This window comes from Marisediminitalea oceani (assembly GCF_003731635.1).
Classification (GTDB): Bacteria; Pseudomonadota; Gammaproteobacteria; order Enterobacterales; family Alteromonadaceae; genus Alteromonas; species Alteromonas oceani.
Genome location: NZ_RCUA01000044.1, coordinates 1 through 57,671, shown reverse-complemented (window position 1 = coordinate 57,671; position 57,671 = coordinate 1). Strand labels below are relative to the sequence as shown.

Genomic DNA, 57,671 nt, shown 5'->3' with positions numbered 1-57,671 from the left:
AACTACGGCTTCACCCAGCCGATTCAAATGCGCGTATCCGAAATGCTTACCGGCAGTACCGGCATGGTAAGTATCAAAATCTTTGGTGATGACATTGCCCGCCTCACCGATGTGGCCAGTGAGGTCGCGAACGTAACGGAAAACGTGCAGGGCGCAGTAGATGTAAACAAAACGCTGATGGAAGGCGGCGACTATTTACGCATTAAGCCTAAAATGGATATCGCACTGAAGTTTGATATGTCGCTCACCGAGCTGTCTGACTATTTACAAATGCAGGTGAACGGTGTGCAGGTTACCGATATTATTAACGGCCGCATCGTTACGCCGCTGATGTTCTCAAATCAGCGTGAGGGTATTGCGGCAATCGGCAGCGATATTGAACTGGCCAACCTACCCATACAGCTACCCGATGGCACCTTGCTGGCATTGTCTCAGGTGGCAGAGCTTGAACGGGTAGAAGGTCCTGCAGTGATTGAGCGGGAAGATGCCTTACGGTATGTGATGGTGAGTGCCAATGTGGAAAATCGCGACCTGGCGTCGTTTGTTGAAGAAGTAGCGGCCGAGGTGAATAACAGTGTGTCTCTACCAACTGGCTACACGGTAAGTTATGGCGGCGAGTTTGAGAATCAGATCCGCGCAACCAATAACCTGCTGACCATTATTCCGTTAGTGCTGGGCGTTATCCTGATTATTCTGTTTACCCAGCTAAAAGAACTGAAACTGGCGCTGCTGATCCTGGCTAATATCCCGTTTGCGCTGGTAGGCGGTGTGTTTGCGCTGTGGTTCACCGGTGAATACTTGTCGGTACCCGCATCGGTTGGCTTTATTGCCCTGCTTGGCGTAGCGGTACTCAACGGCGTGGTGATGCTGTCGCATTTTCAGCAGCTGGCAAAGCTGGCGGGTGATTTTAAAGAGCACATTATCCAGGGTGCAAAGGACCGCCTGCGGCCTATCCTTATGACCGCAACCACGGCTATTTTCGGTTTGATGCCGCTGGCCTTTGCTACCGGTCCGGGCTCAGAAATTCAAAAGCCACTGGCTATTGTAGTGATTGGTGGACTGCTTTCTTCTACTCTGGTGACACTCATCATTCTGCCGATTCTGTATTTCACTCTGGAGCGCAAACATCATGACTGAACAATGCATTTTTAGCTGCTTTGTGGATCCTGAGACCGTCGATAACGTGGTGGATTGTTTATTATGCCAGCCGTTTGTTGGCGGGTTCTCCATGCATGGTATTGAAGGCTACAGCAAGGAGCACGCTAATTATACGGTGAGTGAGCAGGTAGCCGGGCATCGCTCGGTGTGCCGTATTGATATTCGCCTGCAGCATAAAGATCTGGATAGTTTAACGGCCGCCCTGGCGGCATTATCGTTACAGCATCGTATTCGCTACTGGGTAACACCGGTAATTGATAGCGGCATTATTTAGTCAGCCGCTGTGGCCTGGTCACCGCCACTACTTATTTCTAAGCTTAAGCTTGTCTTAAGAAAACTCAGGTAGCTTATTGTGAAAACAATAACATGTGGTGAGTTGTGAACGTTTCTTTTGTGATTCCGGCAAAAAATGAACAGGGCAATATCCGGCCGTTGGTGACTGAGTTAGCTCAGCATACGCCGACGGGCGTGGCGTTTGAAATCATCTATGTGGATGACGGCAGCACCGATGGTACGCTCAGTGAAATACGGGAACTTGCCAACGAATTGCCGGTTTGCCTGCGTGCAGTACAGCATGAAAAATCCATGGGGCAGTCTACCGCAATCATGACCGGGGTGCGTTACGCCCGCTATGAGTGGATTATTACTCTGGACGCTGATGGTCAGAACGATCCGGCGGATATCCCGCGTTTTATTGAGGTCGCCGAACGCCAGCCGATAGGAACAGATTTTTGTGTTGCCGGTTATCGCAAAAATCGTAAGGATACTGCCTGGAAGCGACTGCAATCGCGTATTGCCAATCGGATACGCCAGCGCCTGTTACACGATGAAACGCCCGATACCGGCTGCGGCTTAAAGTTAATTCCGCGCAGCACGTTTTTATCTTTGCCTTACTTCGATCATATGCATCGTTTCCTGCCGGCGCTGGTAAAGCGCCTTGAAGGACGCGTTTTTGTGGTGGAAGTCAATCACCGCGACCGCCACTGCGGAACCTCCAATTACACCATGTTGAGTAGGCTTGGCGTGGGGATTGTGGATTTATTCGGTGTTATATGGTTACTTAGGCGGGCGAAATGCCCACATCCTCAGGAAGTTACCGATTAATGCCTAAAGCCAGTACTATGAATCGTTTGCAAGGGAGTATACGAGCGCTGTTAAAACCGCTGATTGCCTGTCTGATTATTGCCGGATTGGTAAAAATGGCGAGCCTCGGTGAATTTGCCGATTCGCAGGCCGTAGAGCAGTGGCTTACCGCTCAGGGCGTTCTTGGCTGGCCCCTGTTGGTAGTGAGCGGCGTGTTGCTGATGCTGGTGGGGTTCCCCCGTCAGATAGTGGCTTTTATTGGCGGTGGTCTGCTGGGCGTAACAGCTGGTACGCTGCTTTCCACCGCGATGGCCGCTATTGCCTGCGCAACCACTTTTATGATTTCCCGTTACTTTTTACAGGCCTGGGTGAGACGCCGCTTTCCCGGCGTGATCACAAAACTCCATCCGTTGCTGGCCGGAAAACCCTATACCGCGACCCTGGCGATAAGGTTACTGCCCATTGGCAGTAATGCGCTCACTAACATTGTGGCGGGTGCCAGTACCATTAAGGGGCGGGCTTTTGTGAGCGCATCGGCGTTGGGTTACGTGCCGCAGATGTTGACCTTCGCCCTTATGGGGCAGGGTATGGAACAGCTGTCTTCGTGGCAAATCAGCGTCAGCCTGAGCTTACTGGTGTGTTCGGTGTTGCTTGGAGCGCACCTTTATCGCTGGTATCAGCAACAGCCAGTAAGCACCGTTTAAACGCACTAATTAACCATGAATTTACTGCCTTCTTTCAGTCGCTATCAGCGAACCGATCTGATCTGGCTCGGCTTACTGACTTTTTTACTGCTTGCCTTAGGTATTGGACTGCGAGCTCCCTGGCCTGCCGATGAACCCCGTTTTGCGCTAATTGCCAAAGACATGGTGGAAACAGGACAGTGGTTGTTCCCGATGCGAGGAAACGAACTGTATCCGGATAAACCACCATTATTTATGTGGTGTATCGCGATTTTTTACGCTATTACCGGCTCGCTGTATATCGCCTTTTTATTACCATCAGCCATCGCTGGCACAGTCACCGTGCTGGCGGTTTTTGATATATGCCGCCGCTTGTGGGGAAGCCGGGAAGCCTGGTGGGCGGCCGGAATACTGCTGGCCAGTGTGCAGTTTGTTCTGCAGGCAAAAAGCGCGCAAATCGACGCCAGTGTGTGCATGTGGGTGACGCTGGGTTGCTATGGCTTACTGCGGGCGACGTTGTGCCAGGCAGGGCATATTACCTGGTGGCTGGCAGGATGTGTGGCCATGGGTTTGGGTATTATGACCAAAGGGGTTGGTTTTTTACCCCTGTTAATGTTGCTGCCCTATGCTCTTGTGTTGTGGCGTCAGACCTCACTGCAAACTTTACCGAAGCGATATCATTGGGGTTGGTGGGCAACAGGTGTACTGACCATGCTGGTAACATTGTTGCTGTGGCTACTGCCAATGCTGCTGGCTGTGGATGGCAGGTTAGATCCGGCCTATAACGCTTATCGCGACAATATCCTGATGAAGCAGACAGTCACCCGATACGCCAACTCCTGGCACCACATCAAGCCATTCTGGTACTTTCTGATAAACGTAGTGCCCTGGGCGTGGCTACCGCTGGTGGTGTTATTACCCTGGCAATGGCCACACTGGCGCAGCGCCTGGAGAAAAAATGACGCACGCATTGTGATGCCGCTGGGGTTTGTGTTTCTGGTGCTGGTGTTTTTTAGCATGAGTCCAGGCAAGCGTGGGGTCTATATCCTGCCGGCGCTACCGATGCTGGCGTTGGCCATGGCACCTTTTATGCCGCACATCGCTGACAAAAAGTGGTTGTCCCGTATGCTATGGGGATTGCCTCTGCTCATTGGCAGTAGCTTTTTCATTTCAGGCGGATTGGGTTTAGTTGATACCGGGCCTGTTGCTAAACTTAATCAACGCTATGAAGTGGATGGCAGCGTTCTGTTTCTGACCACTGGGCTGGCGGTTTTGGTAGTATTATTTGCGGTGCGCCGCAGAGCAGGCTGGCAAGCCTGGGGCGTAACCATGCTAGTGCTATGGTGCAGTTATAGTGTGGGGTTTGCCAGCTTACTTAACCCAATTCGCACACCGGCCGCAGTATGGCAGGTAATCGATAGCAATGTTCCTGCTAATAACGAAATAGCACTGTTAGATACCGGAGAGCAGTTTATGCTATTTGCTCGTCGGCCAATTGTGCACTTTGGTTATCATACGCCGCCCGAAGCCGAAATGTTTGCCGCATGGAACTGGCTAACGATGAATCCGGCAGGGCATTTGTTGCTTCCGGCCAGTCGGGAGACAGTCTGTTTAGATCTGACCAAAGGACACTCTGTAGGAAAGGCACACAGAGAGGATTGGTTAATTTTAGGGGCCGACGGGCTGCGCGAAGACTGCCCGCCAACTGATATCAAAACGACGACGTTTCGTTATGAGCCGATAAACCCGTTGATCCGATAGCCGGGTAATGGCTATGCTGATAGCTCATTAGATTTCAACCCGTTGCAGAGTTTCCAATATGAGCGCACATGGCCAGGAGCACGACCACCATCATCATTCTCACGCTCATGACCATGGTCATCACCACCATCACCATCATGATATCGCTGAAGACAGAATCAGTTGGGCGTTCTGGCTCAATTTCATCTTTACCATTATCGAGTTTATCGGCGGCTGGTTAACCAACAGTGTGGCGATCATGGCCGACGCGGTTCACGATTTGGGGGATTCGCTGGCGATTGGTCTTGCCTGGTATCTCAGTAAAGTGGGCAAGCGCGACGCTACCGAACAGTATTCCTATGGGTTTAAGCGCCTTAGTTTACTGGGCGCTTTGATTAATGGTTTGATCCTTGTTGTGGGGTCGGTATGGGTGCTAACTGAAGCCATTCCTCGTTTGTGGTCACCTGAAATGCCAGTGACTGAGGGCATGATTGTGCTGGCCATCTTAGGCATTGCGGCAAATGGTTTCGCAGCCTACAAGCTGCATGGTGGAGACACCTTAAACGAGAAGGTTCTCAACTGGCATTTACTGGAAGATTTACTCGGCTGGGTAGCGGTGTTGATAGTCGCTATCGTGCTGCAGTTTGTTGACTGGCCGATACTGGATCCACTGCTGTCGGTAGTGTTTACCTTGTTTATTTTATTTAACGTGGTGAAGCACGTTATTCATACGGTGAAGCTATTTCTTCAGGTTAACCCTGATAGCGATAAGCGTGCCGCTATTTTAGCTTCGTTAAAGGAGATTGAGCACGTGGGTGCTTTGCATCATGTTCATTTCTGGTCGCTGGATGGCGCCAGTCATGTGCTTACCGCACATCTTGAGCTGGATAAGCGCATTGACGTGACTGCTCTGATTGAATTAAAAGCCCGGGTCGCCAAAGCCCTTGAGCCCTTTAACCTGGACCATACAACAATAGAATTTGAAATGCCCGGAGAGCATTGTAGGGATAATGCTAAGTAGTGTAGGGCCCCGGGAGGGTGACCGGGCCAATTAAATGGTCCCGGCCACAGGGCACACACACTCAGGAGCCAGGGCAGACGACAGGCGTTTCTACCCGGGTAAAGCGGATATCTGACAGTTTAAACTCGGTAGCATCCTCGGCGGAGAGTGCCATTGGCACGTATATCTCACGCAGATTAACGCCCTTATCAACAAAGCAGCTCAGTGGAATCGCTACGCTCTGCCAGTTGTTGTCAGCAGTGGTAAAGTTGTCCAGCGCCAGTTCAGCTTCGCAGCCATCACCACAAGACATGGAAACGGTCATCCCGGTTGTTGCTGAACTTTGGAAGTCAAAGGCCAGTACACCTGTTGGCACAGCGTAATCGAGCAGATCTTCCGGGAAAGGCGAGAAGAAGCGGATGCTATCTTCGCTGCTGCCCAGCTCAATCTGCAGCGTATCTTCCTGCACGTGACGGTCGGCAGTACGAATGCTAAGGGTATTAACACTCAATACGTTACTGTTCATTGTGCTTTGCTCGCCGGCACTGGTGGCGATAAGTGACCAAGGCTGTTGTACGCTCTGCTGAAAGATTACCGCATCTCCGGCGGCGTTGGCAGCGCTATTCACAGACTCATCGAGTTGCGGCAGATCTGCGTTTTCACCGTAGCTCAGGCCGTAGTCGTAGGCAAATAGCGGTTGCTTACCATCACCCTTGTTAACCGGGTTCTGGAATGGGTCGGCAGGCCATGAAAACGAAAGCTTGCCGTGCATAGGGAAGTTAACTGAACCGTCTGGTTTGCTGAATAATACGTCGGCTACACCGCCGCCCTCTGAGCCTGGTAACCAGGCAACCACAAAGGCATCGGAGGCGTTAAGTTCGGGCGTAACCCACAACGGGCGACCGGTGATGAATACCGATACCACTGGAATACCCTGCGCCTTTAGGGATTTCAGTAGTGCCAGGTCCTGCTTGTCGCCACGCTGATACTCCACGTTGGCGATATCACCGTTACCTTCGGCATAGGGTGTTTCACCAAATACTACAATCGCTACATCAGGCTTTTCTGTGAAGCTGCCATTCACGCTTAATTCAGCCTCACCACCGGCGGCTTCAACGGTTTGCTCAATGCCAGTGTAAATAGAGGTGGCTCCCGGGAAATCACTGTTTTCATTACCGGTGCCTTGCCAGGTAATGGTCCAGCCGCCGGATTGCTTACCAATATTGTGCGCGCCATCACCGGCGACCAGTACCCGACTATTTGGTGCAAGCGGTAGTAGTTGTTGGTTATTTTTAAGCATCACCAACGATTTACGGACGGCTTCACGGGCGATTTCGCGGTGGGCATCAGCACCGATAACCGACATGTCTCCAGACAGGCTGCGATTAGCCGGTGAAGGCAGGTCGAACAGACCAACACGTAATTTTACCCGCAGTACCCGGCTAACGGCGTCATCAAGCCGTGCCATGGGGATTTCGCCGCTGTTCACCTGAGCAATCAGGTTTTCCATTAAAGGCTTCCAGGTTGGGGTAGGCGCCATGTAAACATCCAGGCCTGCCAGTAAAGCCTGCGGGCAGTTATCGTTAGTGCAGCCCGGGATTTGGCCGTGGCCGTTCCAGTCACCTACCACAAATCCATCAAAGCCCATTTTGTCTTTCAGAACGTCGGTAAGTAAGTATTTGCTACCGTGTATCTTTTCGCCATGCCAGCTATTGAAAGACGCCATTACAGACTGTGAACCGGCATTTAAGCCTTGCACGTAGCCTTGCGCATGGATGTCGAAAAGCTCCTTTTCACTGGCCAGGTTGTTACCCTGATCATCGCCCTTATCGGTACCGCCATCGCCAACAAAGTGTTTAACGGTGGAAATGACGTGCTGATCGTCGATGTTGCCATCGCTGATATCCCCTTGCAGGCCGGTAACGATGGCGCGCGCATACTCTCCCACAATAGCGGGATCTTCGGAGTAACTTTCGTAGGTGCGGCCCCAGCGGTCGTCACGTACAACTGCAACGGTGGGAGCAAAAATCCAGTCTATACCGGTGGCACGTACTTCTTTGGCGGTAGCGGTAGCTATTTCTTCAATTAACGCCGGGTCCCGCATGGCACCCAGGCCAATGTTGTGAGGAAACAGTGTGGCACCGATCACGTTATTGTGACCGTGCACCGCGTCGGTGCCCCACATGGTTGGAATGCTGCTGCCGTCGAGTGAGTCATCGATGGATGCCTGATACATAGCTTCGGCCAGATCGATCCATTCCTGGGGCGTTGCATGTTTGTTTGCGCCCGGGAAAGAACCGCCACCATTCAGGTAAGAGCCAAAACCGTAGCGGCGCATGTCTTCTACAGTTACATCGCGGATCTCTGGCTGGATAAGTTGCGCGACTTTTTGCTCTACTGTCATGTCGGCCAGCAGCGCTTCAACCTTGGCTTCAACGGCTTGTTTATTAGTGATAGGCGATTGAATTTGCGGCCAGTAATCCGGAACAGTAACGGTATTGGCAGACTGGCTGTCAGTTTCTGATGTGGTGCAAGCGGTTAACGCTGCAACCCCAATGGCTGCTGCAGTCACTGACAAAGTAAATGATTTCATTATTATTCTCCGGATTATAACCCCTGCGAATGCCTAGGCACTGCGAAACCAATGAACGAATGTTAATAATTTGTTGTGAGAGTATATGTATAAATTTTAAAAATGCAAGCGCTTACATTTTTGCGTTGAAAAATAGCTCGGGAAGTGTTTCCTGTCAGTAGCGAAACCGCTTAAATAACCAGTAATTCTGAAAATTATGGCTTATTAGCAGGCGATTGGCCGTGAATAATTGTACTTTTTCGCCGTGTATGGTGACTTTTTGAAAGCGTTTACATAATTGTGCTGGCGTGTAGATACGGTGGCTATTGGCAGCCAGTATGTTTATTTGTTGCATATGGATACAATGATACTGAGTATTACCTTGACTAACTTCATTCAGCGGCGGTGTACCAATGATATGAATTAAAATGTAAATAACTTGTATAAAAAATGAAAGCGCTTACAATTGAAGCCTGATTTATGATGGTATTATTCTGCAAGAGGTGGCCGCACGCTAACGTAAATCACTGCGTTAGTTGCGTAAATGTAAGATGAGTAAAGGTTTTTCAATCAGTAGTGCGCTTAGTGATCCGAACTTTACCGTTGGGGTAGCTACTTCGTCGTTTCAGATCGAAGGCGCCAGCGAATTGCGCGAGCCCTGTATATGGGACACATTCTGCCAGGTGCCCGGCGCAGTAAAGGATAACTCCGATGGCCGCAAGGCCTGTGATCATTATCATCTGTGGCAACAGGATATTGCGCTGATTGATGAACTGGGTTTTGATGCCTATCGGTTTTCTGTTTGTTGGCCAAGGATAATTTGTGCCGACGGCAGTGTTAATCAGGAAGGTCTGGCCTTTTATCTTAAAATACTCGATGAATTGCAACGACGAGGCCTGAAGGCTTATGTGACGCTTTATCACTGGGAGTTACCGCAATTTTTGGAAGATAAGGGCGGTTGGCTTAACCGCGCTACGGCCTACGCTTTTGCTGAATACAGCCGCATTGTAGCCACCGCATTTGGTAATAGAGTAAGTGCTTACACTACGCTTAATGAGCCTTATTGCAGCGCATTCCTTGGTTACGAAATAGGCGTTCATGCGCCGGGTAAAATTGGTAAGCAATACGGTAAAAAGGCCGCTCACCACCTTCTGCTTGCTCATGGGCTTGCTATGCAGGAGCTGAATGAGGTCTGCCCGCATATCCCGAGCGGCTTGGTTCTGAATTTTACCACTTATTATCCGGTTACTGACAGTGAAGCTGATAAGCAGGCTACCTTACTGGCAAAGGCCCATTTTAACGACTGGTATGTGAGTCCTGCGTTAACGGGGAAATACCCGCCGCTGCTGAACACTTTACCCGAAGCTGAAAAGCCATTAATTGAACCGGGTGACATGGAAATAATCTCCGCGCCTATGGCGTATCTCGGGGTTAACTATTATACCCGGGCTCTGGTGCAGGCTCGCCCGGGAGGCCACTTTGAGATCCTGCCGCCTGATGACAACGTACCTGTCACGGCAATGAATTGGGAAATTTATCCACAAGGCTTGTGTGATTTATTGCTCCAGCTTCATAATGAGTATGATTTGCCGCCACTTTTTATTACCGAGAACGGTATGGCCGAAGATGACGTGATACAAGACGGTCAGGTGCATGATAAAGTGCGGATGAATTATTTACAGGACCACATGCAGGCTGTTGCTGCAGCAATGGAAAAAGGCGTGGATATCAGAGGTTACTTTGTGTGGAGTCTGTTGGATAATTTTGAATGGGCGGAAGGGTATCTCAAGCGGTTTGGCATTGTGCATGTGGATTTTAAAACCCAGCAACGGCTACCTAAACAAAGCGCCCTGAAACTCAGTGAATGGCTTAAACAACGCCGCTAAAATCCATAGCTGTCTGGACATTTAATGATTAGTGTAAAAGAAAAAGTTGCATACGGGCTTGGCGATACAGCAAGCAACTTTGTCTTTCAGACGGTCATTTTGTTTCTTACTTTCTACTACACCGATGTGGTTGGGCTCAATCCCGCGACCGTTGGCAGTATCTTTTTATTAGTACGGCTGATTGATGCGGTAACCGATCCGTTAATGGGTTCTTTGGCCGATAAAACCCGCACCCGGTGGGGCGCTTACCGGCCCTATTTGCTGTGGATGGCTTTGCCATTTGCACTTATCAGCGTACTCGCTTTTACCACCCCCGATACGGATTACAACGGTAAGCTGATTTACGCCATTGCCAGCTATGTGCTGTTAATGCTGATGTATACCGCAATTAATATCCCTTATTCCGCGCTTGGCGGTGTGATAACTGCAAGTCCACTGGAGCGGGTGTCGGTACAGTCTTATCGCTTCGTGTTTGCCATGTTGGGCGGACTGATTGTGTCGCTTTGCACGCTGCCAATGGTGAATTGGTATGGCGCGGGCAACGATGCTCGGGGTTATCAGCTTACTATGCTGACCATGGGACTGGTTGGGATGGTGCTATTTCTATTGTGTTTCGCCGGCACCAGGGAAAGAGTATTGCCGGCCGATGGGCCACCCTCACCGGTACGGGAGCAGTTAAAAGCAGTCTGGCATAACGACCAGTGCCGTATTTTGTGTATCGTCAGTATGGTGTTGCTAACCGGGATAGTATTGCGCAATGCGCTGGCGATTTATTACGTAAAATATGTGCTGCAACGCCCCGACGATGTCACGCTGTTTGTTTCGCTGGCGATGGTGGGCGGCATTCTGGGCGCAGCATCGGCTCATCCATTTACCCGTCGCTGCGACAAGGTACTGTTATACAAAGTGCTACAGCTTTCTTGCGCGGGGTTGTGTATTGTTAATTATTTCCTGCCTCCGACCATGTGGGCGGGGGCTTTGGTGATTCATTTTTTATGGGGCTTCGTACTGCAAATGACGTCACCATTATTGTGGTCAAAAATGGGCGATGTGACTGACTACGGTGAGTTGCAAACTGGTACACGCTTAACCGCCATGACCTTCTCCACCATAGTGTTTTTTATCAAATTAGGCATCGCACTTGGCAGTGCGCTGGCGGGTTGGGCGCTCGCCTACTTTGGCTACCAGGCAAATAACATCGATGAGCGGGTAAGTCACGGTATAACATTGTCTTTTTGTTTAATACCGGCAGCTATGTCTTTAGTGGTAGTGTTGTTGATGCGCTGGTATAAACTGGACAGTCGGCGAGTGGACAACATCCACAATGCCCTTAAAACGGCACGGCAACCCCAGCAGGAAAACGTATAGCGAAGTTAATATGGTCACGATAAAACAAGTTAGTGAAAAGGCCGGTGTATCGTCTGCCACCGTATCCAGGGTTATTAACAATACCGGCACGGTAAAAGAGAAAACCCGCGAACTGGTTATGACGGCCATGGCGGAGCTGGGTTACCGCCATAATGTTGTGGCAGCTTCACTGGCATCCAATAAAACCCATACCATTGGGTACGTTGTACCGGAACTGCATGGTTCTTTCTTCGGGGCGATGATGGGCGGCACTGAGCAGGCCCTGCGGCAGGCCAAGAAACACATGCTGATCGCTACCGGTCACTCCGACGCACAAATTGAAAAAGAACAAATAGATGCTCTGCTCAGCCGCCGTTGCGATGCGTTGATTTTGCATGTGGAAGCCGTTAGCGACGAGTATCTGGTGAATCTGGTCCATCAGGGCGTTGAACTGGTGGTGGTAAACCGCTTTATTGAAGAGATCGGCGATAATTGCATTAGTCTCGACAACGTAAAAGGCGGATATCTCGCCTCTCGTCACCTCCTCGATATTGGCCACACGCAAATCGCCTATATTGCCGGCTCGCTGTTTAAAGCCGATGGTAAAAACCGTTTAACCGGCCACCAACAGGCCCTTGCCGACATGGGGGTTGAATACACAGACAACCTTACCTACGAGGGTAACTTCCAGGCTAAATCCGGTACTGAGGGGATTCGTGCATTGGTTGCCCGCGGCGCAAAATTTACTGCGGTAGCCTGTGCAAACGATGAAATGGCCTCCGGCGCAATGATTGCGTTGCGCGAGCTGGGCCGCAGAGTGCCGGAAGATGTATCGGTAATTGGGTTTGATAACGTGGACTTTGCCAGTTATCTCTCGCCGGGGCTAACCACCATTGATTATCCGGTACAAAAAATCGGAAGTATGGCGGCTCACTGGGTGCTTGAGCGGGTTTACGGTCATACCCGGCATGAATATCAGCATATTCTTAGCCCGCGACTGATCCTCAGAGGTACGACGAGCAGTCCTGAGTAGTAAATCACTGGATTATTTTTGGCCAACTCTTAGAATCGCGCAATACTACCAGTAATGGTAGGGTTTTATCGTTTACCTCAGGAGCCGTTGATTTGTTTGTATTTCGCACAACCCTTGATCAAGAGCAGGGAAAAGTATCTGTTCTCAAAAGAGAAAACGCCGAGCTTGCGGCACAACTAGCTGCACTGGAAGAAGAGAACCGAGAGCTCAGAGCACAACTTGCTGAAGCGGAAAACAAAGAATCTGATATGCCCGGCCTGACCGACAGCATGCTTGATTCGTTAAATCAGGTAGAAGGAATTCGCCAGACGGTGCTCTCCTCGTTTGAGGATATTAGTGAGCAAACCGACAAAATTACTGAGAACCATCGCCTGTTTGCTGAATCCAGCGAATCTCTGAAGCAGATCGTGAGTGACATGAGCGGCCTGAATACCATGATGTCGGCCATGAGTGACAGCATCGAAGGCCTTTCTGAAACGGCGGATAGCATCAATAAGTTTGTGACCACCATTACCAGTATCTCGGATCAGACCAACCTGCTGGCCCTGAATGCCGCCATTGAAGCTGCCCGTGCCGGAGATGCCGGACGCGGATTCAGCGTGGTGGCAGATGAAGTACGCTCTCTGGCAAATGAAACCAATCAATCGGCAAGTGAAGTCTCTGAGCTGGTAAAAAGTATCATTCAATCCACTCAGGTGGCGGTGTCTTCTGTTGGTGAATTGCAGACCAATAATGGTAAGTTAGCCGACGGTATCAGCTCACTTAACAGTAATTATGCCGGCATGATTGAACACTGTGATGTAATGGAAAACACCATCCGTTCTGCCAGCCTGCAAACCTTTATCCAAACCGTAAAGCTTGATCACGTGGTATGGAAGTCTGAGGTTTATGCCGTACTTACCGGACGCTCTTCCAAGTCAGAACAAGACTTTGTCGATCACACAAGCTGCCGCCTGGGTAAATGGTATAGCAGCAACGCGACAACAGACATGGCTAAGCTCGATGCGTTCAAGCGTCTGGACAGGCCCCATGCAGCCGTTCATGAAGCCGGAGTTAATGCTATCAGCGCACACGCTGCGGGTAACCATGTTGAGTGTGAACAGTTGCTCCGGGAAATGGAAGCTGCCAGCCAGGAGGTAACCACCTTACTGGATAATATATCGCACACTGCAAAACCCTAACTATTCGCCGGAGGTGGCTCGCAAGGAGTCGCCCGCTTTACTATCCTGTTGTTTTACTTCCACTCTGCCATTTGAATTTTCGCCACGTGTTTAGTGGTGGTTGTTTATTTCATGGTCTATTTTAAATGATAGAGGTAGTTGGGTACCCTGCATTCGTCTTTATTCTTCACATAGGGTGAGCCCGGCTATTGGTCGTCAGGAGCAAGAAGGGAGCTTCATACTCGATGCGTAATAACCAGCCAGTTACACAAAAAGAATACAAATTTCCTAAGCACTACCGGCTGATTTCATCTACCGACAAGCGCGGCATTATCACCTACTGTAATGACGCTTTTGTGGAGGTGAGCGGTTTTGACAGGGAGGAACTAATAAATAAAAACCATAATCTTGTGCGTCACCCCGATATGCCGGAAGGGGTGTTCAAAGAAATGTGGCAAACCCTGCATACAGGCCGGATTTGGATGGGTCTGGTAAAAAACCGGCGTAAAAATGGCGACCATTACTGGGTGTCGGCATTCGTTACGCCGGTTTACGAGAACAACGAAATTGTTGGTTATGAGTCGGTCAGGGTGCCAGCTCTGGATCACGAAGTTGCCCGTGCCAGCGCTCGCTATGAGCGGATCCGTAATGGTCAGTCAGCGGCCAGGGCCAGCGAAATTTATCTTTACATGCTCAAGAAACTGAGTGTGTTCTGGGGGGCGGGTATCCCACTGCTTATTTTTCTGGGCTTATTTGCCGGTTTAGTGCCTACAGTGGTTACCGCCGCAGTGCTTATTATAATGGCGGTGTGGCAGCATTCCTTAAGCGAAAAAAGATGGGAAGAGCTCATTGGCCTGAGCCCGGATTCTTACGATAGCGCCGTGGTTTCGCAAACTTATTTTGATGATTTTGGCGCATCGGCCAGAGCCAAGCTGGTGCTTGGTTGTGAACTTGCCCGCAGTCGCACAGCGTTAACCCGTATCAAAGACGCGGCTTCGTCACTGGAGCATATTGCCAACACCACCCACGAGCAGGCGGCCATTACGTCTACCGCAGTGGTGCAACAAAATCAGGCAACTCAACAAATTGCTTCGGCAGTGACTCAGATGTCTCAGTCTATCCAGGAAGTGGCAGAGAGGGTGGAACAGAATGCCGATACTGCCCGCTCTGCGGCGCGAAATGTGGAAACCGGAAACCAGACTGCGCAATCTGCGGCAGCAGCCATTGATGAGCTAAAAGGGGTAGTGGAAACTATTTCCGCTACGGTAACCGAGCTAGACCAGAGCACCAGTGATATTGGTGAAGCGGCAAGCATTATCTCGTCGATTGCTGAGCAAACGAATTTGCTGGCGCTGAACGCTGCTATCGAAGCTGCCCGGGCGGGTGAGCAAGGGCGGGGCTTTGCTGTGGTTGCCGACGAGGTGCGGGCCCTGGCTTCCAAAACCCGCGAATCCACAGATCGTATTCATAACATCATTCAGGTTCTGGCCACGCGTAGTGAGCGAGCTGTAAAAGTGTCTAAAAACGGGCTGGAGTCAGCAGAACGCGGCGCCGGTATTGTGCAGGACACCCGTCAGGCGCTGTCTGATATCAATGTTGCCGTGCAGGGTATTTCTGAAATGACCATCGAAATGTCGGCTGCAGTCGAAGAACAAAGCGCTGTAGCGGAGCATATTAATCAGCAAATTGTTGAAATTGCCGATGGCGCTGCCGATACTCAGCGCAGTTCAGAGCGTTCACTGGAAGCCAGCGATCATCTGCATACCACCATTGCCGAAGTTAATGGCGTTATAAAGCGCTTCAACATCGAAAAAGAAATTGGCAACAAATAGCACCACCAGGCTTAGTGATTATCGCTGAGCCTGGCAGCCCTGCTATATCATTCCAACGGCGTTTATTGCCCTAGCCGTTGGCTTTTAGCTTTACCACTTCAGCGCTCTCACTGGATAACAGCGTATCGGCATCGGTGCCTTTGAGCAGCTTAGCCAGGTTATCTTTATTTTTGGCCAGCATAATTGATAACTCTTCGGCAACCGCTTCTTCTAGCTTGATGCCTTTCGCCTCAATGTAAACGGCCAGATTATCGGCCACATCGAGCATTTTATCGTATTGATCTGCTGCTTTTTTATCGGTAGTAACCAACTTTTCTACCCCTTTATGAGAGACCACATATTGTGTTGTGATAGCCATTGTGTAACTCCGTTGTTGTGAAATTCCTTGTCACTCTATCGCAATTTACTGTATAAATAAACAGTATTTTTTAACAGGTGGTAAAGTTAACAATGCTTCAGGTTATACCCGTTGCAGCGCAAGCTGGCATCAGTGGTTTCGAGTCGCCGGCAGCTGAATATAAACAGCTGGCGCTGGATCTCGACGAGCTACTTATAGAACACCCTACAGCTACGTTTATTGGTCAGGCTCAGGGCGACTCGATGACAGGCGTAGGTATATTCGACGGCGATCTGCTGATTGTCGATCGTGCGGCGCATCCCACTTCACTGGATGTGATAGTGGCCAATTTAAACGGTAATTTTGTTTGTAAACTCTACGATCGCAAAGCACAGGTGTTGTTATCTCCTGGCCTTGATCACAAGCCCTATGCATTGGGCGACGGTGATCTGTTTGAGGTGGAGGGGATAGTGGTGCGTTCTGTGCGTATGCACCGTTATGTTAGATGGTTAAGCCAATGTATGCGTTAGTCGATGCCAATAGCTTTTATGCTTCGGCCGAAAAAGTCTTCGACCCGGCCATTCGCCAGCGACCGGTTGTTGTGCTTACCAACAATGATGGCTGTATTTGCGCTCTTTGTGAGCACGCCAAGCAATTGGGCGTCAAAAAGTTTGGCCCCTACTACAAGGTTAAAAAACTGCTGGCACAGCACAATGCCGTGATCCGTTCTTCTAACTATGAACTCTACGATTACTTGTCGAATAAGATGATGCAGGTAGTAGGTCAGTACGCTCCTGACCAGCATGTATATTCCATAGACGAGTGCTTCTTATTTTTTGATAGCTGGCGGCCTGCTGAAAGCTGGCGCGTTTATGCTGAACGCATACAGAGTGATGTGTGGCAGCAACTCAGATTGCCGGTAGGTGTTGGCTTAGGCGCAACGCCCACACTTGCGAAGGTTGCCAGCTTTGCAGGTAAAAAGCTGGGCGATAAGTCTGGCATTGCCGTGCTCGATACGCCGGAAGCTTGTAGGCATGTGCTACTTCAAATGGATGTCCAAGATGTTTGGGGAGTGGGTAAACGCATAGCTGCCCGGTTGCGTGAGCAAGGTATAATAAACGCCTGGCAGCTGGCACAATTTGATCCTAAAGCGCTGCGTAAACAGTTTTCAGTAGAACTGGAGAGAACGGTAAGAGAGCTCAACGGTACCGTGTGTATAAAGTGGGATGAGGAAAGAGCGAAGAAGCAGCAAATATACTCAACGCGGGCGTTCGGGCAACCGGTTACCAGCGAACAGTTTCTGCGTGAGAGCCTCTGCTGGCATGCTGAAAAAGTAGCTGAGAAATTACGCCGGCAGCAGAGTAAAGCCTGGCTACTCACTTTATTTACTCACGCCAATCCCTTTGCGGATACAGAACAATACCACAAGGCGATTCAGCATCGCTTTGCGCAGCCAACTAACGATACCAGAGCGCTGGTTCAGGCTGCGTCTAATGCCAGTCACGCGCTTTACAAAGCCAATATTAAATTACACAAGTGTGGCGTTGGCGCGATAGAGATTATCGAAACTGCCCATGAGCAGAGCGATATGTTCGCCGAACTCGCTCACAACCCCAAACTCATGCAATGCATGGATGCAATAAACAGCCGCTACGGCAGTCAGACTATAGGCGCAGCCGCAAAAGGAATACACCCGGAATGGGGGATGAAAAGAGAACACCTGTCACCCCAATACACGACTAACTGGCGGCATTTGCCTAAGGTTGTGTGTTAACCGAAATAACCAGGTCTGGTTTTTCTACTTTATCACTCAGGCCACAGGGTAATTTTTCTAGGCTACTCCAGTCGGCAGGTAAAGCTGCGCTACCGCCCTGTACTAAGAGACAGTCCTGTTCTGAAAGCTCGAAAATGGTTAATTTTTGTACTATATTCACAATGAAGTCCTCGTTGGTTGTAGGGAGTTACATGAAGTAAATCTAGGGAAAGAGATACGGAGATGGGCGAATGTTTAGGACAAACAATCTTAAAATAAGGACTTGTTGTGGCGTTGTCTTTTTTTTGATCCTCTGGAGTTTCAATGCTTACTCTGTTGAGCCAGCCTGGGTCGGAAAAACGAAATTCAATGGTGACTCTAGTGGCGTAGTTCGCGCTATTGTTACGCACGATAATCATCTCTATCTCGGCGCTGAGAACGGATTCCTCGATCTGGTTGGAGAAACCTCTACTTTCTACTCCCCTGAAAACTCGGCTCTGTCCGATGGTTATATATCTGATCTTACCTTAGATAATGATGGAAATATCTGGATCTCGCAGTTTGGCTCAGGTCTGTTCATCTTTAGACCTGAAGATCGCTCCTTAAGGACCTCCCCTTTACCACCCGAACTTACAAGGTCGTCCTGGGCAGTAGCTGTTGCTGAGCCATTCGTGGGAATTAGCCTGATTAATCAAATTCTCATCCATAACACTGAAACGGGTACGAATACGATAATAGATAAAAATCAGGAGTCAGGCAGATTAAGGCGAATGTACGGGGCTGAATATTTACCTGATATTGGGTTTGTATTTCCTGAGGCGAGCGGGCTTGTTGTTCACGAACCACTGTTAGAGGAGACTTCTTTTTATTCTATCGAAAAGTACTTTCCCATGCTTAACTCAGTTACATCGGTTTCAGTGCACAATGGCCATCTGTTGGTTGGAGGCCCAGGAGGTGTTTACAAGTGGGATCTTGCCAGTAAGGCAATTTATTATCCTTTTGCAGACTCGCTTTATAGCCTCAACGATGTCGACCAGATATTTGTGAGCTCTAACGGGCAAATATGGATTGCGGCGACCGGTCTGTACTATTTAAACGATGAAAAAAATATCATTTCAGCGCTAAAACAAGGACAGCCCAAATATTCGTTAGAACAAATCAAAACAATTGGCGCTATTGCGGAATTAGAGAACGGGACTCTCATTGTTGGTTCGAGTCAACTCGGCCTGTTAACAATCAACGCCAATGATACCGGGATAAAGTATCTTCACGAAACAGACTTTCCCTATCGAAAAGATATTGAATGGTTGAAGTCCGTGACTGACTCATCTGCATTAGTCGGCGCTTCTGACCATCAGTTTAAGCTTGACTTACTCAGTGGAAAACTAGTTGATTCACCACTCTCTGACTTTAAATCAGCACCTATTTCTATACCCGATGGCTCACTTTTCTCTACTGATGACTGTGTACTGATGGCAAGTGATGATGTTGATTCGGAAGTCGTTGCACCTGTTAAGGATCCCGAAAATATCTGTGGAAACCTTAAGCCTATTGCTTTTCAGAATGGCGGTAATTTTTATATTTACTACGAAGTTGAATCTTATGCAGGTTTTGCTCAACTAAGCATGAATGAGTTAAGACATTACATGAATGCACCCAAGGGCATTCGATTTATAAGTATGCAGAGAAATGATGCACTCGTAGTATTGGATAAGAAAAACAGGCTTTACTCAATGGAAGAGTTGGGTGTTTGGATAAAACACGAAGCAGTTAATATGCAGAGATTTTTTGTGTATTGCATGTATTCACATCCAACAGATGACATCATTTATTTATGTACATCGGGAGGTGGCCTGAAGCAATACGATTTGTCTTCAAGACAGTTCAACGGTGCATTTACGGAGCTAAATCTGCCGCGTTTTATTCGGGATGGTTTTGTTGATGGGGAAGGTCATCACTGGCTTGCGACCAATAAGGGACTGTTTTATACGAATGGAGGGTCGGCTTACCAGTTTGATAGTAGTGATGGTGTTATAGATACAGATTTTAATCATCAGGGGTTAATGCCCATTACTGATTCTCAATTCGTGCTCGTTGGCGACCAGATGAGTTATCTTATCGACACTGGTAAGTTGGCAGCATATGTCCAGAATCGAAGAGCGTACAAGTCTATAGCCAGTGTTTTCAGCCTTCAACTGATTAACGATAATAAAAAGATAACGACTTATCCGAATAATCTACTTTCTGAAACTCTGGCCTCTGCCCCCGATGAAATGATTTTTGAATTTGCTTCGGCAGACTATGTTTATCCGCATTTGCACAAGCTTGAATATCGTCTTAAGGGATTTCATGAAGACTGGCAGGAGTTGCCGGCGAATATGGGTACAGTGGCCTACTCAGGTCTGAGATTTGGCGATTTTGATTTTCAGGTTCGGGTTGTGGATAGTAAAAGTCAGGCAGTACAGCCCATTAGTCGTTATCCGTTCAATATTGCCCGGCCACTGTGGTTAACCTGGCAGGCATACATACTTTATCTGGCGGCTTTAGCACTGACTATCTGGCTTGTAGTAGTGTTGATAAAACGTCATATGGCTGAAAAAAGCAGGGTGTTGGCGGCGGTTATTGAACAGAAGCAGTCGGCGCTGCTGGAAAGTAACCGCTCGATTACCGAGCTCTTGAACAAGAAAGAAAAAATCTTCAGTAATCTGGCCAATGAGATAAAAACACCACTAATGCAAATCTTAAATCCGCTCACTGAGCTACGGGCAAGGCCATTAACAGCGGATATCCGGGGTAAGCTCGATCTGGTTTACGATAACGCAGGCCGCCTCAGAGGGCTCACCGACCAACTCGCGGCGGTGGAACGAATTGAACATATTAGCGGCCAGGTGCTGCAGCGATACAATATTGGCAATACATTAGATTTCCTGGTTGAAACCTGGCGTCCGGAAGCCTTAAAAAAACAACTTATACTCAGCTGTGATTGTGATATCAGAGCGCCAGTGTTGTTAATTCAGGACTCATTGGAATCACTACTCAACCATTTACTGATCAATGCAGTTTCTTATACTCAGCCTGGTGGACAAGTGCGCATTAAGGCAAGTCACCAGGCCGATAAGTTAGTGGTATACATTAAAGACAACGGCCCGGGAATGGATAAAGCGCACCTGGAATTTGTTACCTCCCGGTTTGCCAAGGGCTCCAATTATAATGGCAACACTAATACCGGCATCGGCCTGAATCTGGCGAATGCACTGGCGCTTGCCAATGACGGCTGGTTAGAATTAAAAAGTGAACCTGGTACGGGTACAGAGGTTTCGGTGCATTTACCGTTTAACCCTGCACTGACAGTGGAAAACAGGGAAGCCCTTACGGTTGATGATGGAACACAACGGCAGGTAGCAGAACAGTCTGCTCAGTATCGGGAAAGTAACTTACCGGTGGTTCTCGTGATCGAGCGTAGTCATGAGGCGTGCGAATATATCATTAATTTGCTGGGCGAAAGCTTTAACTGTTACTCAACCCAAAGCGGTATGCAGGCACTGGAAATCATCCCTGTTTTGCAGCCTGATGTAATAGTCACCGAGTTAAACATCACTGATATTTCCGGTGTAGTATTTACTGAAAAGCTCAGGGAGCAGGATGTATTTGCTGATGTGCCGGTGATGATACTCACCGCCGCCAGTGACTACACCTCCAAACTTAATAGCTTTAAGGCGTCAGTTAATGACTACCTGGTTAAGCCGGTAGAACGTGAAGAACTGGTATCAAGAATTGAAAGTAACCTGACCTACTCACGGCTCGCACATCGTCATAACGTTAGCAGAAGCGCTAACGACAACGTGGAAGATACACCTGCTTACGTTAAGGCTATTTTACCTCGGTGTGACAATGAAAAAGACCGCAAATTTATTGTTAAGTTCTTAGATGTAATAGAGAGTAATTATCAGGATGAACGGTTTAACCGTAGTCGCGCTTCGGCGTTACTAGCAATGAGCGACAGGCAGCTCAATCGTACTCTGTCCAAACTACTGCCGGATAACTTTACGATGTTTTTAAAGAAGTACCGGTTGGAGAAAAGCATGCCGATGCTGGAACAAGGTTTACAAATAACCCAGATAGCGTTTGAGGTAGGATTTGGCTCGGGCGCTTACTACAGCCGGTGTTTTAAGCAGGTATATAAAGTACTGCCAAGCGACTATCAATTTCCAGACAAGTAAAACAGAGTAATCTGCCATAGTTTTGCACCTTTAAAAGTCAATTACTCTCCCCATGTCGTATTAACTGGGAATGTAAAAAGAGCTTGGAGACTTATTTTGGCTACTATTCTTATTACCGGTGCCAACCGTGGGATCGGACTGGCGCTTGTGCAGGCTTACCTTAAACGAGGTGACAGTGTTATCGGGGTATGTCGTAACTCATCTGAAGCGCTCAAGCGAAGTGGCGCAGAGGTAATCGAACAGGTGGATGTCAGTCAGCAGGATGACCTGGATAAATTGCACAGTCAGCTTGGCGGCAGGACTATCGATGTGCTTATCAATAACGCAGGCATTATGCGTAAGAACAGTCTGGATGATTTGAACTTTGAGCAGATTAGAGAGCAATTTGAGGTAAACGCTATCGGCCCGCTACGGGTTGTTGCCACCTTGAAGGCAAACCTCAAGGAAGGCAGTAAAGTTGGGCTTGTTACCAGCCGGATGGGCTCAATTGCTGATAATGATTCAGGCGGAAGTTACGGTTACCGGATGTCAAAAACGGCGCTCAATGCGGCTGGCAAGTCGCTGGCTGTTGATCTTAATAAACAAGGGATAGCAGTGGCCTTATTGCATCCGGGATGGGTAAATACCGAGATGGTAAACTTCAACGGGCTTATCGAACCGGAAGAGGCGGCCGCAGGGTTGCTGGCACGTATGGATGAATTAAACTGCGAAAACTCCGGCGGATTCTGGCACAGCAACGGCGATCAGCTTCCCTGGTAATTTGTATTAAGCATTAACGTGCCATAACGCCGGGGCAGCCCGGCGTTAGCCCGATTACTTTTCTGGCGGCAGAGACACGTGGATCTTGCCGGTTTTATAATCCATGGTGAGCAGGAAATGCTGGAATAAACCGTAGCCGATAATGCCGACAATACGTTTACCTTTAATGCGACTGCGGGTTTCAGAAAACTGGCTTTCCAGGTTAGTGGTCTCGCCAGGTGCAGGAAAGCTCACTTTTACATCGGCAATTTCGAAAGGGCCAAATCTTACGGTATCTGCATTGGCAACATCCTGAAAACCGGTACTGTTAACCCCAGAAGAAGACGAAGAACCTTCGACTTTGTCGAGTAAGCCGGCCCGGGATGCATAGCGACGCTCCATAAAGATACTGCTGGAGCTACCGGTATCCACTAAGAACCAGAAGTTTTCGCCATTAATGGTTATCTCAGCGATGGGCATGCCGTTACCGCGGTTGTCCATGGATCTCACATTCGATGCTTCATTCATATCCACGCTGTCGCGGGTGAGTAAGCGAATTTTCTTTTCGGGGTAGTTAATCTGAATGATAAACGGGTTGAAAAAAGCCGCTCCCAACAACATTCCGCTGCTATGATGGCCCAGATTAAATTCTACTACCTTATCCAACTCAAACTCGGAGCCGAACAGGCCAACCTGAACATTGTTATAGGTGGTTCTGTCTTCGGTGTCGTGAACGCCCTGAACACGCATTTTTGCGCCGGTGGCCAGGTCGAGGTTGTGTTTACCGACAAATGCTTTATTAATAGCATGCACCTGAGAGCCGGAGTCGAGTAGTACGTGGGTTTCAATACCTTCAACCACGATGGGTAAGTACACATGGCCGTTGTGAAGCGTAAAATCAACCCATTCGGAAACAGCAGCTAACGCTCGTAGGGGGGCAAGAAGCAAAATCAGCAAGAGAGCATACTTCATTGAATTTCCTTATTTTATTAATTAATCCTTTATCAACGAAGAAAAATATACACCACAAGAGGATGGGAAGTCGAGGGATCTTTGAGCAGTAAAATGGCGGCAGATTAATGGGTGTCTGCGTAATAATTGCGCCGGATCGTCTGAAAGGCGCCAGTGGCAATGCCGTTGGCAATAATTGCTTCTAACTCGGCTTTGTGTGCATAAAGCCACGAGTGATTGTTGATGGCAATATACTGCTTATAGACCTCAGGTGGCTGGTAAGCGGCTTGCGTAATGGTGTTGGTGTAGTCGAGCTCCTTAAGACGCAATTCGGTGCTTTGCGTTACATGCAAAAAGCCATCTATGCGGCCTTTTAACAGCATCTCGATTTTTTGTTCCAGCGAACGGGCCGGCACAATATGCGCTGGGGGAATTTCGCTTAATATAGCATCACTGTTGGCGTGTCGGGTGAGGCTCAGTAAATGCTTGCGCATGTCATCAGCCTCAGTAAACAGGCTCTCATTGCCGGTAAGTACAAATAATCCGATGCTCAGATTATCGTAGGCGGGCCTGAGCAAAATGGTATGGCTACCAATGGGGGCGGTGCCAGACACTCCAACCATCATATCGATACTGCCGTCATCCAGTTCTATCAACCGCCGGGCGTATGGCATAAGGGCGATGTCTGCCTCTGCATGAAGCTGCTCACTGATATAGTTAATAAAGTGAGCATGCAGGCCATTAGGAAAGTTACCGGAGACTGCCGATTTAAGTTGCTTTGCTGCGTGCGTATTCGCGGATAACAACAGTAGCAATAACAACCAGCGATACCACATAACGACTACTGTCTCCCCGGGACTCAGTTACAGAGGGGCTTGCCCCACCACTCGCCGTCTTCCACATATTTAACCACCAGACCATCATGAATCAGCAGCGCATGTGTGTTAAACCCGGTGTCTTTACCCACCATGTTGCGATAATTGAGGGTGGCACAAACAAGATAACCGTAATAAACGTTATCCAGTTCATTGCCCAGCCAGTAACGTTTAGGCTTTTCTATTTTGCCGTACTCAACAGAATTTGGGTGAGTGAGGTGATAACCATAGTAGGTTTTTACGATATTTTCGTAATCATCAGGGTAGGCGCCGTAGTCAGCATCACTGATTTCCTGTTCGGACGGGAGCGACGTACATCCGGATAACATACCAGCAGAAATAACAGCTAACGCAGCAAGCAATTTTTTCATATACATTCATCTCCTTTTTGTTTTCAAACCAGGGCTTCAGAGCGCAGAGGATATCATATCCTGACTTTCTCTCGTTACGGCAATTAGATAATGAAACGTGCCTGAGCGCTATATATTGCGACGAAACTGTGATTGTACAAGCCCGGTAACGCTACTTTTGACTAATAAGGTTTTGTTAAAAAAAGTGGTAAAAATACTACTGTTCAGAGAAAATAAAATTCACCTTCCCTGAAAGAAGCCCGGAATAATGAAAAAAATAACTGCGATTATAAAACCATTTCGCATCGAAGAAGTACGTCAGGCCCTGGCTGACGTAGGAATAAACGGCTTAACAGTTAGTGAAGTAAAAGGGTTTGGACGACAAAAGGGCCACAGCGAGTTGTACCGTGGAGCCGAGTATCAAATTGACTATGTACCCAAAACACAAATGGAGCTGGTGGTTGCCGACGAAAACGTAGAACGCGTATGTGAAGCAATTATCCAGAGTGCCAGGACCGGCAAGGTAGGCGACGGAAAATTATTTATAACAGATGTCGAAAAGGTTATCCGAATAAGAACATCAGAAACAAACTCCGACGCAATTTAATACAACACATTTGAGAATCAACAGGACACACTTATGCGAAACTGGCTTATCGGCCTGGCGTTTATGCCGGGCTTTGCATTGGCTGAATCCGGTGCAGATTCTGGCGACACCGCCTGGATCCTAACCGCTACAGCTCTGGTTTTATTTATGACCCTGCCCGGTCTGTCGTTTTTTTACGGCGGCCTGGTGCGCAGCAAAAACGTACTTTCGGTTTTAATGCAATGTTTTGCAATTGCCTGTGGCGCGTCTTTGATTTGGCTGATAGCCGGTTACAGCCTGGCATTTGGAGAAGGTAACGCCTTTATCGGCGATTTCTCAAACATGTTTTTAGCCAATACGGATAAATCCTCGTTATCCGGTACTCTCCCGGAACCGCTGTTTTTCATGTTTCAGATGACTTTTGCCATCATCACGCCCGCACTGATGGTGGGCGGGTTTGCTGAGCGTATGAAGTTCTCTTCCGTGTTAGTGTTTTCCCTGGCCTGGCTGGTGCTGGTTTATCTGCCAGTATGTCACTGGGTATGGGGCGGCGGCTGGCTGGCACAAATTGGCTTGCTGGACTTCGCTGGTGGTACGGTGGTGCACATTACCGCCGGTGTAGGAGCATTGGTGGCAGCTATGTATATTAAAAACCGCCACGGCTACGGCAGCGCGTCAATGATCCCACACAATCTGACAATGACAGTAGGCGGCGCGGGAATGCTTTGGGTTGGCTGGTTTGGCTTTAACGGCGGTAGCGCAGTAGCTGCCAATGGTGATGCTGCGATGGCGATGCTGGTTACTCATGTATCAGCCGCCGCAGGCTCACTGGCCTGGATGACTATAGAATGGGTGAAATACGGTAAGCCCTCGGTGTTGGGTATCGTTACCGGCATGGTGGCGGGGCTGGGAACCATTACTCCGGCTTCGGGCTATGTTGGTCCGGCAGCGGCCCTGGTTATTGGCCTAACCGCCGGTTGCGTTTGTTTTTACTTTACTAATCTAATCAAACAGAAGTGGAAAATTGACGACTCACTCGACGTGTTCCCGGTTCACGGTATTGGCGGTATTCTGGGTACGTTCCTGGCGGGTATTTTCTGTTCTCCCGATTTGGGCATTTTCAGCGGCTACGGATTCGGAGGCGATAACACCTCCATCGGTGAGCAACTGGGCGTACAGATGGTCGGTATTTTTTCCACGTTTGTTTACACCGCAGTGGTGAGCCTGGTGCTGCTCAAACTGGTAGATATGCTCACTAAAGGTATTCGGGTCACTGCAGAGCACGAACAGCAGGGGCTGGATATCAGCAGCCACGAAGAGCGTGGATACAACCTCTGATCCACTAACAGGGCTGCTAATGCAGCCCTGTTAACTACGTTACATTGCACTAAAGTATAGTGTCACTTTTTTTTACAAATCGACGGTGTGCAGATTTACTCAAAAAGTCCTCAAATCAAAAAATTGCCGGTTATTCAAATAATTATTTGAAAGTTGAACGATCTGGCCCCTTCCTTGCTACCAACGCGTCAGGTGTGCTTAATTTTTAATCACGCTTAAAATACTGCAAATAAAAACGTAGAGAATGCGTTGTACTACGGACGTTTATTGAAGAAGGACTTTTTACATGAAAGCAAAGAAACTGTTTGCTGGCGGTCTCGCCGGTGTACTGTTGGCATCTGCGACTGCTGCCAACGCAACCATTCTAACTGTATTCGATGGCATTACTGACGGCGTAGCCGATTTCGACAGCACTGTAACGGGCGCTGGCGGGACTGTTGGTGTTGATGTTTGGGATACTGCCTTTTCGGGCTCATCAATCGACCGAGGTGACTACGTTATCACTCAAAATGATGGTGGTACCGGATTCGCTTCAAGTTACGGCACCCTGACAGGCACTGCAATTGGTATCAATCCTTCCGGTGGTGGATCGATTCCACGCACGGATCCAATGGATTACTTTGGTAGTGGCATTACTTTCACCTTCGACAGCGCAGTAAATGCTGTTGGTTTTGAAGTAGGTGACTGGGCAACGTGTTGTACCGACCCAACGACTGATCTGTTTATCTCATTTGACGGTGGTGCGCCAATTTTAGTGGCTTCTGCGTCAACGAATGCCGAAGGTCTATTCCCGTCACAAGCTGATCCGTCAATTGACGTATTTGAAATCTTCGTAGCTGCGTTTGACGATAGTGGTGAGTTTACTGAGGTATCGTTCTGGGGTAATGGTATCGGTGAAGTTCTGGTTGCTGGTGGTCAGTTGCGTTATGCACTGTTAGATCAAGACAGCCTTCCGCCAACAACTCCAGCTTCAGCGCCTGCCTCGCTGTTACTGATTATTGGTGGTTCTCTGCTTGCGGCTCGTCGCCGTCGCTCTGCATAAATCACGACTCCTTCGTAACTAAAAGGCCTGCTCTTGCAGGTCTTTTTTATGCCTCAAAAGCATTAAGTAGTGCCGCTGTTGTAAATTTGTTGTTAAACTACGTGTTTTTATTACAACGAAAATACAGGCGACTTATCATGATGAAGCTTAATAAGATCATGCTGGCCGGATGGTTAAGTCTGATTGCCGCGGGCCAGGTGTTTGCAGCACCTACTGAAGTGGCTAAAGCCAGTTCGCCGGTTGTTATCGACGGTAAAGCCGATGAAGCAGCCTGGGATAACGCAAAATGGCACCCCCTTAAGCACCTCATGGTAGGCACGATGCCTATCCCGGCAGACTTTAGTGGCCGGTTTAAAATGCTTTGGGACGAAGATCAGTTGTATCTGCAGGTAGAAATTATCGACGATGTATTGATCGATACTCACCCTAACCCGCTCCTGGCTTATTGGGATGATGACTGTCTTGAAATCTTTATTGATGCCGATGCCTCGGGCGGCAATCATCTAAAATCTTACAATGCTTTTGCGTACCACATTGCCCTTGATGGTAACGTTGTGGATATTGGCCCAACAAGCAATGGCGGTCAGGAATTTGTTTTACTCAATGAGCATGCCACCAGTCGCTGGACCCGTGAAGATACGTCACCCTATCAAATAACCTGGGAAGTCAGTTTCAGAGTGTATCCGGACACTTTTCATCATAATAAACCGGTGCCGCCTTTGAGTCTGTCAGCAGAGCAGGTGCTGGGTTTTATGCTGGCCTATTGCGACAATGACGGCAGTGAAGAGCGTGAGCATTTTGTGGGTTCCCACGAAGTTGAGCCGGTAAATGGCGATCGCAACCTTGGTTATATCGACGCTTCCGTGTTTGGTAAGATCAAGCTGGTTGACTAATCTCCCGGTAATATTAACTAAACCGGCTACAGGCTAACTGCGGCATGCTTTTGTTCGTACATCAGCATGTCGGCAGCGTGGAGTAATAACGACAGGTCATTGTTCGGAGTATCAATAATTTGCGCACCCACACTGGCCGATAGCGGGATATGCTGCTCATCGATTTTGATGATCAGATCTTCCAGGCGCTGAGCGATACGTTTTTTCACCCGTTCGGCAACATTGCGACTGTGACAATGGCTCATCACCACAAACTCGTCGCCGCCGAGCCGGCCAACAATATCCTGTGCCCGCGACTGACTGTTAAGAATTTTAGCCAGAATGACTAAGGCCTGATCACCAACCCGGTGGCCGTAGGTGTCGTTGATCTGTTTAAAGTCATCTAAATCGATAAACAGCAGTAACAACACGCCACCCTCTTTTCCATGGCGGGTCATCATTTTTTGTGCTGACTCTTCCCAGCCGCGGCGATTCAATACCGGGCAGAGCGGGTCGCTTGAAGCTGCAAGATATGCCTGCATCTTATCTGACTGCAGGCGTTTTACACGCTCCGAAGCGGCAATAGCCAATAACAGGGCTTCAACGGTAACCGCTACAATTAATGCGTACCGGTGCAGAAACTCGTTAACATCAGGCAAATACACTCTGAATACCATGGCAGCCAGCAGCACCAGCAAGGCGATAAGCACCCAACCGGCGCCATGTATTTTACGTAACAAAGCGTAGGCTGTAGCCAGTGTGACAGCAACCATACCTACCAGGGTTACCAGCCCCATTAACTGGTTGGCAATAGCGTGTAAAGGGGCGATGGGCAGTGCGGCTATAACACCCAGTCCCAGCACAACGATGCCGCTGTAAAGAATTATCAGGTATTCCCATCGCTTGAGGATAAGACGCAGATCAAGCAACAAAGTGATGAAGCGCAGAGCAGTGTAAACGGTTGCCCCGGCGAAAATGGCTTTAATCTGGTGGCTGTGCAACCAGTGCACCGCCGGGAACACTATGCGCAGTATTCCTTCCTGTAGCACAAAGAAAAAGCCGGCACTGAGAATATACCCGCTGTACGCGTAAAAGCCGGCATTGCGCAGGCTACGACCAAGTATTCCCACATAAATACACAGCGCAATACAAAATCCGCCAAAGGCGCTGATGGTTAAAATGTGCAGGTTGTTATCGCGTTGAAAGGTGCCGAGATCGCGAAGCGACATACTGACTTTGCTGATATGGTCTGATTCGGCAGTCAGGGTAAACTGATATACGCCTTCAGGTAACAGGTAAGCCGCTCTGGCACTGGCCAAAGGCGTGATAATAACATCCTGACCAGTATAAACTGACGGCTTTTGCAGTGCGTCTAAAGGGAAGCTCAATACCCTGGCTTCCGCCAGACGGCATTTAAACTGGATGTCATTTAACCCAAGGCTGATATCCAGCGGTTGCTGTAAAGTTTGTGCTTGCGGAGCAATAACCTGACAGTCGGCGTAGCCGGGCGATGAGAATAACATCATCAGCAGCACACTGATAAAAACTAATTTATAACGCCCTATACCCTGCTTCACAGTTCAACAACCTGATACTAAAAGTTCGACTATTCATCCATTTAATGCCATGGGCATTACACTGTTGATTACTTTACGCGCACTCTTGCCCGCTGTGAATGAAAAAAAGGTTATGAGGGTATTTATTCCGATTAATGCCGGGAGGCGCGACTAGTCGCCTCCGACAATTTGTACCTGAGCGAGGTCTGTATCGCCTTTTATTACCTTGTAGATAGCATCCTGGATAAGGGTTCGCATACCATCCTGCATGGCCTGGGCCTTCATCTCGGCAACCGATGCCTCTTTATAAACCAGCGAGCGCAGCGCTGGGGTCATGCCCAGCAATTCATGCACTCCAGTCCGGCCGCGATAGCCGGTATCGCCGCAGTCGTCACAGCCCTTGGCACGGTAGATTTCAAGATTATCAGGCAGGTTGAGTTCATCGATGTACTCTTCGCCGTACTGCCGTCTGATAAAGGCCATATCGGTATCTGACACAGGGTGCTTTTCCTTACAGCTGCTGCATAAGGTTCTGATTAAGCGCTGAGCAAGTATGCCCACACACGCGTCGGAAAAGTTGACCGGGTCGAGGCCTAAATCGAGTAAACGGGTAATAGTTTCCGGGGCGGAGTTGGTATGCAGAGTGGATAAAACCAGGTGACCGGTTAATGAGGCTTCAATACCCGCGTGCGCGGTTTCTTTATCCCGCATCTCACCAATCAGGATAATGTCCGGATCGGCCCGCAAAAATGCCCGGAGTGCATTAGCAAAGGTGAAGCCGATTTTCGGGCTTACCTGTACCTGTTGTAAGCCAGGCTGGGTAATTTCTACCGGATCCTCTGCAGTCCAGATTTTCTTTTCCGGTGTATTCAGGTAGCCGAGGATGGCGTGCAGGGTAGTGGTTTTACCGGAACCAGTAGGTCCTACTACCAATAAGATACCGTGAGGCTTTTTGATCATTTCCTCAAGCCGGGTCATATTACCTGGCGCAACATTCATTTTACCCATGGGCATGGCACCGCCAGATGCCAGGATTCGCATCACCACGCCTTCGCCGGCAACGGTTGGAATGGTAGCAACCCGCACTTCCACTAACTGGCCGCTCATTCTGAAAGCCAGTTTGCCATCCTGAGGTACGCGCTTTTCGGCGATGTTCAGGTTAGACATAATCTTTATCCGCGCAATCACCGCACTATGGTGTGAAGCCGGAACCTGGTTGATATCGCGGCAGACCCCGTCGATCCGCATGCGTACCCTGGTTGGGCCGCTCTTTTCCGGGTCGATATGAATATCCGAGGCATTGAGTCGCTTTGCGTCGTGCAGGATACGGCTTACCAGACGTACCACCGCAGGCGCGTCGTCAGAAAGCTCATCAACGCCTTCCTCAGACTCCTCGGCCGAAGTGCCGATTTCATCAAGGATCTCACTCATTTCACCAGGGGCACCGCTGCCCGCTGAGTCACCGAGGTATTGCAGAATATGGTTAGGAAGGCCTACTGCGATGTCGTAGCTGTCGATACCCAGCGCACTTTCAATTTCCATCAGTAGTGACGCATTATTCGGCTCAGCCATCAGCACAATGGGTTTATCATGTGCGTCGGCAATTACGGCCACGAAATTACGTTTGAGGTAAGAGGTATTAAGCCGACTTTCACTCTGAAACGCGTGGTATTTTTCCGGGTCAAAGCCGATGTATGGCACCTGGTAGTGAATCGACAACGAGGTGCCGAGCTTGCCTTCGTTAATGCGGTATTCCGACATTAACCGTTGTACCATCTGACGGATATCGCTGCTGGTTTCCTGAAGGTCCGTGAGAGCTTTCTCACTGAGCAGGTTTTCATGCAGTAGCAGATCAAAGGGGTTTTGCGTGCCACCAAGCTCAAATCGAAATTTGGTGCCCAGAATATCGTTGAGTTGTTGCGCTAGCTCCATATCACGGTTGGTGAACGGCCCGTTGTTTTTATTGATAATCTGGAAAACGCCCATGATAACGCCGGCGTTCAGAATAGGTACACACAAAATATTACGGGTTCTGAAGTCGCTGCTTTTATCAAACCGGTCGGCAAAGCGCAGGCGCGGATGAATGGCGGCAAGTTCTTCCTGATCATAAGGGTCTGAGATAATTAAGGGGCGTTGCGACAAGGCAACATAACCGGCAATCGACAAAGGGCTGATTGGCACCTTGATTTCCATTGTTTCTTTACCGGTTTTAAACCGGGCAACCAAATCCTGGTGCTGGCGACGCCGCTGAAAGATACTCATGCGTTGGGCATCAAATAAACCGAGTACAAGGGGTTCTAGCTCTTTATAGGCATCTAACAACGTCGGCTTTTTCTCAAGCACTGTGTTGATTTTATCGAACACCAACTGGTTTTCATTTATCTCTGACATATTCTACTACAAATTAGTAAGCTGTTACTCACAGGGCAGGAAACATATCCGACTGTGACGAAGTATAGTATTAATATATATCAACTTATACCCTCTGACCTAATGCGGCAATACTGCAAAAGGTGCAGGTGGTAAAAGTCGGTGCATGTCGGGCTGTTTACTGCCCCTGCTCAGGTGATGATTTTAGTTGTTCTTTCAGCGTCACGTTAAAGTGAAAATCACCGATTTGCATAATGCGGTACTGCGGTTGCCTGTAATTTACCTCCAGTGTCTGAAGATGCTCGCGTAGAGTCATCGTTTTATTTTTACCGGTCGGGCCCAAATCTTCTATATCTATCGGATACCAATTACTGTTTCTGCGTATATACAGGGTGGCGTCTACCAGGTAGTTAGTTTCCAGCATTAGCAGGTAGTCGGTTTGGTTATCGCCATCAGGGTCGACCGCCAGCAGGTAGATATGTTCAGCCTGGCGCAACAGGTAGTTACTTTTAGTTAGGCTGTCGTAGATGACATCGGCGAGATCTGAGGGCATGTCGCAGTCGTTGAGGCATTCGATACTGTTGATCACCATCAGCTTGTCTTGTTCCGGTTCTATCGCAGCTTCCTGATAGGCTCGGGAAAGTCTTAGTTCCAGTGTCGGGTGACTGTCGCCATAGGTTTGCTTTAGATGTTCAATGGCAAGGTAACCAGGCAAAGCAAGCTGATTGGCAAAATACGGTATGTCTATGTCCTGCAGATCGGTTTGTCCGGATTCGATACGGGCCAACTGGCTATCAGCTGTTAATTTTCGTAAGTCTGCAAAAGGGCTGTTTACCAATACCATCACCAGCATCAGTAGCCAGCCCATCGCGACATTAATGCGGCCGAGACCGGCAATCCAGTCATCTCTGTAGCGTGCTATACAAGTTACATAGCCAAGGGAAAAAAGCGCCAGAAACATCCATACTATCATCCCCCAGTAACGACTTACTGACCAGCCATACTGCTCCACCCTTAGGGACAGGCCATAAAATACCAGCCCGCTATAAACTGGCAACAAGAGTATGCCGAGATAGATAAACCGGTGTACAAAAGGTGAGTAGGGGCGTTCATCTGCATCACCCTGATATACGCTGTTCAGCGCAAACAGCAGGCAGGCCTGCATCCACAGGATGAGATAACTGCCCGGGCCTTCTTCCCATAGCGGCGATAAACCGGTAAACGGTAAAGCGAGCAGGAAGATCACAGAGACAAACACCAGTAATACAAGAAGGTATTTCAACAGCGCCTGCTGCAACTGTTTAATGGTATCGACGATAACGCTGAGCCGGCGGATAAGAATGACGCCCAGTGCCAGAGCAAGATTGAGCGCCGGGTAATAAAACCACTTTTGTTCAAACAGTTCGCCAAAAAAATCGATATTGATAACCGAGAAAAGCCCGGCCCACAGCATCAGTACCCCCCAGGTAACCAGAGTAAACGCCAGTGCCAGACCCAGCGTAAGCAGGTTGCGCCACGAATAGTGAAACAACTGAGGATAAACGAAAGGCTCATCGGCCGTTTTTACCTGCATATACATCAGCGCTTTAAAGGTCAGTAAAGCCAGAGTAAATGTCATGGGGGCGAGCAGGGTGTCGAGGCGTGAAGGCGAAGAAGGGATTGCCTGGCCACCGGTGTAAAAGGCAAGCAGCGCACAAAGCGCGGCAAAAGGGGCGATGTAGGTAACCAGCCTGACCTTATTGCGGTTGTTAACCCCCAACAGATACATGCCAGGCCCGATAATGACCAGAGCATAAGTGGCAAATAGCCACTGCGGCGCCGTGGCCGGCCAGAACTCAAAGTCGATGGACTGATGTAATAGCATTAGAGCGAGCCCCTGTAGCAGGGCAATAAGTAGCATCAGCCGGGTAGGATAACGCAGTTCTTCCATAAATATCGTCGCCTGATTGTTTTACTTACTAAACTACAGTAGTTTTATGAATTGGTGAAAATTAAATAAAGAGAAGAACTTATGCCCGGTACTGAGCGTTCATTAACGTTGCGCTTTCTGGCAGAGCCTGCGGATGTCAACTTCGGTGGTAAAGTGCACGGCGGTGCGGTAATGAAATGGATCGACTTAAGTGCCTATGGGTGTGCTGCCGGCTGGAGCGGGAAATACTGTATTACAGCGTACGTTGGCGGCATGCACTTTGTTAAGCCTATTCTGGTAGGCAATATCGTGGAAGTGGAAGCCAAGGTGATTTATACCGGCAAAAGCTCAATGCATATTCGTATTCTGGTGCGTGCTGGCGATCCGAAAAGCAGCGAACGGGAACTCTGTACACATTGTATTGCTGTGATGGTAGCCATGGATGAGAACGGGAAGCCTTCATCTGTACCTGACTGGGTCCCCCAAACCGAGCAGGACAAGCGCCAGCGTGACTCGGCATTAAAACTGATGGCAATGCGCGATCAGATCCGCGAAGAGATGACGACCTACGTGGATAACTAACATTGTTAACTTATTCATCAGGAACCAGTTGACGCAACCGGGCATTGTGCCATGCTCAATACGTAAACTATTTATGCTGGCGAAATAGCCGGCCAGCGAGGTTGAGACAGTTTGAAGTTTGAGTGTTTCGTTTTCCCGAGCAAGTTACTGCTGAGTGTATTGGCTGCGCTGACGTTTTTCATAGTCAGCACCAATGCCAGCGGTATCGACTGGCCTGAAGACAAAGCGACACTGCTTGATGAAATCAATCACCATCCCACTGACGTCATCAGTACCATTGAGAACAGGCTGAAGAATGCATCTCTTTCGGTGCATGAACAAGCCCAGTTCCATTATATTCTTAGTGATGCGTATTACGCCTTATTTCTGGGTGATGAGGCGCTGGCGGCTGCAAAGAAAGCCTTGTTACTGGCGCGTAAAACCGAAGATTCAGAGCTGGTACAGGTTTGCAACATAAAGGTGGCCAGGGCTTATGACACCATGGCCGACCCCACTCCGGGCATTGACTATGCACAACAAGCCTTAGCCTGGGCGATAGAAAACCAGTTTCCTTCTATCCAGGTAGACGCACTGATCGCACTAGGCTCGATTAATCTGACCACCGTAAACCTGGTAGAGGCGCTCGACTATTTTACCCAGGCGTATCGACTCGCTCAGCAACAGCAGGAAAGTGGAATGGATGCGGTTGCTCCGCATATTGCTTCCTTTATAGCGTTGGTATACGAAGCGCAGGAAAAATCGCGCTCGGCGATTCCCTACTTTGAAGAATCGGCCCGCTATTATCGGCAAACCGATAATCAGGTTGAGCTGTCAAACTCCCTGTATGGCCTGGGCCTCGCTTACGGCAAAATTCATCAGCTTGATAAAGCGGTTGATTACTTCAACGAAAGCATGGCCATATCTGTAGAAATTGGTGATAAACAAGGGGAGGCATATACAACTCAGGCACTGTTTGATGTGCTGTTGTCGAGCAACGAGGAGCACAGCAGTGAACAGCTTGCACAGCTAATGCCTATGCTGGATGAGGCCATAGACACTTTCCGGCAAAGTAATAATGTCCATTTACAGGTGGGTACACTGCTAATCAAAGCCAAATGGCTTGAGCGAAATGCGTTGCTTGAGCAAGCCTTTGAGGTAATTGAACAGCTGGAAACACTGATGGCAGAGCACGATATTATTCTGCAAAAGGCGACTATTCTGTCATTAAAAGCAAAATTACTAGCCGACTCGGGTGATTACGCTGCCGCTTACCAAACTCTACAGTCTGCCAGGCAAGAGGAAATAAAGCGCCGGCAAGAAACCGATGAAGAGCGGTTTCAACAGTTACGCGCCGGCTTCGAGCTGGACCAGAAAGAGTATGAAAACCGCTTGCTGGCAGAAACCAATGCCCGGCAAACTGCCGAACTGGCTATTAATAAACGGGACCAAACCATTGTCGCGTTAGTTATTGCCGTATTAGTAGTACTGTTTTTTGCCATAGTGTTTATGTACTTCAGCATAAAACGTCAGCACCAACAATTAGAAAAGCTGGCTCAAACTGATGAGCTCACGGGGCTGTATAACCGCCGTCAGACCTTTTTGTTACTCGAGCGTGAGAAAAAGCTGGCCGTCCGGCAGAATCAACCGCTGAGTGTCGCCATTGCAGATCTGGACGATTTTAAATATATCAATGATACCTATGGCCATCAGGTAGGAGATGAGGTGCTCAGGCATGTAGGCGAGCGCATAAAACGCGATTTCCGCAATACCGACATTATTGGCCGGATAGGCGGAGAAGAGTTCTTATTTGTGTTTCCGGCGACCGCTTGCGAGGAAGTTGCGGTTGCCCTGAGGCAATTTATGGATGAATGTAAGGTATTACCTGCAGCGCTCGCTGCTTATCCTGATATCAAAGTGGCCTTTTCCATGGGGCTGGTGGATGCCAAAGACCAGGAGTCTGTTACCCATACCCTGGCACGGGCGGATAACCTGATGTACCAGGCGAAGGCCAGTGGTAAAGACCAGTTGGTCCATTAAGGTGAGAAACCTCTATACATATATTCAAGTAACTAGCAGGACGATACTACGCACCCTGCTTAAATGACGGCTACTTGTTGTACTTCACTACTAAATGACTCAGTAGGTAAAAAACAGTAATAATACTAAACACAGGAAGCAATTGAAGCTTCTCGACAAACGATAAGCAAAACAGAACCGCGCTGACGAAAGCTGAAAACGCAACGCTAATTGCTAAAGTACTTAGCTGAGGCGATATCAGTATTTCTTTGACATTATCCATACGCAACCTCTAGCTTTACTCAGGCTCGTATGCAGTGGTAATCGCGATATCTGAGACAGCATTCGCTTCTTGTAAAGTTAATCCCTTCATATGTACATCCTAGTAAAATTTAACGATTGCGCTAATTAACGCAAATAAATCGTACTACTCACAAAGCGCTATCGCTACTGAACCTGAGGCGGTTTTTCCTGGCTTCATGGAAAAGGTGAAAATGTGACTATGAACCCCAGGATTTGCTGAGACAAAACGTAGCCAATAAGCTTTAACACAGCGATGATCGAATAATGTACAAAAAATGCAATCACCAGTTGCATTAGCACGGTAACTCTGTATAATTCGCGCCCACTTGCCCTGTACATATGTACCCAGGGCATGGTTTCGGCCGCAGCCACACTGCTTTTAGGGTGGTCGCCAAAGCAACGTCTTATTGATGTAGCGGGAGTGTTAGAAACAAAGAACAAGGTTCCAATTGGGAACCACTGGTTTATACGCACATCTTTTCGTCCCAAGAATAAAAGGGAGTGAGAAGATGATTTTTTTGTTCTTTCGATTGGAGCTTAATCGATGCCAAATCAAAGAATTCGTATTCGTTTAAAAGCGTTTGATCACAAGTTGATCGATCAGTCTACGGCTGAAATCGTTGAAACGGCGAAACGTACTGGTGCTCAGGTCAGCGGTCCAATTCCACTGCCTACTCGCAAAGAACGCTATACAGTTCTGATTTCTCCGCACGTTAATAAAGACGCGCGTGATCAATATGAAATCCGTACTCATAAGCGTTTGGTAGACATCATTGAACCAACTGACAAGACCGTTGACGCGCTGATGCGTCTGGACTTGGCTGCTGGTGTTGATGTTCAAATCAGCCTGGGCTAACAAGAGAGGGTAATAACAATGGCGATTGGTCTAGTCGGTCGTAAAGTGGGTATGACTCGCATCTTCACTGAAGATGGTACGTCGATCCCTGTGACTGTTATTGAAGCGACCCCTAACCGTGTTACTCAGTTACGCACTGATGAAACTGACGGTTATCGCGCACTGCAAGTTACTGCAGGTACCAAAAAAGCGAACCGCGTAAACAAGGCTTCAGCAGGTCACTTTGCTAAAGCTGGTGTTGAAGCTGGCCGTGGTCTTTGGGAATTCCGCCTGGAAGATAACGAAGGTGGCGACATCGAAGTAGGCAGTGAAATCACTGTTGAAATCTTCAACGACACCAAGAAAATTGACGTAACTGGTACGTCTAAAGGTAAAGGTTTCGCTGGCGCTATCAAGCGTTGGAACTTTTCTGCTCAACGCGCTACTCACGGTAACTCATTGTCTCACCGTGCACCTGGTTCAATTGGTCAAAACCAATCACCAGGTAAAGTATTCAAAGGCAAGAAAATGGCTGGTCAGCTTGGTAACAAGCAAGTCACCACTCAGTCTTTGGAAGTTGTACGCATTGACGTAGAAAACAGCCTGATCCTGGTTAAAGGTGCCGTACCTGGCGCAACTGGCGGCGACGTTGTCGTAAAGCCAGCTGTTAAAGCGTAACGTCTGGGAGTTGAACTGATGGAATTAACATTGAAAGATGCGCAAAGCGCTCTTGAAGTATCCGAAGCGACCTTTGGACGTGAATTCAACGAAGCCCTGGTTCACCAGGTAGTTGTAGCTTACGGCAATGGTGCTCGTCAGGGTACTAAAGCACAAAAGACACGTTCTGAAGTACGTGGTGGTGGTAAGAAGCCATGGCGTCAAAAAGGTACTGGTCGTGCTCGTGCCGGTACAATCCGCAGCCCAATCTGGGTTGGTGGTGGCCGTGCATTTGCTGCCAAGCCTCGTGACTTTGATCAAAAAGTTAACAAGAAAATGTATCGTGGTGCGATTAAGAGCATTCTGTCTGAACTGGTTCGCCAAGACCGTCTGGTAGTGGTTGAGAAGTTCGGTGTTGACACACCTAAGACTAAAGCTCTGGTTGCTAAGCTGAACGATCTGGAATTAAACGATGTATTAATCGTTACTCCGGAAGTTGAAGAGAACCTGTTCCTTGCTGCGCGTAACCTGTACAAGGTTGACGTACGTGACGTAGCTGGTATCGACCCGGTCAGCCTGATTGCATTTGAAAAAGTACTTATCACTGCTGATGCAGTGAAACAACTTGAGGAGGCGTTAGCATGAAAGAAGAACGTCTACTAAAAGTGCTTAAAGCACCACACGTTTCAGAAAAGTCTACTATGGCTGCTGAAGCGGGTAACACAGTTGTATTTAAAGTAGCTAAAGACGCGAACAAAGCTGAAATCAAAGCAGCAGTTGAGAAACTGTTCGAGGTTGAAGTCGATTCGGTTCGTACTGTTAACGTTAAGGGTAAAACCAAGCGTCACGGTATGTCTTTCGGTAAACGCAGCGACTGGAAAAAAGCGTATGTAGCGCTTAAAGAAGGTCAGGACATCGACTTCGTCGGTGGTGCTGAGTAAGAAGGGGATTAGAAATGCCATTAATGAAAGCTAAGCCAACTTCTGCCGGTCGTCGTCACGTAATCAAGGTTGTTAATCCTGATCTGCACAAAGGCGCGCCTTACGCACCTTTGCTGGAAAAGAATGACAAATCTGGCGGCCGTAACAACAATGGTCGTATTACTACACGTCACATCGGTGGTGGTCACAAGCATCACTACCGCGTAGTTGACTTTAAACGTAATAAAGACGGCATCCCAGCGAAAGTTGAGCGTTTAGAATATGATCCTAACCGTTCTGCAAACATTGCTTTAGTACTGTATGCAGATGGTGAGCGTAAGTACATCCTGGCACCTAAAGGTATCCAGGCTGGTGACGCAATCCAATCTGGCACCAACGCGCCTATCAAAGCGGGTAACGCTATGCCTATGCGCAACATGCCAGTTGGTACCATTGTACACGCGATTGAAATGAAGCCTGGCAAAGGTGCACAGATTGCACGTTCTGCTGGTGCTAACGCACAGATCCTGGCTCGCGACGGTAACTACGTTACTTTACGTCTGCGTTCAGGCGAAATGCGCAAAGTATTATCTGATTGCCGCGCCACCATTGGTGAAGTTGGTAACGCAGAGCACATGCTTCGTTCATTAGGTAAAGCTGGTGCAAGCCGCTGGCGTGGTGTTCGTCCAACCGTTCGTGGTGTTGTAATGAACCCGGTTGACCACCCACACGGTGGTGGTGAAGGTCGTACTTCTGGCGGTCGTCACCCAGTAACTCCTTGGGGTGTTCCTACTAAAGGTAAGAAAACCCGAAGCAACAAGCGTACCGATAAGCTTATCGTACGTCGTCGTAATAAATAATAGCGAGGATTCACCATGCCACGTTCTCTCAAGAAAGGTCCATTTATCGACCTTCACTTGCTGAAGAAGGTAGAGGCTGCAGTGGAAAAGAACGAACGTAAACCAATTAAAACCTGGTCACGTCGTTCTATCATCATCCCAGATATGATTGGGTTGACCATTGCAGTCCATAACGGCCGCCAACATGTACCTGTCATCGTAAGTGACGAAATGGTCGGCCACAAGTTGGGCGAATTTGCGCCAACGCGTACTTACCGCGGCCATGTCGCGGATAAGAAAGCTAAACGTTAAGGGGTAGGAAGATGGAAGCATTAGCTAAACACCGTTTTGCCCGCACGTCGGCTCAAAAAGCACGCTTGGTTGCGGATCAAGTTCGCGGTATGCACGTAGAAAAGGCACTAGAGCTTTTAACGTACAGCCCTAAGAAAAGCGCTACGCTGATCAAGAAAGTTCTGGAATCAGCAATCGCTAACGCAGAACATAACGAAGGTGCAGACATTGATGAACTGCGCGTCGCTAAGATCTACGTTGACGAAGGCCCAACTATGAAACGTATCAAGCCACGTGCCAAAGGCCGTGCGGATCGTATCTTTAAGCGTAGCAGTCACATCACTGTGGTTGTAGCGGATAACTAGGAGTAGATAATGGGACAGAAGGTACATCCTACAGGTATACGCCTGGGTATCAGTAAACCATGGACTTCTACCTGGTACGCTAATACCGCAGATTATGCAGATAACCTGTACAATGACCATCAGGTACGTCAGTACCTGACAAAACAACTGAAAAACGCTTCACTGTCTAAAATCGTGATCGAGCGTCCTGCTAAGAGCATCCGTGTGACTATTCACACTGCTCGTCCAGGCGTAGTAATCGGTAAGAAAGGCGAAGACGTTGAAAAGCTGCGTAACTATGTTTCTAAGCTGGCCGGTGTGCCTGCTCAGATCAACATTGCTGAAGTACGCAAGCCAGAGCTGGATGGTCAGTTAGTTGCTGACAGCATTTCAAGCCAGCTGGAACGCCGTGTAATGTTCCGTCGCGCTATGAAGCGTGCGGTTCAAAACGCAATGCGCCTTGGCGCAAAAGGTATCAAAGTAGAAGTTAGCGGCCGTTTGGGCGGTGCAGAGATTGCACGTTCAGAATGGTACCGTGAAGGTCGTGTTCCTCTGCACACTTTCCGTGCGGATATCGATTACGCGACTTCTGAAGCGTCTACTACTTACGGTATCATCGGCGTTAAAGTATGGATCTTCAAAGGTGAAGTTCTAGGTGGTTTACCTACAACTCAAGAGCCGGCAGCGCCAGCTCAACCTAAGAAGAAAGGCCGCAACGCTAAGCGAGAGGGCTAATCATGTTACAACCAAAACGCATGAAATTCCGTAAAATGCACAAAGGCCGCAACCGCGGTACAGCTGCGGGAGCTACTGTTGCCTTTGGTACTTACGGTCTTAAAGCGGTTGGTCGTGGTCGAATGACTGCGCGCCAAATTGAGGCTGCACGTCGTGCCATGACTCGTCACGTTAAGCGTCAAGGTAAAATCTGGATTCGGGTTTTCCCTGACAAGCCAATTACTGAGAAGCCTCTTGAGGTTCGTCAAGGTAAAGGTAAGGGTAACGTTGAGTACTGGGTATGCCAAATTCAACCTGGTCGTGTTCTTTATGAGATGGAAGGTGTTCCTGAAGCTCTGGCACGCGAAGCGTTTACTTTGGCTGCGGCAAAACTGCCATTTAAAACAACCTTTGTAACTCGGACGGTGATGTAATGAAAGCAGCTGAACTGAAAGAAAAAAGCGTAGAAGAGCTGAATGCAGAGTTATTAAACCTGCTACGCGAACAGTTCAACTTACGCATGCAGCATTCAACTGGCCAGCTTGAAAAAACCGACCAGTTGAAGAAAGTGCGTCGCAGCATCGCGCGTGTTAAAACCATTCTGACTCAAAAGGCTGATGCGTAATGACTGAGCAAAAAATTCGTACAGTACAAGGTCGTGTGGTTAGCAACAAAATGGATAAAACCATTACTGTTGCGGTAGAACGTTTTGTTAAACACCCTATCTACGGGAAGTTCATCAAGCGTACTACTAAACTGCACGCTCATGACGAAAGCAACGTGTGCAACGAAGGCGATACAGTTACTGTTCGCGAGTGTGCACCAATCTCTAAGAACAAATCTTGGATGTTGGTTGACGTTGTTGAGAAAGCTGGCGTTTAATCGCTACTTTCTAAGCGTTTAAAAAAAGCCGCTCTTTTGAGCGGCTTTTTTATTGCCTGTAACACTAGCAGACTTGCAAATTAGGGTGCTTAAGCTGGAATATTAGCTAAAGCCTTGTTAAGTTAGTTGTAACTATATTAAGTTGCTGAAAAAAAAGATTTTATCAGAGGTCTTTTTATGGTTAAGTTTATATTCAGGCTGTGTTAAGTAAAACTTTACGTTTGATATCTGCGTTTTAAAGCCGATCTGCCATTCAAGTTAACGCACCAACCATTTTCGCAAAACCAGCTATGAGGTTGATTTTGAGAATGGTTTCTATCCTCATGAATATTATGATTTTATTCTTTTAGAATTGCGTTTTTTTCAACTGTGTCAAAAATAAACAGCCACACAGTTTTCTATCTGTCCTTTGCAAACATAGATAGTTAGCTATGTAAAGGCAAAATGCTTGTCTACCAGGTATAGTTTAAAGCTATAACCGCATTACACTTTGAATATTAGTAAGAGCGTGCTGTGATACGACTCAGACGCAGGAAAACGGTATTTGGTTCTAATGCTTATCGTGTCGTTTAAGCCAGCTGGTTAATATTGCCTGGGTAATTAACGGTCGGTCACTGTAAAAACCGTGCGCACCGCCTGGCACTACTGCAAGCTCAGCTCCCGGGGTTAAGGCGAGGTAATCCTGAACCGTATCGATGCGGGCTGAGTCGTACTGGCCAATCATAAACAGGGTTTTCGCCGGGTTGATACGGCCGAGTAAGTGAGTGGCGTCGTAATGCTTTAGTACCCCGGTGGAAGAAAATTCACTGGGCCCCCACATGGCGTTGTAAATCACCGGATTAAATCCATTGCCGCCGACGTTCTGGTAATACTCCTGTTTAGCACTGGAAGCGGTTCCGGGACTGTAGTAAGCAGAATAAAGCTTGGTGTAAGCAGCACTGCATTTGACTTCGCCCGGCGGCTCAGATGACTCGCATTCACGCAGTGTTTGTTGTACTGCCTCGGGAGCAGCCTTAACCAGTAAGTTAGCATCCATGATCCAGTGAGGTGTTGAGATAAACGTGCCGCCAAGCACAGTGGATACCACATTGCTGGGGTACTTTGCGGTATATTCCAGCGCCAGTGCCGACCCCCAACTGTGACCAACTACATGCCAGCGCGGGATATTCAGGTGCTGACGAATAGTCTCAATAGATTCTACAAACCTTTCTACGCGCCAGTTGTCCGGATTATTGGTTTGCTCAGACTTACCGCTGTCGAGTTGGTCGTACATGATTACCATGCGGTCATCTGCGAGGCCTGTCATACCTGCAAAGCCATTGTGTGTACCGCCCGGCCCGCCATGGATAAAGATAACCGGTATCGCTGCCTTATGAGCTAAGCCATTAAGCCTGACATATACCTTACCGCCTTCAACGGGCACCATTAATTCCTTTTCTGCCGCAGCATAGGGCGGTGTTTCAGCAAAAACCTGAGGAACAAAAAGCAATACCAGAGTCAGTAGCAGCGGTGATAACAGTAAACGGCAGGATTTCATTACAACGGAACCTTTAATTTGAGTGGTCCCGGCCAGTATAAAAGGGTTTGAGTTTATGCTCCAGCCGGCCTATCCCTTAATGTGTTGATACAGACTTAAATAGCCTTTTGCCATGGCTTCGGTCGAAAAGTGAGTACTTACATGATTTAATAGAGCTTCACTAAGGGCATGCCTCAAGTCGTCATTGTCCAGGGCAGAGCAGATTGCCGTGGCCAACTTATCTGAATCGCCAGCCGGTGTCAGCCAGCCGGTTTTCTCATGTTTAATAATTTCGGGTATGCCGCCGGACGGACTGGCGATCACCGGCACTTTACAGGCACCAGCTTGCAACAAAATAACACCGAGGCCTTCGGCATGTGCCGGATGTACCAGCAAATCAATATTGGGCAGTATTCTGGCCACCTGTTCGGTAAAGCCACACAAGCGGACATTATCGCTTATCCCTGCCTGGTCTATCTGAAGCTGATAATCATCAGCCAGACTGCCTTTGCCAAACAGTAAGCAGAGGGTGTTCGGCTGCTTTGCAACAACCTGCTTCATTGCCGCAATGATGTCGTGCTGCCCTTTACGCTCGATAAGCTGAGCGAAGTTTGCTAATACCCGGTAACCCTCTGGTATGGCAAACGTACAGCGAAACCAGTCAGGATCTTCAGCATAGTGAAATTCTGATAAGTCCACCGACGAATGGATAACCTGCTGAAATACCGATGCCGGGCAACGCTGTGAAACCACTTTCCGTACGCCTTCGGAGATACTGATTACGGCCTTATACTCGGCATATTTCAGGCGGCTTATGGCAGACTCCGGGTTATCAACTCGCCGCGTACAAATGGCTGGTATACCAGTATATCTGGCGATTATTGCGCCCCACAGATCGGCACCACGACGACTGTGTACATGCAGAATGTCAGGTTGTAATGCCCTGACCAACCCGGCCAGACGCCACAAAATACTGATGTCCGGTTCACCAGCATAGGGCAGGGCGTGTGTTTCACAGTCACTCAGACGCAAAGCGGCAATGTCACTGGCTTCAGCACACACCAGATGTTGTTCAACCGCGTTGCTTTGTACAGCAATGGCTTTAATGAGGTATTCCACCTGTTTGGCACCGCCATACAGGTGCCTGCCGAGTTCCAGATGCATTACACGCATGGTTATTGCAATCCTTGCAACGTGCTGAACACCTGCCCTGGGGTTATTGCCTGCATACAGTCAAAACGGCCGTCACAGACAGGGCGACGCTTACAGGGGGCACAACTTAAATCTGCATATAAAATACGGGCGCGAGGGTTCTGGGTTTGGGTATACGGCCGGGTTGAACCGAAAATAGCCACGGTGGGCCGTTGATAAACCATGCCCATGTGTGTCAGGCCGGTATCAACGCCGATGAGCGCCGCGCATTGCTCAATCACGGCAGCACTCTGGGTCAGGCTCAATGAACCAGCCATGCTCAGGCAGTGCGAATTGCCGCTGGCAAGATGCTCAGCGCTGTTCTTGTCGGCCGGCCCGCCAAGGATTATCACCTGATTTCCATCCTTCCCCAGCATAGCAATGAGTTTCTGCCAGTAGGGGAGTAACCAATGCTTTTGAGGGCGGGTTGTAAATGGGGCGATTACGATAAAGTTGCTGTGAAAGCCTTCTTCATTGAGCAGGTTACGCGCAGTTGTCCGATCCTGTTCGCTCAGCTGGAGGGTAAGTTGATAGGGGGCGTTACTAAACTTACCGGCCAGAAACTTGTACTCGCTGCTAATGTCATCTGACAGGGGCTTATCGAAAGACTGAGTAAGAAACCACTGACTGTGTTCCTTACTATTAAACCCCACCCGTTTACGCGCACCGGTGAACCAGGCTAACAGTGCACTTTTAAGTAACCCCTGGGCGTCAACAACCAGATCGAACTGTAAAGCTCTTAAAGTTCGCCGAAACCGCAGTAACGCTTTAAACAGCGCAAGGTATCGTCGTGATTTCACCAGTGCCCGCCATTCCTGTTTGGGCCAGGTAATAACGTTATCTACGTCCGGGTGGTTTGCCACAAGGGCGGCATAGGGGCTTTCAACCAGCCAGGATATGGTCACATGGTTGTCAAAATGCTGTTTTAAGCTGGACGGCAGACCTGAGGCCATTACAATATCGCCCATCGCACTTAATCTGATGATAAGCACTGCGGGTTTGGTGGCACTTGATGACATGCAATAAAAGTAAACGTGAAAACCTGTGTGTCAGTGAAACAAAACTTCACGACATTTTGATGACGGCCAGCATAACGGTGTACAAGGCAACATGAGCAAGCAACGCGCAACATATTCTCCTAAGTGGTATCAGGACGCCTTTCGCTGGTTTTATTCCTTTATTCTGGCAGTGCTTATTCCGTTTGCTTTTTTCACTCTCGTTAAACGCGGTATGACCCGCCAGAAGGACTATAACCGCCGCCGCTTTGAGCGGTTTGGCTACGTAGCTCACGCACCCAAGGCCAATGGCTATCTGTTTCATTGTGTGTCAGTGGGAGAGGTGGTCGCGGCGTCGGTACTGATTAAACGCATTATGCAGGAGCAACCAGAGCGACAGATAACCGTTACCACTACTACGCCTACCGGTTCGGCCCGGGTCCGGGCAATTTTTGGTGATAAGGTGCATCACTTTTACCTGCCCTATGACTTACACATGGCCATGGCGGGCATGTTGAGACGGATTAAACCCAGCGTGGTATTCATCACTGAGGTAGAGCTCTGGCCTAACCTGATCCATGCCTGCTGGAAACGTGACATTCCGGTACTGGTGGTCAATGCCAGAATGACCGACCGTTCAGCAAGACGTTATGCGAAGTTCCCCATCCTGTTCGAGCCAATGCTTAACAAGCTGGCGCATGTATGCGCGCAGGGCGACAGGGATTATGCGAACTATCGGTTCTTAGGCATGCCGGAAAGTAAGCTCACGCTAACCAATAATATTAAATTCGACCAGGCCTCTGCCCTGGATGCCTCGGTAAGCGGCTTTTTAGGACTGGAGCACAGTGGCCGAAAAGTACTTGTGGGAGGAAGTACCCATGATCCTGAGGAAACGGTATTGCTGCAAACCTACCAGGCGGTGAAAAAACACTGCCCGCAACTTCTTTTGGTACTGGTTCCCCGCCATCCTGAACGATTCGAGACGGTAGCCCGACTTATCCAGAGAGCCGGTTTAACCATGACACAAAGTGCGTCGGCCAATAGTGTATCCGATGATTGCGACGTGTTACTGGTAAATGAAATGGGTAAGCTTAATGCAGTGTACACCGTGGCCGATTTTGCCTTTGTCGGCGGCAGTATTGCCGACCGGGGCGGTCATAATGCGCTTGAACCGGCAGCCAGAAAACTGCCGGTTATGATGGGGCCAAATACCTACAACAACCCGGTTATCTGCGCCAAATTAGCAGAGTCCGGTGCACTGTTTATTGTTGAAGATGCCGCTGCCATGACCGAGCTTACCCTTTCCTGGTGCAAAAATGCAGATGCCGCAGCGCAGGCTGGCCTTGCCGGTTACGCCGTGCTGGAGCAAAACAGTGGTGCGCTGGATAAAACAATGAAAGTTGTTGAGTTATATAACAACTGATAGGCTAAGTTCTGTAGTGATTTCTCCTCAGGGCTTTGATTATGCAAGGAAAGCGTGTCTTCCCCAGCCTGTCACCGGTGACCAGGTTTAACACTCAATATATGCCGCATCGGGCAGTTAATTCAGTCGGCCATCCTGGCATCCGAACCATGCCAGGTCCCTCCTCGGATAATGGCTAACTGAATAAAGGAATATGGGGCAAGGCGACGGCCTGCCCCATTATTCTGAAACATCTTGTCACTACATTTTCTCTTAACGCCATAAACCGCTTATGGTATGCCTGGTTTCAAAACTCCTTTACTTACCGGCATGAATTGCAGACCATGCCTGATAACCATCACAAATAAAAAGGAAAATCAGATCATGGTTATTTTCAGGCTGCTAACGATTCTGCTCGCCATTGCGCTGAGTATCTGGTCTTCGTATAGTCAGGCAAGCACCCCGGCACTTACTCTTGAAGAAGCTAATCGTCTGGCTTCTCTACCACTCAAATGTACCCAGGTGGAGTATCCCAATAAACTCAATCAGGTGCTGGATGGTGACGAATATCTGAAATCACCCAAAGCACTGCACCCGGCCTTTTATGGTTGTTTTGACTGGCACTCTAGCGTGCATGGTCATTGGATGATGGTCAATCTGCTGCGTAATTTTCCGGATCTTGCTGAAAGAGAAACCATTAAAGCAATCCTGAAAACCAATCTGACGGCAGAGAACATTGCAGTAGAAGTGGCTTTTTTTGCGACGCCCGGTAATAAAAACTACGAACGCATTTACGGCTGGGCGTGGTTACTAACGCTGGCAGCCGAACTGCACAACTGGCATGATCCGCTGGCCAGAAAGCTGGAGCAAAACCTTAAGCCATTAACTGAGCTGATGGTTAGTAAGTATGAAACCTTTTTACCGAAACTTATCTATCCTATTCGCACCGGTGAACACCCCAACACCGCATTCGGGCTTTCAATGGCGTATGACTTTGCCGTGGCAACAGATAACGATGCGCTGGCACAACTCATCAGAGCGCGTGCCTTGCACTGGTACCTTAGTGATAAGCAGTGTCCCCTTGCCTGGGAGCCTAACGGATTCGATTTTCTGTCGCCCTGTTTTGAAGAGTTAAACCTAATGCGCAAGGTACTACCCGGGGAGCAGTTCAAAAGCTGGGCTGGTGATTTTATACCAGAACTGATTAATCAGACATTTACTCTGGAGCCTGCCCGTGTGAGCGATCGCACTGATGGAAAACTGGTTCATCTGGACGGGCTCAATTTCAGCCGGGCCTGGTCGTTGTATGGGGTTGCCAAAGCGTTTCCTGCGGAATACGGTCATCTGCAAGCTATTGGCGATGCGCACGTTAATGCGGCATTACCGACTATTGTAGATAACCACTATGAAGGAACGCACTGGCTAGGTAGCTTTGCCATGTATGCACTGCTTAGTCGCCAGGGGCTCTGACGGCATGCACCGGCTGGGAGCGAGCCCCAGTCACAGGGTTGATGCCAGCGCTATTCCTCAAGCTCAAAGAAAAATGACAGAGTAGCCCTTCGATGGAAGTGCAAAGAAACACCACTAATGATGATTTTTGTCAAAAAATCGGCGAACGGGCAGCCCCCCGAGATTGTATACCGGCCCTATTATTTCTTTGCTAACCATCGAAAAGGAGCTTCTTGCCTACCAGATTAACCAATTTGGTGCGATGAAGCATATTGTGCTTTATTGTGGTGCTTTGTAAGGCATACTTTTGGTGAAATTGGCTGGATATATTTATAAAGTTCCAATATTTCAGTTATTTATAAATTATACTAAAGTTGGCCTGTTGATTGCTATAACCAAGCGACGCTGTAATTAGGCAAAACAAAAATTCAAAAGGTTGCACCTAACGCACCATCTAATTGCTCGTTGTTTCCAGGGAGAGGCACCCTGTCCACAGACAGGGTGCTATTCTGTTAGTCTTTTGCCGGCTTCACGACTTTTTCTGAATCCAGCACCTCAGCTTCCACCAAACTGACCAGCTTACTGCCAGCGCGCGGAATCGTTTCATCTGAACTAAGCAAAACATGCATGCGGTTATTTTCGTTGATGTACATCAGTGGGGTAGCAGCATCACCGTACTTTTCCATATAGTCCTTAAAAGTGAACTCAGGTGTAAGCGCCGTGGTTTTTATTTGCGCACCACGACTAACCGCACTGGCCAGGTACCCGTAGGTAATGCCTTCAGCAAACAACGACAGTTTTTTAGCATAATCCCTGGAAACCTGATGGCTAGGCCGGGTTGCGAGTTCATTGTTGGTCAGGCCCCAGACCTTATCCTTACCCAACGTGTACTCAAAATGATAACCAATCATAGGATTTAGCTGTTTATAGGGCGATAACAGCAGTACCGTACCTATGGTGTTTAAATCCAGATGGATGGCGGCATGCTCAGATGTAGGATTACCAAAATACACCGGGATATCCTGCATTCTGGCCGCGCGGATAGCATCCCAGTTGGTATCGGCTACCCGTACCGGCACCTTATGTTTAATCAGTTCTTTGGCCAGCATGCGACTGAATTCGCTGGCACCAAACAGCAGAAATCCATTGGGTACCGGAGCGCGCACCTTGAGCAGTGCCGCTACGGGCTTAGCCGTAAGGCCCTGTAACACCACGGTGGCAATGATCACCAGGAAAACTAACGGCACGATGATTTCTACCTGGGCATAGCCGAGTTGCTCCAGTTTGAGTGAAAACAAGGCGGAGACAGCCGCGGCAACGATACCTCGTGGAGCCAGCCAGCTCAGCAAAGCCAGTTCGCGCAGGTTAAGTCCGGTACCGATGGATGAGACAAACACTGCCAGCGGACGGGCAATGAAAATGATCGAGAATAAAACGGCCACTGCTGCCCAGCCTACATCTGCCACGGCGCCTAAATCGAGGCGGGTAGCAAGTAATATAAACAGCCCGGAAATAAGCAAAACACTGAGCGTTTCCTTGAACTCAAGGATGTCCTCAACGTCCACATCCCGCATGTTCGCCATCATGACGCCTATCACGGTAACGGTTAGCAGCCCGGACTCGTGAGCGAAATAATTGGAACCGGCAAAGGCTGCCAGGATGATGGTTAGGACCGCTGTATTGCGTAAATAATGAGGAACCAGATTGTGGCGCAGAGTGATCCCCAGGAAGTAGCCCACTGCCATACCCAGGCCGAGCCCGATACCGATCGTTTTACCAAAAGCTACCAGGGTGTGAGACACGGCGCTCTGCGACGAAATGATATATTCGTAAACCAACACCGCCAGTAATGCTCCGATGGGATCAATAATAATCCCTTCCCAGCGCAGTATATTGCCAAGGTTTGTCTGGGGGCGTACGGTTCGAAGCATAGGCACAATAACGGTGGGCCCGGTTACGGTGACGATGGCTCCGAATAAGAACGAGAGCTGCCAGCTAATGTCCAGCGCATAGTGGGCCACAGTGGCGGCGATGATCCAGGTGACCAGAACCCCGATGCTACAGAGGTTTCTGACCATGTTACCGTGCCCGGCAATATCACTGTATTTAAGGGTCAGCGCACCTTCAAACAGAATAATGGCGACCGATAGCGATACTACCGGAAAGAGTAAATCACCAAACAGGGCGTCTGCATCTAATACATTAAAAACCGGACCAACCAGAATACCCACGACTAACAGAGGCAAAATGGCCGGTAAACGGATCTTGTAAGCTAAATACTGACAACTGATTGAAAGCAGGCCGACGGCGACCAGAGCAATAGTTGGATCTGACACTCAAAGAGTCCTTATTATTGTTTGGCTGTTACCTAAAACAACAGCAATTAGATTCCTACCAGATGTTATACACCAGAATTGTATCATGTGTTCACTTTCCGCTCTGGAAACGGTTTAAATGATACAGGTATAATTATGTCGAAGTTTTTTACAAAAATGATAATAATGTTGGCTTCAACTTTTATAAATCAATGATCTTGAGCCACTTTTTTTAATGGAATGATTATTGCATTTTTTCTTTTATAACAACGCATTACCGTAGTAAAAAAATGAAAAGACAGAACAGAAAAACGTGGTCAGCCCTGATAGCCGCCGTTATGCTCGGGTTTGGTTTATTCACTGTTACGGCCCCTGCTAATGCGGCCCTTATTAAAACCGATATTGTTATGCTGGTGGACGAAAGTGGTTCAATGAGCACTATCCACAATAACCTTCGTGACAGCATAGGTACCTTTGCCAGTATTTTGCAAAACGGTGGGCTGGACGCTCAGTTTGCACTTATAGGCTACGGCTTTGCAGGTGACAGCATCCGTCTCCTGTCTGATTTCGTTGATGCGGTAGGCTTTGCCAGTGCAATGGCAGGGATCACACCAGTTGGCGCCGATGAACCCGCTTATGATGCCACGGCTTACGCGCTGGAAGCGCTGCCTTCAGAACAGCCAGGGCTCAGTTACCGCGACGATGCGGTGAAAAACCTGATTTTGTTTGCCGACGAAGCCAGCAACAGCGACAACTATTTCGATGCCGACTCACTGGATGGCGTGCTAAAAGACAACTCTGCGTTGTTTAATGTGGTATTGGGCGGTGAATTTGGCGAGCTGATTGACTTAGCTCTGAATAATGGCGGTAACAGCTTCGATTTAAACGAGCTTAATACCACCGTGCAGAGTGAAATCGATGATTTCGTCACTAATTTCGCCGAAGTGAAATTACAGGAAACCGTGGACTTTTGTGCGGAAAACCCGGAACATCCCGCTTGTACAGACAGTGAACCGGTTCCGGCGCCAGCCGGCATTGCATTGCTTTCTCTGGGTCTGTTGCTCCTGACTCGTAAAAAGCTCAGCTAAACCTTATAGGGGAAGCTGATGTTCCCGGCAGGCAAAATCGCTGTTTGCCGGGTGAGTACAAATCGCCAGTCTTATTAGCGGCAACAAATGGAACGTTTCACCGCGTTAATTGAGTTATGAATAATCTTTCTTTTATGGCAGGTGCTGGTAAGGCACTTGCAATGAGCCTGTTATTGCTCCCTGCCGCTTGCAGCAGTACGGATTCTGGCAACGACAGCGGTATCGAAGTGCTCGAAGACATTGTTTTAGACGAACAGTTAGTGGAAACCTCGGGCTTATATTGTGATGCCAACCATATTTACACTATCAATGATTCGGGCAACAGCCCCGACTTATTTACTCTGGATACTGCCGGCACGATTATAAAAAGTGAGAAATTGCCGCGCAAGAATACAGACTGGGAGTCGGTAACGGCAGACAGCGAGTTTTACTACATTGGTGACTTTGGTAACAATGCCGGTAAACGCAGTGATCTGGCAGTGTTAAAGGTCAGCAGGGCCGATACGGGCGATATCACGCCTTTACCGGTCAACTATGAAAACTACGATGTTGGCAAAAACGAGTACTACGCGCACGATTACGATGCAGAAGCGATGGTCTCCCGGGGCGACCAACTGGTACTGTTTTCCAAGAGCTGGCTAACTCGTGTAGTAAAAGTGTATTTGCTCGACAAGGGCAAGGTAACCCCGCTTTTATCGCCGGTAGCAGAGGTATCAGGGATCCCTGGAGTGGTAACTGGCGCTGATTTTGACGCACAAAATAACCGCTATGTAATTGTTGGCTATACCAGTAATGCTCTGGGCATGTTCAAGCCGTTTATTGCCACCCTGTCAGCTGAGTTTGACCTAATCAGTACCTATAAGCTTAACGGCTACGGGCAGGTAGAAGGCCTCTGTGTTCGCGAAAATAATACTATCTGGCTGACTCAGGAAAGCTCACCACTGAGTGCTGCAAAGCTTATTAAGGTGAAGTTGCCCGAGTAACCGGGGCAGAAACAAAAAGGCCAGCCTTGCGGCTGGCCTTTATTTTATTAACCGTTTCGGTTACTTATCCTGCTCTGATGTTACCGGAAAGCCACGGTCACGCATAAGCGCTTCAACGTTAGCATCGCGACCACGGAACATGCGATAGGCCTCGGCCGGATCCATAGCATTGCGCACCGAGAATAAGTACTTCACCAGCTTGGCTGACACTTCTTCATCGTAAAAGCCGCCCGGCGCTTCTTCAAAAGCTTCTGCTGCATCCGCGGTTAATACTTCTGCCCACATATAGCCATAGTAACCCGCTGAATAACCCTCACCAGAGAAAACATGGCCAAAGTGAGGAGTACGATGACGCATCACAATTTCTTCAGGCATGCCAAGTGCTTTGAGTTGTTCACGCTCAAAACTGTCTGGTTCGATACCGGCAGGATCTGTGGTGTGATAAAGCAGATCCATGATGGCAGACGCCATATATTCGGTAGTCTTGAAGCCTTCATTAAAGGTCGATGCCTTCTTGATTTTAGCAATCAGGCTGTCCGGAATGGGTTCGCCGGTTTCATAATGTACCAGGTACTCATCAATGACTTCATCAGTGGTCAGCCATCGCTCCAGTAACTGCGACTGGAACTCAGTGTAGTCTCTGACGCCAGAGTGTGAAGTGGGGTATTTAACGTTTGCTGACAGGAAGTGCAGCGCATGGCCAAACTCATGGAAGTACGTTTCAGCGTCATCCCAGGAAATCAGCGTTGGCTCACCTTCCGGTCCTTTCACAAAGTTCGAGTTGTTAGACGACAGAACGTTTTTGTCACCATCAAAGGTGGTGTGTCTACGGTAGGTAGTTGCCCAGGCGCCGGAGCGTTTACCCTGACGAGCAAACGGATCCAGATACCACAGGCCAACCAGTTCGCCAGAGTCCTTATCGGCCACTTCCCATACTTTCACATCAGGATGGAATACCGGTACCGTGCCCGCCGGAACCGGTTTAAAGTCAAAGTTGAACAAGCGCCCGGCCACATAAAACATGGCTTCGCGCAGTTTATCCAGTTGCAGGTATTGTTTCACCTCATTGGAATCTAGGTCGTATTTCGCGAGACGAACTTTCTCGGCGTAAAAACGATAATCCCAGGGTTTAATTTCGATGTCCGCATCTTCGGCATCGGCAATGGCCTGCATGTCGGCCACTTCTTCCTCTACCCGGGCCAGTGCCGCTGGCCAGACTTTCATCATCAGCGCCATGGCATTTTCAGGGTTCTTCGCCATGCGATCTTCGAGGCGCCACTGAGCGTAGTTATCGTAACCGAGCAGCTGAACGCGTTCATGGCGCAGGGTAAGGATTTGTTTGATGATGTCGTTGTTATCAAACTCGTCGCCATTATCGCCACGGTCGTAATAGGTGCGCCATACTTTTTCGCGTAAATCCCGCTGCGTTGAGTAGGTCAGGAAAGGATCCATTGATGAACGCGTATTGGTAATGGCATACATGCCTTCCTTACCACGGTCTGCGGCAGCAGCGGCTGCTGCTTTAACAAAACTTTCCGGTAAGCCGTCGAGTTGCTCGGCTGTAATATACGTGACGTAATTTTCTTCGTCTGCCAGTACGTTATTGGAAAAACGGGTATGCAGGCTTGCCAGCTCTTTGTTGATTTCGGCGTAACGGGCCTTAGCTTCACCCTCAAGGGTAGCACCATTGCGGGCAAAACTGTTATAGATGAGCCACGTGATACGTTGCTCTTCGTCAGTAAGCGTGTTTAGTTCGTCACTTTCATAAACCGCTTTAATGCGCTCGAAAAGCTTGCTGTTCTGATTGATTTTGGAGCGGTAGGCTGACAGCTTGGGTGATAACTCCCGCTGCAGTTCACGGAACGCCGGACTGGATACATTAGAGCTCCAGATACCATAATAGGTATAGACCCGGCCAATGGTGTCGCCGGCCTTCTCGTAAGCCACAATCGTATTGGCGAAATCCGGCGCTTCGGGGTTGTTTGCAATCGCATCAATTTCGGCCAGGTGTTCGGTCATAGCCGCTTCCATGGCTGGCATCAGATCGTCCAGTTGCATATCTTCAAAGGCTGGTACGCCACCATAGGGGCCTTTAAAAGGTTGCAGCAAGGTATTTTCAACTGTCTGGCTGGTTGTTTCGGCAGCACCTGAGGCGGTATTTTCGTTGCCCGATGGTGCGTCAGTACAGCCTGCCAGTGCCAGCACTATGGCGGTGGCAGTGAGCGTCTTTTTTATTGTAAGCATAGAGTTCCTGTCATTTTGTTATTGTAGAGTTATCTATTGTGGTGCTTTGGCTCTCAGGTATGCAACTGACAGGCGTTGTATGGCGCGCTGCCAGCGACAAAAGGACTAAGCGAATACCACAGTTTTGTTGTGGTGAATGATGACCCGGTCTTCGAGGTGGTTACGCACACCGGTAGCCAGCGCATTAACTTCGCAGTCTTTCCCTTTACGTACCATGTCGGCAGCTGTATCACTGTGGCTGATGCGTTTAACACTTTGCTCAATAATCGGGCCTTCATCGAGATCACGGGTAACGTAGTGGCAGGTTGCACCAATGAGTTTTACGCCGCGATCATAGGCTTGCTGGTAGGGCTTGGCCCCGGCAAAGGAGGGCAGAAAGCTGTGATGGATATTAATTGCTCTGCCGGCCAGTTTTGAGCAAAGATTGTCGGGCAGGATTTGCATAAAACGGGCAAGTACCGTGAGGTCGATGGCATATTCATCCAAAAGTACTTCAATTTGTTTAAATGCGTTTTCTTTCCCCAGGGTCTTAAAGTCTACCCAGTGAAAAGGCACTTTGTACCAGTCAGCAAACTGCTTCATTTGCGGGTGGTTACCAATAATGCAGGGAATATCGCAATGTAACTCGCCGGTATGCCAGCGATGCAAAATATCCACCAGACAATGGGATTCAACACTACTGAGCAGTGCTACTCGCTGGCGCTTGGATGAATCAGTTACCTTCCACTGCATCTGGAACTCATTCGCCAGCGGGGTAAATTCTTCAATAAAACGATCATAAGAGAGCGTTAATGAGTCGGTACTGATTTCGTGGCGCATAAAAAACCGACCGGTCTGAACGTCGGTATGATGGCTGGCTTCGAGGATTGACGCATCATGGTCAGCCAGAAACTGGGATACTCGTGCAACCAGGCCAACCTGGTCGGGGCAATCGATAATAAGTCTGAAAGTTTGGTGCATGTTACTGGTGTTCTCTAAAGTGATGTGTCTTTTTACCGAGCAGCGACAGTGCTGTAAAGAGGCAAAGGTTAAAAATTCCCGCGCAGCAATTTTTCGCGCACTGAGTTAGTGTTACGCAGCGGCCAGCTTTGGCGAATAGGGTATGTTACACCAGATTGAGTAGAGACCGATTCAAATAAATGGAACTGACTAAACTGGCAGACAACTGAGGGCGGAAAAAGCGGTGGGGGAAAGTCAGCTTTAACGTTGCGGATCATTGTAACATGAGGCTGATAGTCGCGCTTCTCGACGGTGATGCCTGCCTGACGGGCGGCGGCCGTTGCCTTTGCGGCCAGTTCTGACAACGGTTCCGGAACCTGTTCGGGGCCAACATAGAAAATCTTCGGCCCCGACCAAAAGCCGGTTGTATTGAGCGACAATTCAAAAGGTTGCGACGTCACCTCAGCGAGGCACTCGGTTACCGCTTCTAACTGGCGTGGCGAAACAGACCCTAAAAAGCACAGGGTAATATGAAAGTTAGCTGCCGGCACCGGGCGCGGCTGGCGTATGGGCGCTTTAGTATTCAGCGGCATTTTGACGCGCGGAAGTTCCGGCAGGCATTTCTCCCGCCAGCAGTCCAAGGCCAGTTTGTTCGCTGGCGATAAACCCAATCCAATAAAATAACGCATGTTACGTCCGGGCCTGATAAGCTCTGAGGTTATACCAATCTGCATAGAAGTTTACCCTCTCAGAGTGATCCCTGAGGGCTAGACGAAAACGACTTAGATCACGACGC

The 57,671-nt window shown here is 48.7% G+C and carries 51 protein-coding genes (1 of these 51 running past the window's edge); 36 read left to right on the top strand and 15 right to left on the bottom strand.

Annotated features, from left to right (window positions below; genetic code table 11):
* From D9T21_RS13820 to D9T21_RS13795, 6 genes are all read left to right on the top strand, one after another.
* Positions 1 to 1,137, top strand: the 3' end of a protein-coding gene (locus D9T21_RS13820; RefSeq protein ID WP_123325552.1) for an efflux RND transporter permease subunit. 1,932 nt of this gene lie to the left of the window's left edge; only the last 1,137 of its 3,069 coding nucleotides appear in the window; its start codon lies off the left edge, out of view; the stop codon is at positions 1,135 to 1,137.
* The gene (locus D9T21_RS13815) at positions 1,130 to 1,432 is read left to right on the top strand and encodes a DUF3240 family protein (RefSeq protein ID WP_105936906.1); all 303 of its coding nucleotides are present in this window, start codon (positions 1,130 to 1,132) and stop codon (positions 1,430 to 1,432) included. The genes D9T21_RS13820 and D9T21_RS13815 overlap by 8 nt, the downstream gene beginning before the upstream one ends.
* 104 nt (positions 1,433 to 1,536) lie before the next feature.
* The gene (locus D9T21_RS13810; protein WP_123325551.1) at positions 1,537 to 2,262 is read left to right on the top strand and encodes a glycosyltransferase family 2 protein; all 726 of its coding nucleotides are present in this window, start codon (positions 1,537 to 1,539) and stop codon (positions 2,260 to 2,262) included.
* A complete protein-coding gene (locus D9T21_RS13805; protein ID WP_164464690.1) occupies positions 2,262 to 2,945 on the top strand; it encodes a TVP38/TMEM64 family protein in 684 nt (227 codons plus the stop codon). Before D9T21_RS13810 ends, D9T21_RS13805 begins: the two co-directional genes overlap by 1 nt.
* 15 nt (positions 2,946 to 2,960) lie before the next feature.
* Positions 2,961 to 4,685, top strand: a complete 1,725-nt coding sequence (locus tag D9T21_RS13800; protein WP_123325549.1) for an ArnT family glycosyltransferase — start codon at positions 2,961 to 2,963, stop codon at positions 4,683 to 4,685.
* A 58-nt stretch (positions 4,686 to 4,743) separates the two neighbouring features.
* Positions 4,744 to 5,685 (top strand): cation diffusion facilitator family transporter, encoded by a 942-nt coding sequence (locus D9T21_RS13795; protein WP_123325548.1) that lies wholly within the window; start codon positions 4,744 to 4,746, stop codon positions 5,683 to 5,685.
* Between the two features lie 61 nt (positions 5,686 to 5,746).
* On the opposite strand, the gene D9T21_RS13790 is transcribed toward D9T21_RS13795, so the two are convergent.
* Positions 5,747 to 8,257 (bottom strand): glycoside hydrolase family 3 protein, encoded by a 2,511-nt coding sequence (locus tag D9T21_RS13790; protein WP_123325547.1) that lies wholly within the window; start codon positions 8,255 to 8,257, stop codon positions 5,747 to 5,749.
* A gap of 530 nt (positions 8,258 to 8,787) precedes the next feature.
* Between D9T21_RS13790 and D9T21_RS13780 the strand changes: the two genes are divergently transcribed.
* From D9T21_RS13780 to D9T21_RS13760, 5 genes are all read left to right on the top strand, one after another.
* Complete coding sequence (locus tag D9T21_RS13780; protein WP_123325545.1) at positions 8,788 to 10,122, top strand: GH1 family beta-glucosidase; 1,335 nt, start codon at positions 8,788 to 8,790, stop codon at positions 10,120 to 10,122.
* Positions 10,123 to 10,146: 24 nt separating this feature from the next.
* Positions 10,147 to 11,490, top strand: a complete 1,344-nt coding sequence (locus D9T21_RS13775) for a glycoside-pentoside-hexuronide (GPH):cation symporter (protein ID WP_123325544.1) — start codon at positions 10,147 to 10,149, stop codon at positions 11,488 to 11,490.
* A 10-nt stretch (positions 11,491 to 11,500) separates the two neighbouring features.
* Positions 11,501 to 12,502 carry a LacI family DNA-binding transcriptional regulator gene (locus D9T21_RS13770; protein WP_123325543.1) on the top strand — a complete coding sequence of 334 codons (1,002 nt, stop codon included), beginning with the start codon at positions 11,501 to 11,503 and terminating at the stop codon, positions 12,500 to 12,502.
* Between the two features lie 92 nt (positions 12,503 to 12,594).
* Positions 12,595 to 13,683, top strand: a complete 1,089-nt coding sequence (locus D9T21_RS13765; RefSeq protein ID WP_123325542.1) for a methyl-accepting chemotaxis protein — start codon at positions 12,595 to 12,597, stop codon at positions 13,681 to 13,683.
* 224 nt (positions 13,684 to 13,907) lie between these two features.
* Positions 13,908 to 15,494, top strand: a complete 1,587-nt coding sequence (locus D9T21_RS13760) for a methyl-accepting chemotaxis protein (RefSeq protein WP_123325541.1) — start codon at positions 13,908 to 13,910, stop codon at positions 15,492 to 15,494.
* Between the two features lie 70 nt (positions 15,495 to 15,564).
* Here the strand turns inward: D9T21_RS13760 and D9T21_RS13755 are convergent, their stop codons facing one another.
* Positions 15,565 to 15,852, bottom strand: coding sequence for a YebG family protein (locus tag D9T21_RS13755; protein ID WP_123325540.1), 288 nt, complete (start codon positions 15,850 to 15,852; stop codon positions 15,565 to 15,567).
* A gap of 92 nt (positions 15,853 to 15,944) precedes the next feature.
* Here D9T21_RS13755 and D9T21_RS13750 point away from each other — a divergent pair, with 92 nt between their 5' ends.
* From D9T21_RS13750 to D9T21_RS13735, 4 genes are all read left to right on the top strand, one after another.
* Positions 15,945 to 16,361: a S24 family peptidase gene (locus tag D9T21_RS13750; RefSeq protein WP_105936919.1), complete on the top strand. Its 417-nt coding sequence runs from the start codon at positions 15,945 to 15,947 to the stop codon at positions 16,359 to 16,361.
* Entirely contained in the window at positions 16,349 to 17,605 is a 1,257-nt protein-coding gene (locus D9T21_RS13745; RefSeq protein ID WP_123325539.1) for a Y-family DNA polymerase, read from the top strand. The genes D9T21_RS13750 and D9T21_RS13745 overlap by 13 nt, the downstream gene beginning before the upstream one ends.
* 230 nt (positions 17,606 to 17,835) lie before the next feature.
* Positions 17,836 to 21,804: an ATP-binding protein gene (locus D9T21_RS13740; RefSeq protein WP_123325538.1), complete on the top strand. Its 3,969-nt coding sequence runs from the start codon at positions 17,836 to 17,838 to the stop codon at positions 21,802 to 21,804.
* Between the two features lie 93 nt (positions 21,805 to 21,897).
* Complete coding sequence (locus D9T21_RS13735) at positions 21,898 to 22,563, top strand: SDR family oxidoreductase (protein ID WP_123325537.1); 666 nt, start codon at positions 21,898 to 21,900, stop codon at positions 22,561 to 22,563.
* 54 nt (positions 22,564 to 22,617) lie between these two features.
* On the opposite strand, the gene D9T21_RS13730 is transcribed toward D9T21_RS13735, so the two are convergent.
* From D9T21_RS13730 to D9T21_RS13720, 3 genes are all read right to left on the bottom strand, one after another.
* Positions 22,618 to 23,514, bottom strand: a complete 897-nt coding sequence (locus tag D9T21_RS13730; protein ID WP_123325536.1) for a pepsin/retropepsin-like aspartic protease family protein — start codon at positions 23,512 to 23,514, stop codon at positions 22,618 to 22,620.
* A 104-nt stretch (positions 23,515 to 23,618) separates the two neighbouring features.
* On the bottom strand, positions 23,619 to 24,329 hold the full coding sequence (locus D9T21_RS13725) for a type 2 periplasmic-binding domain-containing protein (RefSeq protein ID WP_123325535.1): 711 nt from the start codon (positions 24,327 to 24,329) through the stop codon (positions 23,619 to 23,621).
* A gap of 23 nt (positions 24,330 to 24,352) precedes the next feature.
* Positions 24,353 to 24,739 (bottom strand): hypothetical protein, encoded by a 387-nt coding sequence (locus D9T21_RS13720; RefSeq protein WP_164464689.1) that lies wholly within the window; start codon positions 24,737 to 24,739, stop codon positions 24,353 to 24,355.
* Between the two features lie 247 nt (positions 24,740 to 24,986).
* Here D9T21_RS13720 and D9T21_RS13715 point away from each other — a divergent pair, with 247 nt between their 5' ends.
* From D9T21_RS13715 to D9T21_RS13700, 4 genes are all read left to right on the top strand, one after another.
* The gene (locus D9T21_RS13715; protein ID WP_105934138.1) at positions 24,987 to 25,325 is read left to right on the top strand and encodes a P-II family nitrogen regulator; all 339 of its coding nucleotides are present in this window, start codon (positions 24,987 to 24,989) and stop codon (positions 25,323 to 25,325) included.
* Positions 25,326 to 25,358: 33 nt separating this feature from the next.
* Positions 25,359 to 26,642: an ammonium transporter gene (locus D9T21_RS13710; RefSeq protein ID WP_123325533.1), complete on the top strand. Its 1,284-nt coding sequence runs from the start codon at positions 25,359 to 25,361 to the stop codon at positions 26,640 to 26,642.
* Positions 26,643 to 26,928: 286 nt separating this feature from the next.
* Positions 26,929 to 27,684, top strand: a complete 756-nt coding sequence (locus tag D9T21_RS13705; protein WP_123325532.1) for a PEP-CTERM sorting domain-containing protein — start codon at positions 26,929 to 26,931, stop codon at positions 27,682 to 27,684.
* A gap of 140 nt (positions 27,685 to 27,824) precedes the next feature.
* The gene (locus D9T21_RS13700; RefSeq protein WP_123325575.1) at positions 27,825 to 28,577 is read left to right on the top strand and encodes a sugar-binding protein; all 753 of its coding nucleotides are present in this window, start codon (positions 27,825 to 27,827) and stop codon (positions 28,575 to 28,577) included.
* Positions 28,578 to 28,603: 26 nt separating this feature from the next.
* On the opposite strand, the gene D9T21_RS13695 is transcribed toward D9T21_RS13700, so the two are convergent.
* The 3 genes from D9T21_RS13695 to D9T21_RS13685 all read right to left on the bottom strand — a co-directional run bounded on the left by D9T21_RS13695 (position 28,604) and on the right by D9T21_RS13685 (position 34,412).
* Positions 28,604 to 30,133: a GGDEF domain-containing protein gene (locus D9T21_RS13695; RefSeq protein WP_123325531.1), complete on the bottom strand. Its 1,530-nt coding sequence runs from the start codon at positions 30,131 to 30,133 to the stop codon at positions 28,604 to 28,606.
* 150 nt (positions 30,134 to 30,283) lie between these two features.
* On the bottom strand, positions 30,284 to 32,503 hold the full coding sequence (locus tag D9T21_RS13690; RefSeq protein WP_123325530.1) for a GspE/PulE family protein: 2,220 nt from the start codon (positions 32,501 to 32,503) through the stop codon (positions 30,284 to 30,286).
* Between the two features lie 157 nt (positions 32,504 to 32,660).
* Positions 32,661 to 34,412, bottom strand: a complete 1,752-nt coding sequence (locus D9T21_RS13685; protein ID WP_123325529.1) for a DUF4153 domain-containing protein — start codon at positions 34,410 to 34,412, stop codon at positions 32,661 to 32,663.
* An 81-nt stretch (positions 34,413 to 34,493) separates the two neighbouring features.
* On the opposite strand from D9T21_RS13685, the gene D9T21_RS13680 reads away from it, so the two are divergent.
* From D9T21_RS13680 to rpsQ, 13 genes are all read left to right on the top strand, one after another.
* Complete coding sequence (locus tag D9T21_RS13680; protein WP_105935531.1) at positions 34,494 to 34,973, top strand: acyl-CoA thioesterase; 480 nt, start codon at positions 34,494 to 34,496, stop codon at positions 34,971 to 34,973.
* 111 nt (positions 34,974 to 35,084) lie between these two features.
* A complete protein-coding gene (locus D9T21_RS13675; RefSeq protein ID WP_123325528.1) occupies positions 35,085 to 36,989 on the top strand; it encodes a tetratricopeptide repeat-containing diguanylate cyclase in 1,905 nt (634 codons plus the stop codon).
* 826 nt (positions 36,990 to 37,815) lie between these two features.
* Positions 37,816 to 38,127, top strand: coding sequence for a 30S ribosomal protein S10 (rpsJ, locus tag D9T21_RS13670; protein WP_010179497.1), 312 nt, complete (start codon positions 37,816 to 37,818; stop codon positions 38,125 to 38,127).
* A gap of 18 nt (positions 38,128 to 38,145) precedes the next feature.
* Positions 38,146 to 38,784 carry a 50S ribosomal protein L3 gene (rplC, locus tag D9T21_RS13665; RefSeq protein ID WP_123325527.1) on the top strand — a complete coding sequence of 213 codons (639 nt, stop codon included), beginning with the start codon at positions 38,146 to 38,148 and terminating at the stop codon, positions 38,782 to 38,784.
* An 18-nt stretch (positions 38,785 to 38,802) separates the two neighbouring features.
* Positions 38,803 to 39,408: a 50S ribosomal protein L4 gene (rplD, locus tag D9T21_RS13660; RefSeq protein WP_123325526.1), complete on the top strand. Its 606-nt coding sequence runs from the start codon at positions 38,803 to 38,805 to the stop codon at positions 39,406 to 39,408.
* Complete coding sequence (rplW, locus tag D9T21_RS13655) at positions 39,405 to 39,704, top strand: 50S ribosomal protein L23 (protein ID WP_105935536.1); 300 nt, start codon at positions 39,405 to 39,407, stop codon at positions 39,702 to 39,704. The genes rplD and rplW overlap by 4 nt, the downstream gene beginning before the upstream one ends.
* Before the next feature lie 14 nt (positions 39,705 to 39,718).
* Positions 39,719 to 40,543, top strand: coding sequence for a 50S ribosomal protein L2 (gene rplB, locus D9T21_RS13650; protein WP_123325525.1), 825 nt, complete (start codon positions 39,719 to 39,721; stop codon positions 40,541 to 40,543).
* Between the two features lie 15 nt (positions 40,544 to 40,558).
* Entirely contained in the window at positions 40,559 to 40,834 is a 276-nt protein-coding gene (gene rpsS, locus D9T21_RS13645; protein ID WP_070177558.1) for a 30S ribosomal protein S19, read from the top strand.
* Between the two features lie 11 nt (positions 40,835 to 40,845).
* Positions 40,846 to 41,178: a 50S ribosomal protein L22 gene (gene rplV / locus D9T21_RS13640; RefSeq protein ID WP_070177559.1), complete on the top strand. Its 333-nt coding sequence runs from the start codon at positions 40,846 to 40,848 to the stop codon at positions 41,176 to 41,178.
* A 9-nt stretch (positions 41,179 to 41,187) separates the two neighbouring features.
* Positions 41,188 to 41,892, top strand: coding sequence for a 30S ribosomal protein S3 (rpsC, locus tag D9T21_RS13635; RefSeq protein WP_070177560.1), 705 nt, complete (start codon positions 41,188 to 41,190; stop codon positions 41,890 to 41,892).
* Between the two features lie 2 nt (positions 41,893 to 41,894).
* Positions 41,895 to 42,305, top strand: coding sequence for a 50S ribosomal protein L16 (gene rplP / locus D9T21_RS13630; protein WP_105935539.1), 411 nt, complete (start codon positions 41,895 to 41,897; stop codon positions 42,303 to 42,305).
* The gene (rpmC, locus tag D9T21_RS13625; RefSeq protein WP_070177562.1) at positions 42,305 to 42,496 is read left to right on the top strand and encodes a 50S ribosomal protein L29; all 192 of its coding nucleotides are present in this window, start codon (positions 42,305 to 42,307) and stop codon (positions 42,494 to 42,496) included. Before rplP ends, rpmC begins: the two co-directional genes overlap by 1 nt.
* Positions 42,496 to 42,753 carry a 30S ribosomal protein S17 gene (gene rpsQ / locus D9T21_RS13620; protein ID WP_070177563.1) on the top strand — a complete coding sequence of 86 codons (258 nt, stop codon included), beginning with the start codon at positions 42,496 to 42,498 and terminating at the stop codon, positions 42,751 to 42,753. Before rpmC ends, rpsQ begins: the two co-directional genes overlap by 1 nt.
* Before the next feature lie 550 nt (positions 42,754 to 43,303).
* On the opposite strand, the gene D9T21_RS13615 is transcribed toward rpsQ, so the two are convergent.
* From D9T21_RS13615 to D9T21_RS13605, 3 genes are all read right to left on the bottom strand, one after another.
* Positions 43,304 to 44,290, bottom strand: a complete 987-nt coding sequence (locus D9T21_RS13615; RefSeq protein ID WP_123325524.1) for a proline iminopeptidase-family hydrolase — start codon at positions 44,288 to 44,290, stop codon at positions 43,304 to 43,306.
* A 69-nt stretch (positions 44,291 to 44,359) separates the two neighbouring features.
* A complete protein-coding gene (locus D9T21_RS13610) occupies positions 44,360 to 45,442 on the bottom strand; it encodes a glycosyltransferase family 4 protein (protein WP_241155712.1) in 1,083 nt (360 codons plus the stop codon).
* Positions 45,443 to 45,444: 2 nt separating this feature from the next.
* The gene (locus D9T21_RS13605) at positions 45,445 to 46,479 is read right to left on the bottom strand and encodes a glycosyltransferase family 9 protein (protein WP_123325522.1); all 1,035 of its coding nucleotides are present in this window, start codon (positions 46,477 to 46,479) and stop codon (positions 45,445 to 45,447) included.
* Between the two features lie 91 nt (positions 46,480 to 46,570).
* On the opposite strand from D9T21_RS13605, the gene D9T21_RS13600 reads away from it, so the two are divergent.
* Both D9T21_RS13600 and D9T21_RS13595 read left to right on the top strand, forming a co-directional pair.
* Positions 46,571 to 47,878: a 3-deoxy-D-manno-octulosonic acid transferase gene (locus tag D9T21_RS13600; RefSeq protein WP_123325521.1), complete on the top strand. Its 1,308-nt coding sequence runs from the start codon at positions 46,571 to 46,573 to the stop codon at positions 47,876 to 47,878.
* Between the two features lie 363 nt (positions 47,879 to 48,241).
* Positions 48,242 to 49,327, top strand: a complete 1,086-nt coding sequence (locus tag D9T21_RS13595) for a DUF2891 domain-containing protein (protein WP_123325520.1) — start codon at positions 48,242 to 48,244, stop codon at positions 49,325 to 49,327.
* Between the two features lie 491 nt (positions 49,328 to 49,818).
* Here D9T21_RS13595 and D9T21_RS13590 read toward each other — a convergent pair whose 3' ends face one another.
* Positions 49,819 to 51,642, bottom strand: coding sequence for a cation:proton antiporter (locus tag D9T21_RS13590; protein ID WP_123325519.1), 1,824 nt, complete (start codon positions 51,640 to 51,642; stop codon positions 49,819 to 49,821).
* Between the two features lie 269 nt (positions 51,643 to 51,911).
* Here D9T21_RS13590 and D9T21_RS13585 point away from each other — a divergent pair, with 269 nt between their 5' ends.
* On the top strand, positions 51,912 to 52,709 hold the full coding sequence (locus tag D9T21_RS13585; RefSeq protein ID WP_123325518.1) for a vWA domain-containing protein: 798 nt from the start codon (positions 51,912 to 51,914) through the stop codon (positions 52,707 to 52,709).
* Positions 52,710 to 52,825: 116 nt separating this feature from the next.
* Positions 52,826 to 53,692, top strand: a complete 867-nt coding sequence (locus tag D9T21_RS13580; protein WP_123325517.1) for a hypothetical protein — start codon at positions 52,826 to 52,828, stop codon at positions 53,690 to 53,692.
* A 60-nt stretch (positions 53,693 to 53,752) separates the two neighbouring features.
* Here the strand turns inward: D9T21_RS13580 and D9T21_RS13575 are convergent, their stop codons facing one another.
* The 3 genes from D9T21_RS13575 to thpR form a co-directional block, all read right to left on the bottom strand.
* Entirely contained in the window at positions 53,753 to 55,936 is a 2,184-nt protein-coding gene (locus tag D9T21_RS13575) for a M3 family metallopeptidase (protein ID WP_123325516.1), read from the bottom strand.
* 105 nt (positions 55,937 to 56,041) lie between these two features.
* On the bottom strand, positions 56,042 to 56,896 hold the full coding sequence (gene purU / locus D9T21_RS13570) for a formyltetrahydrofolate deformylase (protein WP_105935551.1): 855 nt from the start codon (positions 56,894 to 56,896) through the stop codon (positions 56,042 to 56,044).
* A gap of 68 nt (positions 56,897 to 56,964) precedes the next feature.
* Entirely contained in the window at positions 56,965 to 57,564 is a 600-nt protein-coding gene (gene thpR, locus D9T21_RS13565; RefSeq protein ID WP_123325574.1) for an RNA 2',3'-cyclic phosphodiesterase, read from the bottom strand.
* Between the last annotated feature and the right edge of the window lie 107 nt (positions 57,565 to 57,671).

Coding starts and splice junctions, on each gene's coding strand:
- D9T21_RS13600 (WP_123325521.1), top strand. CDS start 46,571: ATGAGCAAGCAACGCGCAACATATTCTCCTAAGTGGTATCAGGACGCC.
- D9T21_RS13760 (WP_123325541.1), top strand. CDS start 13,908: ATGCGTAATAACCAGCCAGTTACACAAAAAGAATACAAATTTCCTAAG.
- D9T21_RS13710 (WP_123325533.1), top strand. CDS start 25,359: ATGCGAAACTGGCTTATCGGCCTGGCGTTTATGCCGGGCTTTGCATTG.
- D9T21_RS13800 (WP_123325549.1), top strand. CDS start 2,961: ATGAATTTACTGCCTTCTTTCAGTCGCTATCAGCGAACCGATCTGATC.
- D9T21_RS13775 (WP_123325544.1), top strand. CDS start 10,147: ATGATTAGTGTAAAAGAAAAAGTTGCATACGGGCTTGGCGATACAGCA.
- D9T21_RS13680 (WP_105935531.1), top strand. CDS start 34,494: ATGCCCGGTACTGAGCGTTCATTAACGTTGCGCTTTCTGGCAGAGCCT.
- purU (WP_105935551.1), bottom strand. CDS start 56,896: ATGCACCAAACTTTCAGACTTATTATCGATTGCCCCGACCAGGTTGGC.
- D9T21_RS13795 (WP_123325548.1), top strand. CDS start 4,744: ATGAGCGCACATGGCCAGGAGCACGACCACCATCATCATTCTCACGCT.
- D9T21_RS13730 (WP_123325536.1), bottom strand. CDS start 23,514: ATGAAGTATGCTCTCTTGCTGATTTTGCTTCTTGCCCCCCTACGAGCG.
- D9T21_RS13725 (WP_123325535.1), bottom strand. CDS start 24,329: ATGTGGTATCGCTGGTTGTTATTGCTACTGTTGTTATCCGCGAATACG.
- D9T21_RS13715 (WP_105934138.1), top strand. CDS start 24,987: ATGAAAAAAATAACTGCGATTATAAAACCATTTCGCATCGAAGAAGTA.
- rpmC (WP_070177562.1), top strand. CDS start 42,305: ATGAAAGCAGCTGAACTGAAAGAAAAAAGCGTAGAAGAGCTGAATGCA.
- rpsQ (WP_070177563.1), top strand. CDS start 42,496: ATGACTGAGCAAAAAATTCGTACAGTACAAGGTCGTGTGGTTAGCAAC.
- D9T21_RS13720 (WP_164464689.1), bottom strand. CDS start 24,739: ATGAAAAAATTGCTTGCTGCGTTAGCTGTTATTTCTGCTGGTATGTTA.
- D9T21_RS13575 (WP_123325516.1), bottom strand. CDS start 55,936: ATGCTTACAATAAAAAAGACGCTCACTGCCACCGCCATAGTGCTGGCA.
- D9T21_RS13605 (WP_123325522.1), bottom strand. CDS start 46,479: ATGTCATCAAGTGCCACCAAACCCGCAGTGCTTATCATCAGATTAAGT.
- D9T21_RS13750 (WP_105936919.1), top strand. CDS start 15,945: ATGCTTCAGGTTATACCCGTTGCAGCGCAAGCTGGCATCAGTGGTTTC.
- thpR (WP_123325574.1), bottom strand. CDS start 57,564: ATGCGTTATTTTATTGGATTGGGTTTATCGCCAGCGAACAAACTGGCC.
- D9T21_RS13815 (WP_105936906.1), top strand. CDS start 1,130: ATGACTGAACAATGCATTTTTAGCTGCTTTGTGGATCCTGAGACCGTC.
- rplD (WP_123325526.1), top strand. CDS start 38,803: ATGGAATTAACATTGAAAGATGCGCAAAGCGCTCTTGAAGTATCCGAA.
- rpsC (WP_070177560.1), top strand. CDS start 41,188: ATGGGACAGAAGGTACATCCTACAGGTATACGCCTGGGTATCAGTAAA.
- D9T21_RS13585 (WP_123325518.1), top strand. CDS start 51,912: ATGAAAAGACAGAACAGAAAAACGTGGTCAGCCCTGATAGCCGCCGTT.
- D9T21_RS13700 (WP_123325575.1), top strand. CDS start 27,825: ATGAAGCTTAATAAGATCATGCTGGCCGGATGGTTAAGTCTGATTGCC.
- rplC (WP_123325527.1), top strand. CDS start 38,146: ATGGCGATTGGTCTAGTCGGTCGTAAAGTGGGTATGACTCGCATCTTC.
- D9T21_RS13705 (WP_123325532.1), top strand. CDS start 26,929: ATGAAAGCAAAGAAACTGTTTGCTGGCGGTCTCGCCGGTGTACTGTTG.
- D9T21_RS13790 (WP_123325547.1), bottom strand. CDS start 8,257: ATGAAATCATTTACTTTGTCAGTGACTGCAGCAGCCATTGGGGTTGCA.
- rpsS (WP_070177558.1), top strand. CDS start 40,559: ATGCCACGTTCTCTCAAGAAAGGTCCATTTATCGACCTTCACTTGCTG.
- D9T21_RS13770 (WP_123325543.1), top strand. CDS start 11,501: ATGGTCACGATAAAACAAGTTAGTGAAAAGGCCGGTGTATCGTCTGCC.
- rplP (WP_105935539.1), top strand. CDS start 41,895: ATGTTACAACCAAAACGCATGAAATTCCGTAAAATGCACAAAGGCCGC.
- rplB (WP_123325525.1), top strand. CDS start 39,719: ATGCCATTAATGAAAGCTAAGCCAACTTCTGCCGGTCGTCGTCACGTA.
- D9T21_RS13615 (WP_123325524.1), bottom strand. CDS start 44,290: ATGAAATCCTGCCGTTTACTGTTATCACCGCTGCTACTGACTCTGGTA.
- D9T21_RS13595 (WP_123325520.1), top strand. CDS start 48,242: ATGGTTATTTTCAGGCTGCTAACGATTCTGCTCGCCATTGCGCTGAGT.
- D9T21_RS13755 (WP_123325540.1), bottom strand. CDS start 15,852: ATGGCTATCACAACACAATATGTGGTCTCTCATAAAGGGGTAGAAAAG.
- rplV (WP_070177559.1), top strand. CDS start 40,846: ATGGAAGCATTAGCTAAACACCGTTTTGCCCGCACGTCGGCTCAAAAA.
- D9T21_RS13580 (WP_123325517.1), top strand. CDS start 52,826: ATGAATAATCTTTCTTTTATGGCAGGTGCTGGTAAGGCACTTGCAATG.
- D9T21_RS13740 (WP_123325538.1), top strand. CDS start 17,836: ATGTTTAGGACAAACAATCTTAAAATAAGGACTTGTTGTGGCGTTGTC.
- D9T21_RS13745 (WP_123325539.1), top strand. CDS start 16,349: ATGTATGCGTTAGTCGATGCCAATAGCTTTTATGCTTCGGCCGAAAAA.
- D9T21_RS13685 (WP_123325529.1), bottom strand. CDS start 34,412: ATGGAAGAACTGCGTTATCCTACCCGGCTGATGCTACTTATTGCCCTG.
- D9T21_RS13610 (WP_241155712.1), bottom strand. CDS start 45,442: ATGCGTGTAATGCATCTGGAACTCGGCAGGCACCTGTATGGCGGTGCC.
- rpsJ (WP_010179497.1), top strand. CDS start 37,816: ATGCCAAATCAAAGAATTCGTATTCGTTTAAAAGCGTTTGATCACAAG.
- D9T21_RS13805 (WP_164464690.1), top strand. CDS start 2,262: ATGCCTAAAGCCAGTACTATGAATCGTTTGCAAGGGAGTATACGAGCG.
- rplW (WP_105935536.1), top strand. CDS start 39,405: ATGAAAGAAGAACGTCTACTAAAAGTGCTTAAAGCACCACACGTTTCA.
- D9T21_RS13780 (WP_123325545.1), top strand. CDS start 8,788: ATGAGTAAAGGTTTTTCAATCAGTAGTGCGCTTAGTGATCCGAACTTT.
- D9T21_RS13690 (WP_123325530.1), bottom strand. CDS start 32,503: ATGTCAGAGATAAATGAAAACCAGTTGGTGTTCGATAAAATCAACACA.